44 protein-coding genes and 1 riboswitch (1 of these 45 running past the window's edge) are annotated in these 57,671 nt (G+C 69.3%); of the genes, 13 read left to right on the top strand and 31 right to left on the bottom strand.

Translation table 11 applies throughout. The annotated features are described in order from the left end of the window. On the bottom strand, window positions 1–858 hold the 5' portion of the coding sequence (locus ACFSVL_RS45695) for a hypothetical protein (protein ID WP_378314294.1). The gene continues 84 nt to the left of window position 1, outside the view; only the first 858 of its 942 coding nucleotides appear in the window; the start codon lies at window positions 856–858; the stop codon falls past the left edge of the window. 93 nt (window positions 859–951) lie between these two features. Between ACFSVL_RS45695 and ACFSVL_RS45690 the strand changes: the two genes are divergently transcribed. After that, window positions 952–2,418, top strand: coding sequence for a pentapeptide repeat-containing protein (locus ACFSVL_RS45690; protein ID WP_378314292.1), 1,467 nt, complete (start codon window positions 952–954; stop codon window positions 2,416–2,418). Window positions 2,419–2,658: 240 nt separating this feature from the next. On the opposite strand, the gene ACFSVL_RS45685 is transcribed toward ACFSVL_RS45690, so the two are convergent. From ACFSVL_RS45685 to ACFSVL_RS45655, 7 genes are all read right to left on the bottom strand, one after another. Next, window positions 2,659–3,060: a siderophore-interacting protein gene (locus ACFSVL_RS45685; protein WP_378314290.1), complete on the bottom strand. Its 402-nt coding sequence runs from the start codon at window positions 3,058–3,060 to the stop codon at window positions 2,659–2,661. Window positions 3,061–3,145: 85 nt separating this feature from the next. Next, window positions 3,146–4,657, bottom strand: a complete 1,512-nt coding sequence (locus ACFSVL_RS45680) for an iron-siderophore ABC transporter substrate-binding protein (RefSeq protein ID WP_378314288.1) — start codon at window positions 4,655–4,657, stop codon at window positions 3,146–3,148. Then, window positions 4,651–5,685 carry a FecCD family ABC transporter permease gene (locus ACFSVL_RS45675; protein WP_378314286.1) on the bottom strand — a complete coding sequence of 345 codons (1,035 nt, stop codon included), beginning with the start codon at window positions 5,683–5,685 and terminating at the stop codon, window positions 4,651–4,653. The genes ACFSVL_RS45680 and ACFSVL_RS45675 overlap by 7 nt, the downstream gene beginning before the upstream one ends. Beyond that, a complete protein-coding gene (locus ACFSVL_RS45670; RefSeq protein WP_378314284.1) occupies window positions 5,682–6,719 on the bottom strand; it encodes a FecCD family ABC transporter permease in 1,038 nt (345 codons plus the stop codon). The genes ACFSVL_RS45675 and ACFSVL_RS45670 overlap by 4 nt, the downstream gene beginning before the upstream one ends. A 366-nt stretch (window positions 6,720–7,085) precedes the next feature. Continuing rightward, on the bottom strand, window positions 7,086–8,846 hold the full coding sequence (locus ACFSVL_RS45665) for an ABC transporter ATP-binding protein (RefSeq protein WP_378314282.1): 1,761 nt from the start codon (window positions 8,844–8,846) through the stop codon (window positions 7,086–7,088). After that, entirely contained in the window at window positions 8,843–11,428 is a 2,586-nt protein-coding gene (locus ACFSVL_RS45660; RefSeq protein ID WP_378314280.1) for an ABC transporter ATP-binding protein/permease, read from the bottom strand. The genes ACFSVL_RS45665 and ACFSVL_RS45660 overlap by 4 nt, the downstream gene beginning before the upstream one ends. Continuing rightward, window positions 11,428–12,126, bottom strand: a complete 699-nt coding sequence (locus ACFSVL_RS45655; RefSeq protein WP_378314278.1) for a TetR/AcrR family transcriptional regulator — start codon at window positions 12,124–12,126, stop codon at window positions 11,428–11,430. The genes ACFSVL_RS45660 and ACFSVL_RS45655 overlap by 1 nt, the downstream gene beginning before the upstream one ends. Before the next feature lie 129 nt (window positions 12,127–12,255). On the opposite strand from ACFSVL_RS45655, the gene ACFSVL_RS45650 reads away from it, so the two are divergent. Together ACFSVL_RS45650 and ACFSVL_RS45645 are read left to right on the top strand one after the other, a co-directional pair. Beyond that, complete coding sequence (locus ACFSVL_RS45650; RefSeq protein WP_378314277.1) at window positions 12,256–13,068, top strand: class I SAM-dependent methyltransferase; 813 nt, start codon at window positions 12,256–12,258, stop codon at window positions 13,066–13,068. Window positions 13,069–13,099: 31 nt separating this feature from the next. Continuing rightward, window positions 13,100–13,864 (top strand): DUF6796 family protein, encoded by a 765-nt coding sequence (locus ACFSVL_RS45645; RefSeq protein WP_378314275.1) that lies wholly within the window; start codon window positions 13,100–13,102, stop codon window positions 13,862–13,864. Between the two features lie 91 nt (window positions 13,865–13,955). Here ACFSVL_RS45645 and ACFSVL_RS45640 read toward each other — a convergent pair whose 3' ends face one another. The 5 genes from ACFSVL_RS45640 to ACFSVL_RS45620 form a co-directional block, all read right to left on the bottom strand. Further along, a complete protein-coding gene (locus ACFSVL_RS45640) occupies window positions 13,956–16,064 on the bottom strand; it encodes an HtaA domain-containing protein (protein WP_378314274.1) in 2,109 nt (702 codons plus the stop codon). A gap of 96 nt (window positions 16,065–16,160) precedes the next feature. Continuing rightward, window positions 16,161–17,234, bottom strand: coding sequence for a hypothetical protein (locus tag ACFSVL_RS45635; RefSeq protein ID WP_378314272.1), 1,074 nt, complete (start codon window positions 17,232–17,234; stop codon window positions 16,161–16,163). 13 nt (window positions 17,235–17,247) lie between these two features. After that, window positions 17,248–18,066: a heme ABC transporter ATP-binding protein gene (locus ACFSVL_RS45630; RefSeq protein ID WP_378314270.1), complete on the bottom strand. Its 819-nt coding sequence runs from the start codon at window positions 18,064–18,066 to the stop codon at window positions 17,248–17,250. After that, on the bottom strand, window positions 18,063–19,154 hold the full coding sequence (locus ACFSVL_RS45625) for a FecCD family ABC transporter permease (RefSeq protein ID WP_378314268.1): 1,092 nt from the start codon (window positions 19,152–19,154) through the stop codon (window positions 18,063–18,065). The genes ACFSVL_RS45630 and ACFSVL_RS45625 overlap by 4 nt, the downstream gene beginning before the upstream one ends. After that, window positions 19,151–20,266, bottom strand: a complete 1,116-nt coding sequence (locus ACFSVL_RS45620; protein ID WP_378314266.1) for a heme/hemin ABC transporter substrate-binding protein — start codon at window positions 20,264–20,266, stop codon at window positions 19,151–19,153. Before ACFSVL_RS45620 ends, ACFSVL_RS45625 begins: the two co-directional genes overlap by 4 nt. Before the next feature lie 214 nt (window positions 20,267–20,480). On the opposite strand from ACFSVL_RS45620, the gene ACFSVL_RS45615 reads away from it, so the two are divergent. Next, the gene (locus ACFSVL_RS45615; protein ID WP_378314264.1) at window positions 20,481–21,044 is read left to right on the top strand and encodes a hypothetical protein; all 564 of its coding nucleotides are present in this window, start codon (window positions 20,481–20,483) and stop codon (window positions 21,042–21,044) included. Between the two features lie 158 nt (window positions 21,045–21,202). Here ACFSVL_RS45615 and ACFSVL_RS45610 read toward each other — a convergent pair whose 3' ends face one another. The 7 genes from ACFSVL_RS45610 to ACFSVL_RS45580 form a co-directional block, all read right to left on the bottom strand. Then, a complete protein-coding gene (locus tag ACFSVL_RS45610) occupies window positions 21,203–21,700 on the bottom strand; it encodes an NUDIX domain-containing protein (RefSeq protein ID WP_378314262.1) in 498 nt (165 codons plus the stop codon). Between the two features lie 87 nt (window positions 21,701–21,787). Beyond that, entirely contained in the window at window positions 21,788–22,561 is a 774-nt protein-coding gene (locus tag ACFSVL_RS45605) for an enoyl-CoA hydratase (protein ID WP_378314261.1), read from the bottom strand. Next, window positions 22,558–23,442, bottom strand: coding sequence for a 3-hydroxyisobutyrate dehydrogenase (gene mmsB / locus ACFSVL_RS45600; RefSeq protein ID WP_378314260.1), 885 nt, complete (start codon window positions 23,440–23,442; stop codon window positions 22,558–22,560). Before mmsB ends, ACFSVL_RS45605 begins: the two co-directional genes overlap by 4 nt. Further along, window positions 23,442–24,476, bottom strand: a complete 1,035-nt coding sequence (locus tag ACFSVL_RS45595; RefSeq protein ID WP_378314258.1) for an enoyl-CoA hydratase/isomerase family protein — start codon at window positions 24,474–24,476, stop codon at window positions 23,442–23,444. The genes mmsB and ACFSVL_RS45595 overlap by 1 nt, the downstream gene beginning before the upstream one ends. Then, window positions 24,473–25,612 (bottom strand): acyl-CoA dehydrogenase family protein, encoded by a 1,140-nt coding sequence (locus ACFSVL_RS45590; protein WP_378314256.1) that lies wholly within the window; start codon window positions 25,610–25,612, stop codon window positions 24,473–24,475. The genes ACFSVL_RS45595 and ACFSVL_RS45590 overlap by 4 nt, the downstream gene beginning before the upstream one ends. 8 nt (window positions 25,613–25,620) lie before the next feature. Further along, on the bottom strand, window positions 25,621–27,120 hold the full coding sequence (locus ACFSVL_RS45585; protein WP_378314254.1) for a CoA-acylating methylmalonate-semialdehyde dehydrogenase: 1,500 nt from the start codon (window positions 27,118–27,120) through the stop codon (window positions 25,621–25,623). Window positions 27,121–27,297: 177 nt separating this feature from the next. Further along, window positions 27,298–27,475, bottom strand: a riboswitch (cobalamin riboswitch). A 72-nt stretch (window positions 27,476–27,547) separates the two neighbouring features. Next, the gene (locus ACFSVL_RS45580) at window positions 27,548–28,948 is read right to left on the bottom strand and encodes a short-chain fatty acyl-CoA regulator family protein (RefSeq protein ID WP_378314252.1); all 1,401 of its coding nucleotides are present in this window, start codon (window positions 28,946–28,948) and stop codon (window positions 27,548–27,550) included. 152 nt (window positions 28,949–29,100) lie between these two features. Here ACFSVL_RS45580 and ACFSVL_RS45575 point away from each other — a divergent pair, with 152 nt between their 5' ends. The 3 genes from ACFSVL_RS45575 to ACFSVL_RS45565 are packed head-to-tail and all read left to right on the top strand — an operon-like array spanning window position 29,101 to window position 32,623. After that, window positions 29,101–30,582 (top strand): MmgE/PrpD family protein, encoded by a 1,482-nt coding sequence (locus ACFSVL_RS45575; RefSeq protein WP_378314250.1) that lies wholly within the window; start codon window positions 29,101–29,103, stop codon window positions 30,580–30,582. Beyond that, window positions 30,582–31,475, top strand: a complete 894-nt coding sequence (gene prpB, locus ACFSVL_RS45570) for a methylisocitrate lyase (RefSeq protein ID WP_378314248.1) — start codon at window positions 30,582–30,584, stop codon at window positions 31,473–31,475. Before ACFSVL_RS45575 ends, prpB begins: the two co-directional genes overlap by 1 nt. A 29-nt stretch (window positions 31,476–31,504) precedes the next feature. Continuing rightward, on the top strand, window positions 31,505–32,623 hold the full coding sequence (locus ACFSVL_RS45565; RefSeq protein ID WP_378314247.1) for a bifunctional 2-methylcitrate synthase/citrate synthase: 1,119 nt from the start codon (window positions 31,505–31,507) through the stop codon (window positions 32,621–32,623). A 26-nt stretch (window positions 32,624–32,649) separates the two neighbouring features. On the opposite strand, the gene ACFSVL_RS45560 is transcribed toward ACFSVL_RS45565, so the two are convergent. From ACFSVL_RS45560 to ACFSVL_RS45530, 7 genes are all read right to left on the bottom strand, one after another. Continuing rightward, complete coding sequence (locus ACFSVL_RS45560; protein ID WP_378314246.1) at window positions 32,650–33,447, bottom strand: ECF transporter S component; 798 nt, start codon at window positions 33,445–33,447, stop codon at window positions 32,650–32,652. Then, on the bottom strand, window positions 33,444–34,991 hold the full coding sequence (locus ACFSVL_RS45555; RefSeq protein WP_378314244.1) for an ABC transporter ATP-binding protein: 1,548 nt from the start codon (window positions 34,989–34,991) through the stop codon (window positions 33,444–33,446). The genes ACFSVL_RS45560 and ACFSVL_RS45555 overlap by 4 nt, the downstream gene beginning before the upstream one ends. Next, on the bottom strand, window positions 34,988–36,076 hold the full coding sequence (locus tag ACFSVL_RS45550) for an energy-coupling factor transporter transmembrane component T (RefSeq protein ID WP_378314242.1): 1,089 nt from the start codon (window positions 36,074–36,076) through the stop codon (window positions 34,988–34,990). The genes ACFSVL_RS45555 and ACFSVL_RS45550 overlap by 4 nt, the downstream gene beginning before the upstream one ends. Continuing rightward, window positions 36,073–36,894 carry a hypothetical protein gene (locus ACFSVL_RS45545; RefSeq protein ID WP_378314240.1) on the bottom strand — a complete coding sequence of 274 codons (822 nt, stop codon included), beginning with the start codon at window positions 36,892–36,894 and terminating at the stop codon, window positions 36,073–36,075. The genes ACFSVL_RS45550 and ACFSVL_RS45545 overlap by 4 nt, the downstream gene beginning before the upstream one ends. Beyond that, entirely contained in the window at window positions 36,891–38,336 is a 1,446-nt protein-coding gene (locus ACFSVL_RS45540) for a prenyltransferase/squalene oxidase repeat-containing protein (protein WP_378314238.1), read from the bottom strand. The genes ACFSVL_RS45545 and ACFSVL_RS45540 overlap by 4 nt, the downstream gene beginning before the upstream one ends. 17 nt (window positions 38,337–38,353) lie before the next feature. After that, entirely contained in the window at window positions 38,354–38,887 is a 534-nt protein-coding gene (locus tag ACFSVL_RS45535) for a hypothetical protein (protein WP_378314236.1), read from the bottom strand. A gap of 577 nt (window positions 38,888–39,464) precedes the next feature. Beyond that, window positions 39,465–40,160 carry a DUF2637 domain-containing protein gene (locus tag ACFSVL_RS45530; RefSeq protein WP_378314235.1) on the bottom strand — a complete coding sequence of 232 codons (696 nt, stop codon included), beginning with the start codon at window positions 40,158–40,160 and terminating at the stop codon, window positions 39,465–39,467. A 340-nt stretch (window positions 40,161–40,500) separates the two neighbouring features. Here ACFSVL_RS45530 and ACFSVL_RS45525 point away from each other — a divergent pair, with 340 nt between their 5' ends. From ACFSVL_RS45525 to ACFSVL_RS45505, 5 genes are all read left to right on the top strand, one after another. Then, window positions 40,501–40,839 carry a hypothetical protein gene (locus tag ACFSVL_RS45525; RefSeq protein WP_378314233.1) on the top strand — a complete coding sequence of 113 codons (339 nt, stop codon included), beginning with the start codon at window positions 40,501–40,503 and terminating at the stop codon, window positions 40,837–40,839. Beyond that, window positions 40,836–41,909, top strand: coding sequence for a tyrosine-type recombinase/integrase (locus ACFSVL_RS45520; RefSeq protein WP_378314231.1), 1,074 nt, complete (start codon window positions 40,836–40,838; stop codon window positions 41,907–41,909). Before ACFSVL_RS45525 ends, ACFSVL_RS45520 begins: the two co-directional genes overlap by 4 nt. A gap of 1,369 nt (window positions 41,910–43,278) precedes the next feature. Then, on the top strand, window positions 43,279–44,784 hold the full coding sequence (locus ACFSVL_RS45515) for an ATP-binding protein (RefSeq protein WP_378314230.1): 1,506 nt from the start codon (window positions 43,279–43,281) through the stop codon (window positions 44,782–44,784). After that, the gene (locus tag ACFSVL_RS45510; RefSeq protein WP_378314228.1) at window positions 44,781–45,755 is read left to right on the top strand and encodes a PD-(D/E)XK motif protein; all 975 of its coding nucleotides are present in this window, start codon (window positions 44,781–44,783) and stop codon (window positions 45,753–45,755) included. The genes ACFSVL_RS45515 and ACFSVL_RS45510 overlap by 4 nt, the downstream gene beginning before the upstream one ends. 1 nt (window position 45,756) lies before the next feature. Continuing rightward, window positions 45,757–48,660 (top strand): Z1 domain-containing protein, encoded by a 2,904-nt coding sequence (locus tag ACFSVL_RS45505; RefSeq protein ID WP_378314227.1) that lies wholly within the window; start codon window positions 45,757–45,759, stop codon window positions 48,658–48,660. Between the two features lie 394 nt (window positions 48,661–49,054). Here the strand turns inward: ACFSVL_RS45505 and ACFSVL_RS45500 are convergent, their stop codons facing one another. Together ACFSVL_RS45500 and ACFSVL_RS45495 are read right to left on the bottom strand one after the other, a co-directional pair. Then, window positions 49,055–49,222, bottom strand: coding sequence for a hypothetical protein (locus tag ACFSVL_RS45500; protein WP_378314225.1), 168 nt, complete (start codon window positions 49,220–49,222; stop codon window positions 49,055–49,057). Between the two features lie 537 nt (window positions 49,223–49,759). Next, window positions 49,760–50,623 (bottom strand): hypothetical protein, encoded by an 864-nt coding sequence (locus ACFSVL_RS45495; RefSeq protein WP_378314223.1) that lies wholly within the window; start codon window positions 50,621–50,623, stop codon window positions 49,760–49,762. A 428-nt stretch (window positions 50,624–51,051) separates the two neighbouring features. Between ACFSVL_RS45495 and ACFSVL_RS45490 the strand changes: the two genes are divergently transcribed. Beyond that, window positions 51,052–51,828 (top strand): NaeI family type II restriction endonuclease, encoded by a 777-nt coding sequence (locus tag ACFSVL_RS45490; RefSeq protein ID WP_378314221.1) that lies wholly within the window; start codon window positions 51,052–51,054, stop codon window positions 51,826–51,828. 748 nt (window positions 51,829–52,576) lie between these two features. Here ACFSVL_RS45490 and ACFSVL_RS45485 read toward each other — a convergent pair. Both ACFSVL_RS45485 and ACFSVL_RS45480 read right to left on the bottom strand, forming a co-directional pair. Next, on the bottom strand, window positions 52,577–52,963 hold the full coding sequence (locus ACFSVL_RS45485; RefSeq protein WP_378314219.1) for a hypothetical protein: 387 nt from the start codon (window positions 52,961–52,963) through the stop codon (window positions 52,577–52,579). Window positions 52,964–53,377: 414 nt separating this feature from the next. Beyond that, window positions 53,378–57,671, bottom strand: a 4,294-nt coding sequence (locus ACFSVL_RS45480; protein WP_449224411.1) for an SDR family NAD(P)-dependent oxidoreductase, incomplete at its 5' end; no start/stop codon positions are given.

The following is a 57,671-nucleotide window of genomic DNA, read 5'->3' as shown; positions in this document are numbered from 1 at the left end:
GGCGTTGTGGGGGTGGGCACCGTTGTCGACGGTGTAGGTGGTTTCGAGGACCCCGTCGACACCGGGGAATCGCCGCTGAAGGTCGAGGTCAGCCGCTACGAGGTCATCGCGGTCGGCAACGTTGACCCAGCGCCGTACGAGCGGCGGCACGACCGGCGGTTGCGGACGGACGCGTTCGTAGACGATATTGCGCAGTCCGAGCGGCGATCCGAGCGTGACCAGCAAGGGCAACGGGCGGCCGAGGCGATGCGCGGCCTCGAACGCGACGACCGACCCGAGCGAGTGCCCTATCAAGACTTTGGTGTCCGGTCCGATCAGCGCGGCGACGCGTGCCTGAACCTGGGCCCGAAGGTCGTCGTCAGTGAGATAGCGGCTGACCTGGATGATCGCGGTGCGCAGGAGCTTTCCCGCGACAGCTTCCCCCAGCGCGGCCATCGGCCGGATGCGGCTGAGCGCGTTAAGGACGGGTCGCAGTCCGGCACCCAGACCTTGCGCGTCGACGAGGTCGCCGCGCGCCGCGTCCAACGCGTGCCGCACCCGTATCCGGTCCGCGTCCCGGCTGCCGCGCTCGGCGACTTCCTCTGCCCATTCGATGGCGAGCGCCGCGGCGAGGTCGGCGACCTCCGGAGGGAGTTCGTCGTTCTCTCCTTGCCGGTCAGCGGCGAGGAAGAGGTCGCCGTAGAACGCGACCCGTGTCTCAACGCGGCCGGGCCGAACGTCGCGCCAGACAAGGTCAGCAAAGTCCGGGCGACCCGCGATGCGGATACCGCCGGACAGGTTGGGCAGGTATTCGGCCTCCAAGGTGTCCGCCGATTTCTGCTGCTGCCCGATGCCGTGCACCAGAACGATCTCGGCCACCGTCTCCCCTTCGTCGACCGATGGCACGTGAGCAACCACGCACCGTGCGCGTCAAGCTTGCCCAAGCACGGCGAGCTGAGCAAGGTAGAGATCATGCCGGGAAGACTGCTGCTGGTGATCGGCTCCAACTGGGGTGCCCGCCCCGCGTTGTCGTTCCTTCCGGACGCCGCCCGCGACCTGCATGACCAGCTGCTGCATCCGGAACCGGGCCAGTGCACTCCCGCGCCTGCAGGCTCTCTCGTGCTCGATCCGACCGCCGACGAACTGGACCAGGCGGTCAACGACGCCTTCGCCGCCGCGTCCGCGCACGAGGCGACGTTGGTGCTGGCCTTCACCGGCCACGGCGTGACCAGCGGCGGCGACTACTACCCGCTCGCCGCGGACTCGCCGGAGGAGCCGGACTCGCGCACTGCTTTTCTCCTCGGCCAGCGGATCAAGGAGCTTCTGCGCAAGCACCCGGGAGTCGACGGGCTCATCCTGCTCCTGGACACCTGCGAGTCCGGCCGCGCCGCCGAGGCGGCAGGCAGAAGCTGGATCGAGTTGCTGACCCGTGCCGAGCGGCGCTTCGAACTCCTCACCGCGACCGGGCAAGGACCGGTGGAATGGCTCTTCGCAGTTCCCCTTGCCGAACAAGCCGTCGGTCCGCAACGGCCGGACATGTCGAGCGCCGAGTGGCTGACCGCGGTCAACAACGCCCGGTCTTCGCTCCTCACCGGGCTGAACGTGGGCGCGGGCATCGCCACGGCCGGGCTGGCTTTCCTGCGCTACTCGCTCGACCGGCAAAAGCAGCGCCTGGACGAAGACAAGCACGTCGTCAGCCAGTTCGACTCCGCATGGAGCAGGCTGGGCTCGGACGACCCGGCCGTCCGCGCCAACGCCGTGCGCACGCTCGCCAGGCTGATGACCGACTTCGAGCGAGACCGCCCGAGCGTTATCCGCTCAATCTGCGATCTCCTTCGCCAACGCGCGACCGGGACCACCGAAGGCACCCGCCCCGACGCGGACATCGTCGCCGCCGTCGACGCTCTCCGCGAACGCCCGGACAACGGGCAGAAAGACCCGCTGGACCTCGCCGGCGTGAAGCTGGCCGGCGCCGACCTGACCGGCGCGAACCTCCGGGAGGCCATTTGGGACGAGGGCACAGTCTTGTGGCGTGCGAAACTAACCAGCGCGGACCTCACCGGCGCGACGCTCGCTCTCGTCGATCTGCGCGACGCAGTGCTCAACTCGGCGAAGCTGGAGAACGCCGTGCTGGACGGGGCCAAACTGCCGAACGCACGCCTCGCCGACGCGATCGCCACCGGCGCGTCCTTCGCCGGAGAAGCAGACCTGCGTGGAGCCGACCTCTCCCGAGCCGACTTCCGCAATGCCAACCTCAGCCGTGCCCGCCTGCGCGGAGCAACCCTGGACCGTACCGACCTGACCGGAGCAGACCTCACCGAAACTGATCTGACCGGGACGGACCTCAGCACCGCTCTCGGCCTCACCACCGCCGCGCTCAAGAACGCAGCGGTGGATATGTCGACCATTCTGCCGCCAGAACTGCGCGGGCGGCTCTGAACCGCGTCAAGCGCGCACTCCATCAGCCATTCTCTGCTTTTCTGCGTCGAATCCGCGCGACAACCGACTAACCCGGCCGAATGGGTGAACCCGGTCGCCCCGACCGCAGAGTCGCCGAGCAGGACAATCAGCGCCTACGCATCACAACCCGCCGCCGTTTTCGCGCACTCGTCGGCGAAAAATGGACCAGCAGGTGCATCAGATGGCAGCCGATCTTCTCCCGCGACGCACCAACGGCATTCATGCTCCTGACTGACGCCGAGTCGCAACAGCGGTTGCGGAGCCGCAGTCGTGCACAGTGATGTCCAGGTCTAGTTCTCCCGCCTCGGAGTCGTACCGGCGGACGGCGTACTCGAGCGACATCGTCAGCGGCTGAGGCCAGCGCAGCAGGTCGCTGTCGGGCACCGGCAGCCGCGGTTGCTTGCCCGCCTCCGGGAAGAGGAGCTTCACGTGCTCGTCCGGCGCGTGCGATTCGAAGCCCGCCATCCCCGGGCCGCCCAGGGTGCCGGGCAGCAGGCCGGACCCGATCGGTCCGGTGCGCAGCACCTCGGCCTCCCGGGTCCGGATCGGGCGCGGCGCGGTCCCCGAACGGACCTCGGCGATGCGCTCGCGGTGGCGGCGGCGCTGGTCGGCGCGGTTCACGCGGCCGCCTCCCCGGCGTGCGGACCGGCGGCGGAGCCGATCCGGTTCGGTGCGGCGATGCGATTCATCCGGTGCTCCCCTGGTCCTATTTCCGGCTCGCGTCGGAAAGCTTCGGGGTCAGCTGGCCCAGCGCCCATTCCAGGCTCACCGACGAAGGAAATGCGATCGCCTGGGCCAGCGCCGGCTGCAGCGGCAGATACGCTCCCCGCTTCACCGCGGACAGGTCGGTGAAGCCCGGCGTCGCCTGCGCGAGCTTCAGCGAACCCGGCGAGCCGGTGGCCAGCAGCAGGTTCGCGTCGAGCTTCGACACGTTCTCCCAGCTGACCATCGTGCGGCCGGGAATCGAGGAGTCCGGCATCGAGCGCACCGCCGGGCTCAGCGAGAGGCCGAGCTGGTCGAGGAACTGCGCCGAGACGTCCGCGGTGGAGTTCACCGCGTGCACCCCGCCCGCCTGCGGGGTGACCAGGAAGTTGTACGTCTTCCGGGACAATTCGGGGTGGGCCTTTTTCGCAGCGGCGATGTCGGCGGTCGTCTTCGCGATCTCCTGGTCCGCCTGGGCGCTCCTGCCCAGCGCCTTGGCGATGCCGCGCGTCGCCTCCTGCCAGGAATCGCTGTTGGGCGCCTTGGCGTAGGTGACGACCGGGGCGATCTGCGACAGCTGCTGGTAGCTCTCGCCGAGGTTGTAGTCCTTCGTCGCCAGGATCAGGTCCGGTTTGAGCGCCGCCACCTGGTCGATCGGGTCCCCGCTGTCGACGGAAAACAGCTTCGGGGAGTTCGCGCCGAGCAGCGGCTTCGTCCACGGTTCGATCCCGCCGTCCGCGGTGGCCACCTTCGCCATGCCGACCGGGGCGACGCCGAGCGACAGCGCGATGTCCGCCGACGTCCAGTCCATCGCCACGACCCGCTTCGGCGCGGACGGCACCTGCGCGGCGCCGAACTTGCCCGGCACCCTCACCGGGAATCCGGCCGACGCGGGCTGCGCTGTGTCCGCGGAATTGTTGGTGCACGCCGAAAGCGCCACGGTCAGCGCGCACGCCAGCGCGAACGGAATCGTCTTGTTCAGTTTTACGGTTCGCTCTTTCTCTTCGAGGCTCGTTCGTGCAGCACTACCGGGATCAGGCCGAGCAGCACGACCAGCCCCAGCAGGACCGAGGCGCGCAGCAGGATCACCGCGGTCACCACGAGCGCGCTGGCGGACGTCCACACGGCCGCGTTCACCATGCCGACCCGTCCGGCGTCCGAGGTCGCCGTGGACAGCAGCACCCCCGCTGCGCGTCCCGGCCCGGTCGAAGCCGCGGGTGTCGAGAACCCGGCGGGTCAGCCGTATCCGCAGCTCGTGCCCCGCGCCCTGGGTGGCGTGCCTGGCCAGCCTTCCGCCCAGCCGCATGGACGCGGTCAGCACGGCGAACAGCACGAGTGTCCACAGCAGACCGGACCCGCTGCCGGGCGCGATCGCGTGGTCCACGATCAGCCCGATCATCAGAGGGACGGCCGCCTCGCACCGCTGGTGCACCGCGGCCAGCATCGCTGCGGGTGCCAGCTGCCGGGCCTGGCCGCGGATCGCGCGGCGGATCAGCTCCCGAGGTTCGTTCACCACTTCCCCGTTCTCCATCGTCGGCTGAGCAGCCAGCCGAGATAGACCCCGCCGACCGCTGCGGTCGCCACGCCGGTCGGCAGCTCGGCCGGGAACGCCTGCCGCGCCAGCGCGTCGCCGGCCACCAGGATCAGCGCTCCGGTCAGCGCCGCGGTTCCGGTGCCGACGCCGGGCTCGCGGGTCAGCCTCCGGGCCAGCTGCGGAGCCGCGAGCGCGACGAACGAGATCGGCCCGGCGGTCGCGGTCGCCGCGGCCGCCAGCGCGACGCCGACCGCCAGCGCGCCCAGCCGGGCCGTCACCGGGCGGACGCCGAGCGCCGTCGCGGCATCGTCGCCCAGCTCCAGCACCGCGAGCTGGCGGCCGAACCCGGCCAGCAGCGGCAGCAGCACCGCGACCGCGGCCAGTGCCGGCCATACGTGCTCCCAGCCGCGGCCGTTGAGACTGCCGGTCAGCCAGACCTGGGCGGCCATCGCGGATTCCAGGTTCGCCCTGGTCAGCATGAAATGCGTGAGCACCTGAAGCATGGCGTTGACCGCGATGCCGACCAGCACGAGCTGGTACCCGCGCGCCTGGCGGCGCACGGTGAGGCCGTACACCACCGCGCCGGTCGCCAGCCCTCCGGCCAGCGCCCCGCCCGCGATCGCGGCCATCCCGCCGCCCAGCACAGTCAGCACGAACACCGCGCCCGCCGCCGAGCCGCTGGTGAACCCGATCAGGTCCGGACTGCCCAGCGGGTTGCGCGTCAGGTTCTGGAACGCCGCGCCGCTCGCGCCGAGGGCCACGCCGACCAGCACCGCGCACAGCAGCCGGGGCACCGCGAGCCGGTATAGCAGGAACTCGTCCGAGCGGTCGCCGTGCCCGGCCAGCGTCCGCAGCACGTCGGCCGGGCCCAGCTCCCCGGTGAGCGCGAGCGAACCGAGGGCCGCAACCGCCAGCGCGACCGCCAGCACCCCGGCCACCACGCACGCCCGCCGTCGCACCCGCACGGAAATCCGGTCCCCGCCGAGCCGCAGCGCCGCCAGCCCGGTCACGCCGCCGCCCTCTTCCGCAGCACCAGCCCGATGAACACCGGCGCGCCGAGGAACGCCACGACCAATCCGACCTGCAGTTCGCCGGGCGGCGCGACGACACGGCCGAGCACGTCCGCGGCCAGCAGCAGCACCGGGGACAGCACCGCCGAATACGGCAACAGCCACCGGTGGTCCGGGCCGACCAGCGCCCGCGCGATGCAGGGCATCGCCAGCCCGATGAAGACGAGCGGCCCGGCGGCGGCCGTCGCGGCCCCGCACAGCAGGGTGATCGCCAGCGCGCCGAGGACACGGGTGCGGCCGAGGTGCACGCCCAGCGCCCGGCCGGCGTCGTCGCCGAGGACGATCGCGTTGAGCGACCGGGCCAGCGCGAGCGCCAGCACCGCACCGGCGGCCAGGAACGGCAGCAGCCGGGCGAGCACCCCGAGATCACGGCCGGCCAACGACCCCAGCTGCCAGAACCGGTACTGGTCGAAGACCTGCGGGGACAGCAGCAGCATCGTCTGCACGAACGCCGTCAGCGCCGCCGCGACCGCGGTGCCCGCCAGCACCAGCCGCACCGGCGTCGCTCCCCCGCGCCCGCCCGAGCCGATCAGGTAGACCACCACCGAGGCGACCGCCGCGCCTGCCAGGCCGCACCACACGTACTGGCCGGGGGAACCGAGGCCGAAAAAGCCGATGCCGGCCACGATCGCCGCCGCGGCTCCGGAGTTGATCCCGAGCAGGCCCGGATCCGCCAGCGGATTGCGCGTCAGCCCCTGCATCAGGACCCCGGCCAGTCCGAGCGCCGCGCCGACGCAGACACCGAGCAGCGTGCGCGGCAGTCGCAGGCTGCGCACGACCACGTCGTCGGCACTTCCGCCGTGGTGCGCCAGCGCGTCGAATACGGTGCCGAGCCCGATCGGTTTCGCCCCCACCGCGAGGCTGAGCAAGGCCATTGCCGCCAGCGCCGCGACTCCGAGCAGCAGCCCGCCGGTCCGCAGTGCACGGCGGTGCCGCACTGTCCGCTCCATCGCTTCCGCTCGCACTGCCGTCATCGGCCAGACCATTGCAGAGGAACCGACCATAGGCAAGGCTTGCCTAACGTGATCCTGATCAGGTCGCGGCCCCGGCCGAAATCCACGGATTCGCTTGCCCAGCAGGGAAATGTCCGATAGCTCCCGAGTCGATGTCTCGCAGCCTTCGACACTCGCCGCCGAACCCCGCCGCGTCCCCACCGGCCGCGCCCGGCCCGCAACCGCTGCCCGAGGACGGCCGCACTGGCACGGCAACGCCCGTGCCAGTGCGGTCGGCCTCGTGGCCGAACAGCACGATCCCGGAGACACGAGCCGTTCGGCCGCTCCCTCGAATCCGAATGCGGATTCCGGCGGGAGCCGGGCAGCGCAGCCGGGGAGGCGGGCCGGCTAGTTCGGCGGCGAGGAAGGCGCGGCGGCGATGCGCCAGTGCGCGCGAGCGAGCTGCTGCTGCCAGAACTCCGCGAATCTTCCCTGCCTGGCCAGCAGTTCGTCGACTGTGCCGTCCTCGACGACGCGTCCGTCCTCAAGGAACACCACACGATCCGCGTACCGCATAGCCGCGACTCGGTGCGTGACAAGAACTCGCGTCCGCGGAACCGGGTCAGTGCTCAGCGCGCGGACGACCGCGGCTTCGTTCTCCGTGTCGAGCGCGCTGGTCGCTTCGTCCACCAGCAGCAGCGGTGCCGGTTTGAGCAGAGCACGGGCGATCGAGACTCGTTGCCGCTCTCCGCCGGACAGCGCGGCGCCGGCTTCGCCGACCGACGTGCGGTCGCCGTCGGGCAGACGAGCCAGCACCTCGTCCACCCGGGACAGCACGACCGCTTCGGCGATCCGGCTCTCGTCCGCGGCGGGGTCACCGGCCAGGATGTTCTCCCGCACGGTGCCCTCGAACAGATAAGGCTGCTGGAACACGAAACTGACCAGCGCGCGGCGGTCCTCGTCGGACAACGCGGCGACATCGGCGCCGTCGACCAGCACCTGTCCCTCAGCAGGCTCCCGCAACCCGGCGAGCAGCGCGAGCACGGTGCTCTTGCCCGAACCGGACGGTCCGACGATCGCGGTGGTCGTCCCTGGTTCGAGGGAGAGGTCGAAACGGTCGAGCACGGTTTCGGCGTCCGGCGAGTAGCGGAAGCTGACCGACGCCAGCCGGACCCGGGCCCCGCCGGGCGTTTCCGGTGGCTTCGGTGCCGTACCGGACCGGGCGGACGGCGCGGTGAGCACGGTCGTGATCCGGCCGAGGGCCAGCGCGGCGTTTTCCAGACCGGGAGCGAGATCGGCGAGCGCGGCGAACGGTTCCAGGTAGCGCGCGATGACGACGATGAGCGCGATCGTCTCGGGCGCGCTCAGGCCTCCGCGGACGGCGAGCAGCACGGTCACCCCGGCGAGCAGGATCAGCGCGCATTGCGTAGCCACGCTGAACAAGATCTGCCCGGGGATCTGCATGCGCAGCACCCGGAGCGTCGCGCTGTGCTGCGCGGCGAGCGCGGCGCCGGCGTGACTGCGCGCGGGCTCCGCGCGACGGGCGGCCCGCAACGCCTGCTGGGTGCGCGCGAACTCGACGATGCGCTCGGCGAAAGCGGTGTTGGCCTCCTCGGCGGCACGGTCGGCTCGGCGCGCGACGCGGCCGCTCGCCCACCAGGCCCCGAGCAGCATCGGAACGCCCGCCAGCGCGGCCGCGCCGAGCGGCCAGGCGATCGGCAGCAGAGCGAGCCCGAGCGCGATCGGCAACAAGACCGCACCGGCCAGCGGCGTCACCAGATATCCGATCAGCCCGACCAGATCCGGCCCGGTGGCGGCGATCGCCTGCCGCGCGGTCGCGGTGGTGTCCGGACCGAACCAGGACATCCGCACCCTGGCGAGATGGTCGGCGACCTGATGCTGGGCGTCGTCCAGCACGGCGAAACCGAGTTCGAAACCCAGCCGGTGGACCACCGCGTCGAGCACCCATCCGGCCGCGGTGACGGCGGTGAGGGCGGCCAGCCACGGTGCCGCGGCCGCGGGTTCGGGCCCGAACAGAGCGGCGACCAACGGGACGAGGAGCACGGAACCGGCGGCGCGCAGCAGGACTGACCCGATCGTCAGCGCGGCGTACCGGCGCAGACGGGGACGGGATCCGGCAGGGATCAGGTCCAGCAGAGTACGGATCACCGGGCTTCCTCCGTAGCCGTCGTCACCGGGGTACCGGCCGCCCGCCACAGCTGCGCGTAACGGCCTTCCGCGGCCAAAAGCTCCTCATGCGTCCCGGTCTCCGCGATCCGGCCGTCGTCGAGCACCACGATGCGGTCGGCTCCCGAGACAGTGTGCAGCCGGTGCGCGATGACCAGCACGGTCCGGCCCGCGGTGAGCCGGTCGAGTGCCTGCTGGACGAGATACTCCGACTCCGGGTCGGCGAACGCGGTCGCTTCGTCCAGCACCAGGACCGGCGGATCGGCCAGCAGCGCGCGAGCGATCGTGAGCCGCTGGCATTCGCCGCCGGACAGCTGTGCCCCGGCGCCGAGCACGGTGCGGTACCCCGCTGGCAGCCGGGTGATCCGGTCGTGGATCTGCGCGGCCCGGGCCGCCGCCTCGATCTGTTCCTCGGTCGCCTCCGGTGCCGCGAGTGCGATGTTGTCGCGGACCGACGCGTGCACGAGCTGCGTTTCCTGCAGCACGAAGCCGATCCGGCGGTACAGCTCGTCCGAGGACAGGCTTCGCAGGTCGCGGCCGTCGACCCGAATCGCGCCCGCCGTCACGTCGTGAAACCGCGCGACGAGCGCGGCAAGGGTCGACTTGCCCGAGCCGGACGGGCCGACCAGTGCGGTCACCGTGCCGGGAGCGAGGCGCAGGCACACGTCTCGCAGCACCGGAACCCCTGCGCGGTAACCGAAATCCACGTGGTCCAGCTCCACCGTGCCCGGCGCGGACCCGGCGACCGCGGGCAGATCGCGCACGTCCAGTTCCGGTTCGTCGAGCACGACCTGGATCCGGCGCGCGGCGAGCACCCCGTCTCGGATGCCGGAGAGTCCATAGCCGATGCCCAGCAGCCGCGCGCCGAACGTGGTGCCCAGCAACAGGAACGGCACGAGCGTCGCGGGCTCGGCGCCGCCCAGCACCAGCGCGGTGCCGACCGCCGCGATCAGCAGCAGGAAAGTGGCCGGCCGGGTGGCGAAGTCCAGCAGTGTCTTCTTGCCGACGAACGGGCGCTGCCAGGCACCGAGGAAGGACACGTACTCGTCCAGCCTGCGGCGGAACGCCGAGGCCGCCGCCCCGCCGAACACCCGGACCACCGGCTGGCCCTCCAGATAGCCCGCCGCTTCCCCGGCCATCCGTTCGGCCCACCGCTGGGCCTGCCCGGTCTTGCTGCCCGACTGCACCAGCATCACCGCGGTCGTCACGACGTAGACGAGGATCGGGCCGAGCAGCACCAGCGCGAGCCGCCAGTCCACCGAGAACAGGTAGCCGAGCACAGCCAGCGGCGCGACCACCGCGGCCACGGCGTCCGGGACCGCGTGCGTCACCAGCTGGTGCAGCGCTAGGGTGTCGCCCTGCACCAGTTTGCCGACCGCCCCGGAACCGCGCGCGGAGAACCAGCCCAGCGGCAGCCGCGCGAGCTTGCCGAGCAGCCGCTGCCGCAGTTCCCGCGCGAACCGGGCGTCGACCGCGTGCAGCCAGCCCATCAGCGCCGATTCCAGCAGCGCACCGACTGCCAGCAAGACGACCGCCAGTATTCCGACCGTCCACAGCCGTTCCGGCGCGGCGTGCGCGAGCACCAGCCGCGCCAGCTCCGCCAGCAGCACGAACGGCGCGAGCCGCAGCAGCGTGACCACAGCCTGCACGATCCCGGCGAAGATCAGGGTGTGGCGCAGCGGGGCGAGCAGCCGCCCGGCCGCCTGCGCTTGCCATCGCCCGCGCACCTGAGTCCGTTGTGGACTTTCCGGTTTCTGGTCCTCCCGGGAGGCTGGTTCTGCTTGCGGTGCCGCGGTTTCCGGCTGATCTCCGTCCTTTCCGGACCGGAACGTTCCCATCGCGCGGCCGTAGTACCAGTACGCCCGGCCGTGCACCTCCGCCTTCGGGAACCCGAACGCCTCCCGCAACCTCGTGCGCGCGTGCTTCAGCGTGCCCGATTCGGTGGCTAGCCAGGCATGCCAGTCCGACCAGTCGCGTGCTTCGACGGCGTGGGCGAGCGTCGTGGCGTCCCGGCGCGGGACCCAGTGCACGCGCAGCATCGGGTGCTCTCCCAGCGGGATCAGCAGGTCGTCGCCGGTGTGCTGTTCGAGGTACAGCTCGACCGGAAGATCAGCCGGGAGCACCGCGAGAATGCTGTTGACCGCGGGGATCGACGCGGCGTCGCCGAGCAGCAGGTATCCGGCGGGCCGGTCCGCGGGCACCTCGAACCGCGTCGAACCGAGCGACACCACCGGGACCGTCGTGCCCGGCCGGGCCCGGCGCGCCCACTGCGAGGCCGGTCCGGCCGGTTCGTGCAGCACCACGTCGACCGCGAAGGTCCCGGCCGCCGGATCCGCCTCGGACAGCGTGTAGGCGCGCTGGTGCTCGGCCGGTCCGCCGCCGGGGTCCGGGAACCAGAACCGCAGCCACGCGGTCGGCTCGGCGGTCACGTCCTCGAACAACGTCGGCGAGGAGAACCGGATCCGCACGAAATGCGGCGCGAGTTCCTCGGTGCCGAGCACGGTCGCCTCGTGGTCGCGCGCGCCGAACCCGCGCAGCACCGCGCCCTGGAAACCTCTGGCCATCAGTTCTCCCCGATCCCGGCCAGTTCGGCCACCATCTCCGCCACCGGACGCCCCGGCGGGCACTCCGCCACCAGACCGCGGATCGACGCGGTGAGCAGCAGCCGCACGTACTCCGGCCGCGACGGCCGGGGCAGCATCGCGTGCGCGGGACCCAGCTGGTCGTCCCGCGACAGCCGCTGCCACACCGCAGCGCGTTCCCGCTCCAGTCCGGCGCCGTCCGCGGTCTCGGCCGCGATGCTGTTTTCCTCCGAGGCCGCCATCGCGATCGTCAGCGAAGCGACCGCACTGCTGAGCACGATCGCCGCGTCCGCCGCGTAACCGCGCCGCCCCAGCGCCTCGACCTCCGCAGCGAGCAGGCGCTGCCCGCCGTCCCCTCGCGGGAACAGCACCTGCAGGTAGCCGGCGAGGCCCGGATGGTCGAGCACGAACTCGCGCAGCCGCATCGCGAACGACACCAGGTGCGCCTCCGTGCCGTGCGCCGGATCGTCGGGCAGCCGCAGCTGCGCCAGGATGTCCTCGCCGACCAGCCGCTCCAGCCCCCACCGGCCGTCGACGTGCCGGTAAAGCGCGGTCGCGGTGACCCCCAGCCGCACCGCGACCGCCTTCACGCTCAACCGGCGCATCCCGAGTTCGCGGCCCGCCGCCAGGATGTCCGGCACCGCGATCCGGGCGGGCCGTCCGCCTGCCGATGCCGCCATTCGCTCTCCTCGGACCCCGGGGTTAGTTACCCGGTAAAACTAAGGGTCGGCTAACCTTGCGTCAAGACCGTTGACGCAGCCGCGCCGCAGAAGTTAGGTTGCCCTAACTAGCGGAGCAAGGGGGCGGCAATGGGACCACCGGTGGAACTGGGCGAGGTACAGGAAACTCTCCTGATTCCGTTGTACGGACGTGCTTTGGACGCGAAAAAGCGCCATCCGGTGCTGGGCGACGCGAAGGCGGCCGAACTGGTCGAGCGCATCGACTACGACTTCGCGAAGTTCCGGGGCCCCGCGCTGTCCGGATCGGTGCTGCGGAGCGCGATCTTCGACGGCTGGGTCCGGCGGTTCCTGTCCGCGCATCCGGCCGGGACGGTCGTCGAACTGGGCACCGGCCTCAACACCCGTGCGCAGCGGCTCGGCACCGACCGGATGCACTGGTTCGATCTCGACCTGCCGGACACCGTCGCGATGCGCCGGCAGTTCTTCCCCGACTCCGACCGGGTCACGACCATTTCCGCTTCGGTGCTCGACCCGGAGTGGCTCGACCAGGTCGCCGACACAGCGGGCCCGCACTTCTTCGTGAGCGAGGCGGTGCTGCTGTACCTCGCCGAGGACCAGGTGCGCGAGGTGGTCCGCCGGCTCGCCGACCGGTTCCCCGGCAGCGGATTCGCTTTCGACACCGGCGGTCGCGCGATGCTGCGCAACCAGGACCGCAACCCCGTTTTCAAGACGCTCACCGCCCGGATGCGGTGGGAATGCGACGATCCGCGCCGGCTGGAGGAATGGGGCCTCCGGCTGGAGGAGAGCCGCACTTTCGCGACGCCGCAACCGGAACTGGCGCGCACCTGGCCCGCGCGCTACCGGTACGGCCTGCCGCTGCTCGCGCGGCTCGTGCCGCCGCTGATGAACGCCTACCGGATCAATCTCTTCACCCTGGGCTGACTTCCCGCCCCTGAACCGAAAGAAGGCCGCGATGGCATCCCTTCGTCCCCGGAAACGGGCGGCCCGGCACACCCGGCTCGTCCGCTGGGCCGGACTGTCCGGCGTCGCCGGATCCGCGCTGTACGCGCTCGGCGACGTGCTCTTGCTCGGCTCGAAAGTCGAACCCGACCGGCATCCGATCCTCGCCGAACCCGAGGTGGACACCAAGGTCGGCGCGATGCTGCCGGCCTCCACGACGCGGCTCACCGCCGGCGCGCTCAGCGGCGTGTTCGGCTCGCCGCTGTATCTCGCCGCCGCGTGGCATCTCTACCAAGGTCTCGCACCGGCCGGCCGCGCCCGCGCCTTCGCACCGGCGGCGGTGCTGGCCGCGGCCTGGACGACCCCGGCGTTCATCCACGGCACCTTCTTCCATTGGGCCGAGGCGTACAAGGCGGCCGAGGACCTGGCCCCGGTGAGCGAACCGGCCAAGCGGCGGATGCTGGACCAGGCCGCCGCGTTCGGCCGTGCCATCGGCATCGTCTACTGGCCGTTCGGAATCGCGACGGTGGCCGCGTCCGCCCTCGCCGCCGCCGCGGTGGCCACCGGCCGCACTGCCTATCCGCGCTGGTCCGCGCCGTTCGTCGCACCGGCCCTGCCGATCGCGGTCGCGAGCGCGGTCACGGGCGCGCATTTGCCGCCGGGGCGGGCGAAGCACCTGCTGCAGGGAGCCGGGATCAGCCTCGGGCACCTCGCCAGCTACGGCCTGAGCACCGTGCTGCTGTGGTCCGGAAAGCGGCTGATCGCTCCCCGCGACTAACCGCCCCCGTCCCAAGGTCCGTGAGGGCCGCCCTGAGGGAATCTGATTCCCTCAGGGTGGCCCTCACGCGCTTTCAACGCGGGGCTGGCGCTTAGGTATTCGCTTTGCGCCGGGTCTGTGCGACGAACACCAGCGCGGCACCGCCGAGCAGCAGCGACAAGCCCAGATACAGCGGCGGCCAGGCGTCCGCCCCGGTGGAAGCCAGCGCTCCTGTGTCGCTTTCAGGGCGGAATTTCAGCGGCGGCACCAGGTCCTGGCCGGAACCGCCGCCGGCGCCGCCCGTGCCGGAAGCGTCGCCGCCGAGATGGGGCGAAGCGGCGCACGAAGCCGCGATGCCGACCGCCGCCGGGTCCAGTTCGGCACCGGTCTGGTAGAACCCGGCGAACGCGTCCGAGCTGGCCAGCTTCGCGCCGATTCCGCTGACGAGCAGGGTTCCTTCCCCTGACTGGCGCTGCGCGCCCGACAGGGTCAGGTTCGCCAACGTCGTCTGCGGCAGGTCCACCGACGAGGCGGGCGCGCCGGGCTGCGCGACGAGCCGGACGTCCGCCTTGAGCACGCCGGTCTCCCCGGACACGGTGACCGCCGGGTTGGCGAGGATCATCGTGAAGAAATGCGCCGGGTAGGCGAACGTGACTTTGCCTTGGTACTGCACGGAAAAGTCGGACGGTGACGCGTAGCGGACGGTCTTCGCCGGGAACCGGTAGGCGCCGGTGGGGATTCCGTCCGGGTCCGGCACGCCGTTGGCGACAGCCCGGTCGGTGCCGGTGATCTCCGCACCGTCTCCGGTGGTGATGCTGTTGCCCTTCGCCGGGCCACCGGTCAGGCTGGTGCCGACGTATTCCCGGAAGCTCTTCTTGAAGCCCCACAGCAGATCGCCCTTGGCCGCGTTCTGCGGGGTCAACGTGCAGCCCTCGGCGGGCGGCGGCACGTTCCGCGCGGCCACCGTGATGTTCGCCGTCGCCGAGGCTTTCGACACCGATCCGGCCGCGGCGACCGAGTACTCGCCGGGAGCCAGTTCCTCGGGCACCGCCACGGCGGCGGTGAAGCCGCCGGAGGCATCCGCCTTCGCGCTGCCGGCCGGTTGCCCGCGCAGGCTGAGGGCCACGTCTTCGCCCGCGGTGAAATCAGTGCCGGTCACCTGCACGGACCCGCCCTGCACGACCGACGCCGGAGCCACCGTGATGGCCGGGGCTGCCGGACCGGCCTTTCCGGGGAAAACGATGTCGCCGTTATCCAGTTCAGCACCTGCGTTGTAGAACCCGTTGAAGGAAGCGGCTCCCGCGTCGGTGAGCGTGGCCTTGACGATTTTCGCGACCGCCGTGTCCGCGGTCTGCGCGGCGGGTCCGCTGACGTCGAGGCTCGCGACGACCGCCTTCGTCGGCGGCTGTACCTTCTCCGGTTTGTCCTGGGTGCCGTAGAACTTGTAGTTCACCGTCATGCCGAGGGTCGCCTTGCCCGATCCGGTGAAGGTGACCACCGGATCGGCGAGCCCGATGTCCCAGATGAAATGCGCTGGCATCGCGAAGTGCACCGCGCCGCGGTAACGAACCGTTCCGGTGCCCGTCGACGCGTCGTAATCGGCGCTTTCGAGCGGCCACACGTACGGCTTCGGATCGGAGAACTTGTCGCTCGGGTCGATGATCGCGCCGTCCTGCGGCGTCGTGGTCCCGGCGAAGTTCTTGAGGTAGTTGCGCCAGGAAAGCTTGAATCCCCAATAGAGACCGGGTTTTCCGTCGCCGGTGGGCGGCGGCGGGTCGACGGTGCCGCGGAACCGGATCGGCGTCGCGGTGTCGAAAGAGGTGTCGTCGCCGCGCCAAGCGAAGGTGTAGACCGAGAACGGCTCCGCAGCCGCGTCGTGTTTGCGGCCGTCGCTGCCGTCGTAGACAGCTTTCACTTTGGCTTTGTACGAAAAGGACCCGTCGTCGCCGAGCGGGACCTGGTTGCCGACGGCGCCCTTCTTGACCAGCCGGGCGAGCTGGTAACCGTTCGCCGTGCCCGGGTCCTTCAAGGTGGACAGTGCCGGGCCGATGCGCAGGCCGTAACCGTTGCCGCCGTTGCCGTCCGGGCGGAAACCGGTGCCCTTGATGGTGATTTCCGTGCTGCCGTCGGGCGCCAAATCGGTTGACGGCGTGACGGTCACCGAGGGCCCGGCGTCCGCACCGGCGATTCCGACAGTGCCGGTCGCCAGAACCAGAGCCACGCTCACGGTGAGCGTCAGGGTCCGGCGGAGCCACCGTCTCGCACCGGGTCTGTTCTTCTTCATCAACTGATTGCCTTTCCTGTGAAGAGAATGCGGTCAGCTGTTCGCGGCAGCGCGGGAGCGCGCCCGCCGCCACAGCAGAAATCCGGCCACGGCCAGCACCAGGACCGCGGCGACGGCGAACACGACGGTCGCCCAGACCGGCCAGCCGCTCGGCTCCGCCGCTGGTGCGGCGTTCTGCGCCACCGCCGCGACCGGAGGTGCGGCGACGGAAAGCTGCGCCGACACCTCGGTCGCCGAAGTCGCTCCGGTGAACGCGATCCGGTGCTCCCCCGGCGGAAGACCGTCCGGGAGCGAAGCGACATAAGCGAATACGCCGTTCGCGTCGGCTTTCGCATCCGGCAGAGAGACCGGATCGGAGTGCAGGACCACGGAGATCCGCTCATTCGGCGCGAATCCGCGGCCGGTGACCGGTACCTTGTCGCCAGCGCGGGCCTCGTGGGTCGCCGCAGTGACTGCCGGTGCGAGTTTCGCCGCGGAGGTCGACGGCGGCGGCGGTGTCGAAGAAGCAGGAGGCGGCGGCGCGGCAGTTTTCGGTGCTGCGGGTTTGCGCGCGCCGGGCACGGCGAACCTGACCGGGGTGAACGTCTCGTTCTCCGGATTGACCACGCCGTGCGCACCGACGGTGATCACCCCGCATTGCACCGTCAAACAGTCCACTGTGGTCACTTTGCCGATGCGGTCGGCGGCCGGGAACCGTGCTCCCGGCACGACCAGCTTGGCCGACCAGGTCCCGTCCGGCGCGATCGTGCCGCCGTTGGCCGCGTAGGCGGTGTCGCCGCCGGGGAAGGCCACGAACCGCTGATAGCCGTTGTTGTCCTTGGTTTCGCTGTCCTGGACGTACCGGTAGGTCGTCCCGGTGGCCCCGCCCTGGCTCGGCCGCCACCGGTCGCCGGCCACGGTGCCGAACAAGACGTAAATCCCGCCGTGGCCCTTGGGAATCGACTGGAAGCCGGTGCCGTGCAGGGTGAGCACGGTCGCGTAGTCGGGATCGGCGGCGGCGGGCGACAGCTGGACGCTCGCGCCCGCCGCCGAGGCCGGGACCGGAACCAGACCGGCCGCCGCGCCGGCGGCGAGCACGGCGACGGCCGCGCGGAGACGGATGCTCATCGGAGTTTTCCCTTCAGTCGCGTCGGGGCAGGACGATCGGTTTGCCGCTGCCGGGATGGGAGACAATCTCGACCGCGCAGCGGTACACCTCGCTCAGCAGTTCCGCCGTGCACACCTGATCAGGCGGCCCGACCGCGGCGAGCTTGCCCTCGTCGAGCACCGCGATCCGGTCGGCGAAGGCCGCCGCGAGCGTCAAGTCGTGCAGCACGAGCACCACTCCGGCGCCGCTGGCCGCTCTCGCGCCGACGAGTCGGAGCACGTCCTCCTGATGGCGCAGGTCCAGCGAAGCGGTCGGCTCGTCCAGCAGCAGCAGTTCCGTGTCCTGTGCGAGGACTCTGGCGAGCGCCACCCGGGCCTGCTCGCCGCCGGACAGCGTGGGATACCGGCGGCCGGCGAGCTCGGCCACATCGGTTTCGGCGAGCACCGCCGCGACGATCTCCTCGTCCCGGTCCTGCGACTCGGTCCCCCGCCAGGGCGCCCGGCCCATCGCGACCACTTCCCCGACGGTGAACGGGAAAGAGAGCGGATTCTGCTGCGGCAGCACGGCCCGGCGACGGGCCAGCTCGACCGTCCGCCACTGGTCCGCCGGCCGCCCGGCGACCGTCGCGGCGCCCGCGTCCGGCGAGAGATCTCCGGCCAGCACGGACAGCAGCGTGGTCTTGCCCGCGCCGTTCGGCCCGACGACCGCGAGTACTTCTCCGGCGCGCGCTTCCAGGTCCACCGCGTCGAGCAGCGCGCGCCCGCCCGCCCGGACGGTAGCCTGCCGCACCGCGGCCAGCGGTTCGACGCGCGGGCCGCGCCGGCCGAGAGGAAGGCGCACGACGGTGCTCATGCCCATCCTCCGGAGCTTTTCCTGGTGCGCAGCAGCAGAACGAAGAAGAACGGCCCGCCGACCAGCGCGGTGAGGATGCCGATCGGGAGGTCGGCGAACGGGAACAGCGTGCGGGCGAGCAGATCGGCCAGCGACAGGAGCACCGCGCCGCCGAGCGCGCTCGCGGGCAGCAGCACCCGGTGTCCCGGACCGGCGATCATCCGGATCAGGTGCGGCACGACCAGCCCCACGAACCCGATGATCCCCGAATACGACACCGCCGCGGACACCGCGACCGCGACCACCAGAACCGCGATCAGCCGCAGCGATTCGACGTTGACGCCGACGTGCCGGGCCTGCCGGTCCCCCAGCGACAACAGGTCGAGCTTGCGCGCCAGCACCAACGCGACGAGCACGCTAGCCACCGCCAGCGGCGCGACCGTGTACACGTACGGCCAGCGGCTCGACGCCATCGAACCCAGCTGCCAGAACACAATCTGCTCGCGCGCGCTCTGGTCGCCGAGGAAGACCAGGAACGCGATCGCCGCCCCAGCCACGGCGTTCACCGCCACTCCGGTCAGGATCAGCGTGACGACCTCGGTCCGGCCCTTCGACCGGGCGAGCAGGTACACGGTCAGCACCGTGGCCAGTCCGGTGGCGAAGGCGAGCGCGGGCGTGGTGAACGTGCCGAGGAAGGTCCAACCGCCCACAATGGACAGACAGGCGCCGACCGCGGCCCCGGACGACACTCCCACCACCCCGGGTTCGGCCAGCGGATTGCCGAAAACGCCCTGCATCAGCGCGCCGCACACGCCCAGCACACCGCCGACGATCAGCGACAGCACCACCCGCGGGAACCGGACCTGCCACAGCGTGCCCTCGGCGTAGCTGTCCATCCCCGCCGGAGCGGAGCCGATCCCGATCCGGTGCAGGATCGAGCCGACCACGTCCGGAACCGGGATCCCGTACTGCCCGGCCGCCGCCGAAACCAGTGCCACCGCGAGCAATCCGGCGACGAGCACGGCGAACAGCACCGTGACCCGCAGCGGACGTCTCCGGCGCCGGGGCTCCGGCAGCACCGCGACGGGTTTCTCCTGGACCGCGCTCATTTCGCCGCCTTGACCGAATCCGGCGCGTAGACCGCGCGGGCCAGCGCGTCGAGCACGGACGCGGTCAACGGGCCGAAGCTGAGGATCTGGTAGTCGCTCATGTCGACGAAGCGGCGCTTCTTCGCGGCCGGGGTCTGCGCGACGCCGGGAATCGTCAGCGCGCCGTCGACGCCGCCGACCGACTCCAGGCCCTTCGTCATCATCAGCACGACATCCGGCCGCGCCCGGCTCAGTGCCTCCGGGTTGATCGGCCGCATGCCGTCGATGCCCGCCTCGGCCGCCACGTCCACGACGCCGAGCGCGGACAGAATCGACTCGACGCCGCTGCCCTTGCCAAACATGTAGTAGACGCCCGCCTGCCCGCGGACGTAGAGGAACGCCACGCGCGGCCGCTTCGCCGGATCCGCGGGGACCAGGTGCGCGATTTCGGCTTTCTTCTGTGCGATCTGGCCGTCGATGCGGTCCGCCAGCTCTTTGCCCGCCGAGGGGACGCCCAGCGCGGCGGCGACGCTGCCGACCAGCTCGCGGGTGTTGTCCATCGAGCGTTTCGAGTCCACCACGACGACCGGCACGTGCGCGTCGCGCAGTTGCAGCACCACGTTCCACGGGCCGATCGACGTGTCGGTGAGCACCACGGTCGGTTTCAGCGCCATGATCGCTTCGCCGTTGAGCTGGTGGCCGTTCGCGGTGATCACCGGGAGCTTTTCCGAACCGGGGAAGCCGGTGGACACGTCCCGGCCGATCACCCGGTCGCCGAGCCCGAGGCCGAACACCGTCGCGGCGAGCGTTCCGGACATGTCGAACGCCAGGATCCGGCTCGCGTCGGAGACCGTCACCTTCGTTCCCTGGAAATCCGTGACTGTCACCGGAAGCGCGGGCTTCGGTTTCGGTGACACCGGCTGGATGTCCGGCTGTGCCACGACGGCGGTGGTCGGGCCGGTGTAGCCGCGGGGGTCGGCAAGCGGTTTCACCTGTGCCAACGGCGTTTGGCCCGGCACCGCCGCGGGGACTTGCGGCGGTGCCGCCCCCTGCCCGCCGCAAGCGGTCACGACGAGTGCCGCGCACACCCCCGCGGCCCATCTCCCGGACCGGACGACTCGACTCCAGCGCACCGCGCTCCTCCCCTTCGGCAAGCCGGTCGCGCGATTGAGGCGACCCTCACTTCAAGTTGTTAGGTTAGGCTTACCATATCGAGTGAGTTTTGGGTAAGCTGCCGGTGTTCCTGATTTCGGAGCGTGTTCCTCAGCGCTTCTCGTGTCCCCCGAACGGATTTCTCCCCACCCGACAGCGGTCTCGGTATTCCACGGAACTAAGGAGCACTTCCCGATGTCCCAGCACATCTCCCCGGCAGACCGCTCAGCCGCCGCCCAGACCCGCAGCAAGCGGCAGAGACGCGCCGTGCTCGGCCTGGTGCCGGCCGCGGTCGTCGGCCTGCTGCTCGGCGCCGCGGGAGCCGCGTCGGCCGCTTCCGGCACCGCGACCCACAATGGGCACACGCTCACCGCGTCCAACGCCACCGGCCTCGCCGCAGCCGGGGAAACGATCACCGTCACCGGTTCCGGCTACGACCCGGCGAAGGGCTACTACCTCGCGCTGTGCCAGGTCCCCGACGACTACAGCTACGGCCAGGTCCCGAGCCCGTGCGCCGGCGGCGACGGCCAGGGCAGCACCGGCGTCGGACCGTCCGCGTGGGTGACGAACAGCCCGGTCGGCGGCAGCGCCTCGACCCCGATCGACTCCAGCGGCGGCTTCAGCGCGCAGATCCAGGTCAAGCAGACCAGCGCCAATCTCGACTGCGCGACCGTGACGTGCGCCGTCGTCAGCCGGCGTGACCACCTCGGGTCCGCCGACCGCTCCTTCGACGTGTTCGTCCCCGTCTCGTTCAGCTGACCGGCGGCAGCGGGTGCCGTCCGGCGCACAGCCGGGCGGCGCCCGTTTTTCCTTCGGCCGCCGATGAATTCGACTGTTGTGGCATCCCGGGCAGGGAACGGCCGAAGGCCGGACCAACAGCGACGCCTACGGTGTCAAAGTCGCCCTGCCGAATGGGGTCAGCCCACCAGCGTGGTGGCAGAAGGCTTGTTAGTCATACCGGAGCCTTGCCTCTCCGCAGCCACCGTGTGCGGTCGAGTTCGTGTGACGCTTGGGCAGTGCCGTCCGCGACGGGACGTTCGCAACGGTCGTACCCAAGGCGTGCGGCAATTCGGGCGAGGCAGCGTCGTATGGATCACGTCGGCTGTCGTCCAGTTTGCGACGGCTGCGTGACCTCTGAAGCCAGGTGTCCTGTTCGTCGGCCAACGGAAGCGGCGGAGGCGGCAGACGAAGATCATGCCGATGTCGCTGCCGGTCTCCTCAACGCGGTGCATCCATTCATCGGATGTGTCGTCGGGTGCCAGGAGGTGGAAATAGGTGGTGTGGCGCGGTTGTCCGGTCTCTGGATGGGGTTGGTCTTCGGCCGTCAACGCCCCGACGACCGTGGCGCTGGTCAGCCCTGTTTCCTCCGTGAATTCTCGCAGCACCGCCGTCGGGAGGTCCTCGTTGACATTCACTCCTCCGGCTGGGATTTGTTGCCGATTTCGGGGACGTCGATGTGTTCGAAGATCAGTAGTTCGGGTCCGCGGCCCACGCGGGCAAGTTCAGGCATGGCGGAACTCCGCCGTGCGCTTCTCCACGAACGCCGCCATCCCCTCTTTCTGGTCGTGTGTCGCGAACAACGCGTGGAACACCCTGCGCTCGAACAGGACGCCTTCGGCCAGCGTGGACTCGAAGACCCGGTTCACCGCCTCCTTGGCGGTGGTCGCGGCGATGAAGGACATCGAGCCGATCTTCTCGGCGACCGCGACCGCCTCGGTGAGCAGATCGGCCGCGGGAACCACCCGGGACACGAGTCCGGCGCGTTCGGCTTCCTCGGCTTTCATGGTGCGACCCGTGAGGATCAGGTCCATTGCCTTCGCCTTGCCGATCGCGCGGGTCAGCCGCTGCGAACCGCCCATGCCGGGGATGACGCCGAGGGTGATTTCGGGCTGGCCGAAGCGCGCGGTGTCCGCGGCGAGGAGCAGGTCGCACATCATCGCGAGTTCGCAGCCGCCGCCCAGCGCGTGCCCGGCGACCGCGGCGATCAGCGGCGTGCGGACGCGGGTGAGCGCGTCCCAGCCGGCGAACCAGTCCTCGGCGTGCATTTCGCTGTACGTGCGCGGGGCCATTTCCTTGATGTCCGCGCCGGCGGCGAATGCCCGGTCCGAACCGGTGAGCACGATCGCGCCGACGTCGTCGGACCGGTCCAGGTCGGCGGCCACGGCGGTGAGTTCGCGCATGGTCTGCAGGTTCAGCGCGTTCAGCGCCTTCGGGCGGTTGAGCGTGATCCGTGCGACGCGCGGGGCCGGACGGTCGACGGTGATGGTCTCGGTCATGCGGTTCCGTTCTCCCGGAGGGTGGTGACGATGGCGGAGAAATCGCGGCCGGGGCCGTCTTCGGCGACGAACTCGGCGTAGAGGTCGGTCGCGTGTTCGCCCAGTGCGGTGCGGACGCCGGCGGTCTCGGCGGCGGCTTGGGCCAGGCGCAGGTCTTTCAGCATCAGTCCGCTGGCGAAGCCGCCTTCGTACCCGCGGTTGGCCGGGCTGGCCGGGACCGGGCCGGGCACCGGGCAGTTGGTGGTGAGCGCCCAGCATTGTCCGGACGCGGTCGAGGCGACGTCGAACAGCGCCTGGTCGGTGAGCCCCAATGCCTGGCCGAGCGCGAACGCCTCGCTCACCGCGATCATCGACACGCCGAGGATCATGTTGTTGCAGATCTTCGCCGCCTGCCCGGCCCCGGAGCCTCCGCAGTGGACGAACTTCGCGCCCATCCGGTGCAGGTACGGTTCCGCGGCGATGAAGGCCTCGGACCGGCCGCCGACCATGAACGTCAGCGTGCCCGCCGTCGCACCGACCACCCCGCCCGACACGGGAGCGTCAACGGCCTGGTGCCCCGCGGCGACAGCCAGTTCGGCGGCGGCCCGCGCGTCGGCGACCTCGATGGTCGAACAGTCGAGGAACAACATGTCCGGCCGCGCCAGCGGGACGATCTCGCGGTACAGGTCGAGGACGTGCTTTCCGCTGGGCAGCATGGTGATCACCACCTGTGCCTCGGCGACCGCGGCCGCAGGCGAGTCCACAACGGACACTCCGGCTTTCGCCGCCATGCCCGCCGCTTCCGGGGCCGGGTCGTAGCCGAGCACCGCCTCCCCCGCATTGACGAGGTTGGCCGCCATCGGCCCGCCCATGTTGCCCAGGCCCAGAAATGCCACGGCCATCAGTTCCGCACCCCCGTCAGCTCGGCGTCGCCGAGATCGGCGAAGTAGGAATCGACCAGCTCGTCGGGCACTTCGGCCACTGTGGACGGTGACCAGCGCGGCATCCGGTCCTTGTCGATGATCTGCGCTCGCACGCCCTCGACCAGTTCCGCCGACGCGAGCGCGCGGTGCGAGATCCGGTATTCCTGCCGCAGCGCGCTTTCCAGATCCGGCAGCGCAGCGGCCGTGCGCAGTGCCCGGAGGGCGACCTTGAGCGCCGTCGGCGACTTGCCTTCGATCTCCTCGGCGGCCGCGACCGCCGCGTCTCCCCCCTCGCGAAGCCGGATGAGGATCTCTTCGACGGTGTCCGGCGCGTAGCAGTGGTCGATCCACTCCTGTGCGGCGGCCAGCGGGCTCGGCGGCGGGGTTTCCGCGACCAGGTCCAGCGCGGCGTCCGGGGTGCGGGTGGCCAAGGCGTCGTAGAGGTCCGGGAGACGGTCGGCCGGGACGTACCGGTCGGCGAGCCCGCAGTGGATCGCGTCGGCGCCGGGCAGGTGCGCGGCGGTGAGCGCGGCGTGCGTGCCGAGCTGCCCCGGGGCTCGCGACAGCAGCCAGGTGCCGCCGACATCGGGCACGAACCCGATCCCGGTCTCGGGCATGGCGACGCGGGATCGGTCTGTGACGACGCGGTGGCTGCCGTGCGTGGAGATCCCGACGCCGCCGCCCATGACGAGGCCGTCCATGATCGCGACGTAGGGCTTGGGGTATCGGCCGATCATCGCGTTCAGCCGGTATTCGTCGGCCCAGAACTCCAGCGAGGCGGTGCCGCCGGAGCGGGCGTCCTCGTAGATGGACCGGATGTCGCCGCCCGCGCACAGGCCCCGTTCGCCCGCGCCGTCGACCACGACCGCCCGCACACCCGGATCGTCGCGCCACTTCTCCAGGTGCTGGGAAATCGCGCGGACCATGCCGTGGTTCAAGGCGTTCAGGGCGCGCGGCCGGTTCAGGGTGATCCGGCCGAGCCCGCTGTGGACGATGAACTCGACGTCGCTCATGCCGCCTCCTGCAACATCCGGCGGGAGATGATGACCCGCATGATTTCGTTGGTCCCTTCGAGGATCTGGTGCACGCGCAAGTCGCGGACGATCTTCTCCACGCCGTATTCGGCGAGGTAGCCGTATCCTCCGTGCAGTTGCAGCGCTTCGTTGGCGATCTCGAACCCGGTGTCGGTGCAGAACCGTTTCGCCATCGCCGACAACGCCGTCGCGTCCTGATCTCCGCGGTCGTAAGCGTCCGCCGCACGCCACAGCAAAGTGCGCCCGGCCTCCAAGCCAGTACGCATGTCGGCGAGCCGGAACTGCAACGCCTGCGCGTCCGACAGCGGCCTGCCGAACGCGGTCCGCTCGGTCAGATGGCGCACCGTTTTGGTCAACGCGGCGTCCGCGCCGCCGAGCGAGCAGGCGGCGATGTTGAGCCGTCCACCGTCCAAAGCGGACATCGCCACCCGGAATCCGCCGCCTTCCTCGCCGAGCAGCGCCGTGACCGGCACCCGGACGCCGTCGAAGACGACCTGCCGGGTCGGCTGCGCGTTCCAGCCCATCTTGGCTTCGTTGGCGCCGAAGGAAAGCCCCGGCGTCTCCCGCTCCACGACGAACGCCGAGATCCCGCCCGCGCCGGGGCCGCCGGTGCGGGCCAGCGCTACGTACACCTCGGAAGCGCCCGCGCCGGAGATGAACTGTTTCACGCCGTCCAGCACGTACTCGTCGCCGTCGCGGCGCGCGCGGGTGGCCAGCGCCGCCGCGTCCGAACCGGCACCCGGTTCGGTCAGGCAGTAGCTGCCCAGAGATTCCATAGTGGACATCCGCGGCAGGTAACGGCCACGCTGCCGGTCGTCGCCGAAGCGGTCGATCATCGCGGCGACCATGTTGTGGATGGACACATAGCCCGCGATCGACGGGCATCCGGTGGCCAGCGCCTCGAACACCAGCACTCCGTCGAGTCGGCCCAGCGCGGAGCCGCCGACATCCTCGGGCAAGTACAGCCCGCCGAGGCCGAGTTCGGCCGCTTTCCGCAGCACGTCGACCGGAAAATGCTTGTCCCGGTCCCATTCCAGCGCGTGCGGCGCAAGGTGCTCGGCGGCGAATTCCGCCGCCGTGTCGCGCAGCGCGCGCTGCTCGTCGGTGAGATGCACGGCGCGCCTCAGTCCATCGTCGGGATGACGAAGCTCGCGTTTTCCTTGGCCCCGGAGGGCCAGCGCGAGGTGACGGTCTTGGTCTTGGTGTAGAACCGCACCGAATCCGGGCCGTGCTGGTTCAGGTCGCCGAAGCCGGACCGCTTCCAGCCGCCGAAGGTGTGGTAGGCGATCGGCACCGGGATCGGCACGTTCACGCCGACCATGCCGGTGTCCACGCGCGCGGTGAAGTCGCGGGCGGTGTCGCCGTCGCGGGTGAAGATCGCGACGCCGTTGCCGTATTCGTGCTCGCTCGGCAACCGCAATGCCTCCTCGTAGTCGGCCGCGCGCACCACCGCGAGCACCGGGCCGAAGATCTCCTCGCGGTAAATCCGCATCTCCGGCGTCACCTTGTCGAACAGGCAGCCGCCGAGGAAGAACCCGTTCTCGTGCCCTTCGACCACGACATCCCGGCCGTCCACCACCAGCTCCGCGCCCTCGGCGACGCCGACGTCCACGTAGTCCCGCACCCGCTGCACCGCGGCCGCGCTGACCAGCGGCCCGAAGTCGGCGGTCTCATCCAGCCCGGCCCCGACTTTGAGCGTCCTCACCCTCGCGGCCAGCCGCTCCACCAGCGCGTCCGCTGTCGCTTCGCCGACCGGCACCGCGACCGAGATCGCCATGCAGCGCTCCCCCGCCGAGCCATAGCCCGCGCCGACGAGCGCTTCCACGACCTGGTCGAGGTCGGCGTCCGGCATCACGATCATGTGGTTCTTCGCGCCGCCGAAGCACTGCGCCCGCTTGCCGTGGTCCGCGGCCCGCGAATACACGTACTGCGCAATGTCCGACGAGCCCACGAAGCCGACCGCCTCGACCCGCGGATCGGTGAGCAGCGCGTCAACCGCTTCCTTGTCGCCGTTCACCACCGAGAACACGCCCGGCGGCAGACCCGCTTCCAGAAACAGTTCCGCGAGCCGCAACGGCACCGACGGGTCGCGCTCGGACGGTTTGAGCACGAACGCGTTGCCGCACGCCAGCGCTGGCCCGGCCTTCCACAGCGGGATCATCGCCGGGAAGTTGAACGGCGTGATCCCGGCGACGACACCGAGCGGCTGGCGCATCGAGTACACGTCGATCCCGGTCCCGGCGCTGTCGCTGAACTCGCCCTTGAGCAGGTGCGGGATGCCGATCGCGAACTCCACGACCTCCAGCCCGCGCTGGATGTCGCCGCGCGCGTCGGCGACGGTTTTGCCGTGCTCGGACGACAGCAGCCGCGCCAGGCTGTCCTCCTCCGCGCGAACCAGGTCGACGAACCGCATCAGCACGCGCGCACGGCGCTGCGGATTCCATCGCGCCCACTCGCGCTGCGCCTCGGCGGCAACGCCGACCGCGGCGGCGACCTCTGCCGCTGAGGCCAGCGGGACCCGCGCCTGCACGGCACCGGAGCTGGGGTCGTAGACCTCGGCGAACCGTCCGGACGTGCCAGGAACCGGTTTGCCGCCGACGAAATGCGTGAGTTCACCAGTCACAACGAAGCCTTTCGGAAAGAGCGCAGGAGAGAGCTGCCGCACGGAAACCACGCGGCGCGACAAGCACCGGATCCCGCCGCGGCGGGACGACGGCGCGGACCTACCGCAGCGGCGGCGGGTCGGCGTCTTTCACGCAGGCAGGGGTCAGCCACATGCGTTCTGCTCCATCCTCGTGGACGAACACGGACGTCCACGGCCGGTATCCTGGCTCCCGGATCTGCCCCGTCCCGGCCTTCCCGGCTCTCGCCAGTGGCCTTGTCCCGCGTGGGACGGCACTCCCCGGTCACAGTGGCGGGACCGCGCCGGATTCGCACCGGCTTCCCTGCACCGTGGACCTGTGGACACCATAAAGTAGGAAGTCCGACTATGTCGAGAGTGGCGCACCCCTCATCCGGGCGACGGCCGAAGCACTACGCTGCCCGCGCTCTCACTCCAGCGGCGGGTACGGCAGCAGACTGCTCTCGTGGTCGGCCACCCGCATCCGGCGGCCGATCGCCGGGAACGCGCGCTGCGGGCACGCCGGGCGCTCGCACACCTTGCAGCCCATGCCGATCGGGGTCACCGCCGCGTCCTTGCCGAGCGCCAACCCATCGGAGTACACGAGGCGGCTCGCGTGCCGCAGCTCGCAGCCCAGGCCGATCGCGAACGTCTTGCCCGGCTCGCCGTGCCCGCCCGCCTCCCGGGTGACCGTGCGGGCCAGCCAGAAGTACTTCTTGCCGTCCGGCAGTTCGGCGATCTGCGTGACGATCCGGCCCGGCGAGGCGAACGCCTCGTAGACGATCCACAACGGACACGAGCCGCCGGCGCGGGAGAAGTGAAATCCGGTGGCCGACTGGCGTTTCGACACGTTGCCCGCGCGATCGACCCGGACGAACGAGAACGGCACCCCGCGCGCGCCGCGCCGCTGCAAGGTGGACAGCCGGTGGCATACGGTCTCGAAGCCGACGCCGAACTCGCCGGACAGGAGCGTCACGTCGTAGCGAAGTCGTTCTGCCGCACCGAGAAACGCCCGGTAGGGCAACACCAGCGCGCCCGCGTAGTAGTTGGCGAGGCCGATCCGCAGCAGCCGCCGCGCGGTCTCGTCGGCGAAGCCGCTGCCGTGCGCGAGCCGGTCGATCGCGCCGCCCGCTTCGAGCATCGCCAGCTCGGACCCCAGCCGGAACGCGGCCTGTCCCGGCCGCAGCATCGGCGACAGCCGCAGCACCTTCCGCCAGCGGTCGAAGAAGTGTTGCCCGGCACCGAGGTTTTCGGCGACCACTCGGACCCCATGCCGGTCCTTCAGCGCGGCGACCAGTCCCGCGCGCACTTCCCCGGGATGCAGCCGCAGCTCCGCCGCGAGGCCTTCCGCGGCCTGGTCGAGCGCGGCGACGTGGTTGTTGCGGGCGTAGAACCAGTCGCGCACCTGCTCGTGCGGCTGCTGCACCGAGGCGCGGTCCATCCCTTGCTCCGCGGTGAGCGCGGCGATGTTCTCGACGGCTTCGCGGTAGCGCCGGTGCAACGCGACCATCGTGCGGGCGACGCCGGGCAATTGCGTGGTCAGTTCGTCCACTTCGGCCGGCGAGATCGCACCGTCGACCGTGTCGTCGGCGAACACCTCGCGCACGTCCGCGACCAGACGGGCGGTGTCCTGCGGCGCGAAGAACTCGGCGTCGACGCCGAAGTGCTCGGTGAGCTTCAGCAGCACCGGCAGGGTCAGCGGACGGCCGTTGTGTTCCAGCTGGTTCACGTAGCTCGGCGAGATCTCCAGCAGCCTCGCCAGGTCCGACTGGGACAGCGACCGGTCCTCGCGCAGCTGCCGCAGCCTCGCCCCGGCGTACATCTTCTCCACAAACGGACTTTAACAACTGTTACAAGAATCGGGCCAGCCTTCACAACACTTCACCGGCCGCAGGACTGGCCGGGCGCACCCGCGAGTGCCACGCTGACGGTCAAGCATCACAACGTTCACAGCAGCGGGTTCACCAGTCACGAAGGAAAGCGATGATCGACCACACCGTCCGCACCTACCGTTCCGCCGAGCCGCTGCCCAGGGAGGAACAGCTCGCCTGGAAACTCGCCGCGGTCGCCACCGACCCGGTGCCGGTGCTGCCCGAGGTCGCCGAGATGGTGGTCAACCGGGTGCTCGACAACGCCGCGGTCGCCGCCGCCTCGTTGTCCCGGCGGCCGGTGTCCGCCGCGCGCGACCAGGCGCTCGCCCATCCGGCCAGTCCCGGCGCGACCGTGTTCGGCGTCGCCGGTCGCTACTCCCCGGAATGGGCCGCGTGGGCCAACGGCGTCGCCGTGCGGGAACTGGACTACCACGACACCTTCCTCGCCGCCGACTACTCGCATCCGGGCGACAACATCCCGCCGATCCTCGCCGTCGCACAGCACGCCAGGCGCTCCGGGGCCGATGTGGTCCGCGGGATCGCCGCCGGGTACGAGCTGCAGGTCGACCTCGTCCGCGGGATCTGCCTGCACGAGCACAAGATCGACCACATCGCGCACCTCGGCCCGTCGGTCGCGGGCGGAGTCGGCGCGCTGCTGCGGCTGGACACCGAAACCGTGTACCAGGCGATCGGCCAGGCGCTGCACACCACGACGACCACCCGCCAGTCCCGCAAGGGCGAGATCTCGTCCTGGAAGGCGTACGCCCCCGCGTTCGCCGGGAAGACCGCGATCGAGGCGGTCGACCGGGCACTGCGCGGCGAGGGCGCGCCGAGCCCGATCTACGAGGGCGAGGACGGTTTCCTCGCGTGGCTGCTCGGCGGCCCGGAAGCCCGGTACACGGTGCCTCTGCCCGCCCCGGGCGAGGCCAAGCGGTCCATTTTGGACACCTACACGAAGGAACATTCAGCGGAGTACCAAAGCCAGGCGCTGATCGACCTCGCCCGCAGGCTCGGCCCGCGGATCGGCGAGCTGGGCAAGATGGAGCGAATCGTGATCCGCACGAGCCACCACACCCATTACGTGATCGGCTCCGGCGCGAACGACCCGCAGAAGTACGATCCGAACGCGAGTCGCGAAACGCTCGACCATTCCATTCCGTACATCTTCGCGGTCGCCTTGCAGGACGGCGGCTGGCACCACGAGAGGTCTTACGACCGGGAACGCGCGACCCGCCCGGACACCGTGGAGCTGTGGCACAAAGTGTCCACTGTGGAGGATCCGGAGTGGACCCGGCGCTACCACGCGCCGGAACCGGCGTTCGGCGGACGCGTCGAGGTCACCCTCGCCGACGGGACCACGATCGCCGACGAGATCGCCGTCGCCGACGCCCATCCGGCGGGCGCTCATCCGTTCACCCGCGAGCAGTACGTGGCGAAGTTCCGCACTCTCGCCGACGGCGTGATCGCACCGGCCGACCAGGACCGGTTCCTCGACACCGTCAGCCGACTGCCCGAACTGGACACCGCCGAAGTCCGCGAACTCACGCTGCCCGCATCGATCGACGCGACCCCGAAGACGAAGGGGATTTTCTGATGCTCCACGCCACGCCCTCCGCCGCGGAGAAACGCGCCGGTTTCCGCGAGGCCCTCGGCTCGGGGCGGCTGCTGCGCCTCCCCGGCGCTTTCAACCCGCTCAGCGCGAAGCTGATCGAACGGCGCGGCTTCGACGGCGTCTACATCTCCGGCGCGGTGCTGTCGGCCGACCTCGGCCTGCCCGACATCGGCCTCACCACGAGCACCGAGGTGGCCGGGCGCGCGCAGCAGATCTCGCGGGTCACCGCGCTGCCGACGCTGGTCGACGCGGACACCGGGTTCGGCGAGCCGATGAACGCCGCGCGCACCGTCCAGCTGCTGGAGGACGCCGGGGTCGCCGGGATGCATCTGGAGGACCAGGTCAACCCGAAGCGGTGCGGCCACCTCGACGGCAAGGACGTGGTCGACCGCCACACCGCGGTGAAGCGGATCAAAGCCGCCGTCGACGCGCGCCGCGACCCGAACTTCGTCATCGCCGCCCGCACTGACGCGAAAGCCGTGCACGGCATGGACGAGGCGATCGTCCGCGCCAAGGAATTCGCCGACGCGGGCGCGGACCTGCTGTTCCCGGAGGCGATGGCCGACGCCGCCGATTTCGAACGGCTCCGCCAGGCCGTCGACATCCCGATCCTCGCGAACATGACCGAATTCGGGAAAAGCGAACTGCTCGACGCGAAGACCCTCGCATCGGCGGGCGTCAACGTCGTCATCTACCCGGTCACCTTGCTGCGGCTGGCCATGCACGCCGCGGACACCGGCCTGCGCACCATCGCCGAACAAGGCAGCCAGGCGTCGCTGCTCGGTTCGATGCAGCACCGCCGCGACCTGTACGAACTTCTCGACTATTCCGAATACAACGCATTCGACGAAAGCGTTTTCGACTTCCGCGTCTGACCGGCGCGCATTCCGTCAAGGGGACACCTATGCCTGCACCCGCTATCCACAAAGGACTCGCCGGCGTCGTCGTCGACACCACCGCGGTCTCGATGGTCAACCCGGACACCAACTCGCTCACCTACCGCGGCTACCCGGTCCAGGACCTCGCCGCACAGTGCAGCTTCGAGGAAGTCGCGTACCTCCTCTGGCATGGCGAACTCCCGACGGCGGACCAGCTGGCCGAGCAGAACGCGATCGAGCGCGCGCATCGCATCCTTCCGCACGATCTCGTCCTCACCCTGCTCGCCCTGCCCGAGTCCGCGCACCCGATGGACACGCTGCGCACCGCGGTGAGCATCCTCGGCGCGAACGACCCGGACGAGGACGACAACAGTCCGGCCGCCAACCAGGCCAAGGCGCTCCGGCTGTTCGCCGCGCTGCCGTCGGTCGTCGCGCTCACCCAGCGCCGCCGTCGAGGACTTCTTCCGCTCAAGCCGCGTGACGACCTGGGTTACGCCGAGAACTTCCTCTACCTGGCACTGGGTTCGGTGCCGGAACCGGCGATCGTGCGCGCGTTCGAGGCCTCGTTGGTGCTTTACGCCGAACACAGTTTCAACGCCTCCACCTTCACCTCGCGCGTGGTCACCTCGACTCTGTCCGATTTGTACAGTGCGGTGACCGCCGCGATCGGCGCGCTGAAAGGACCGCTGCACGGCGGCGCCAACGAAGCCGTGATGGAGACCTTCGAGCAAATCGGGTCCGCGGACAACGCCGCGAACTGGCTCGAGGCGGCGCTCGCGGAGAAACGCAAGATCATGGGTTTCGGCCACCGCGTGTACAAGAAGGGCGACTCGCGCGTCCCGACCATGCGCCAGGCGCTGCAGGTCGTCGCGGAACTCCGCGACGGGCACCGGCTGCTGGACCTCTACGAGGCTCTCGCGCGGGCGATGCACGCGAAGAAGGGGCTGCACCCGAACCTCGACTACCCGGCCGGACCGGCGTATCACCTCATGGGTTTCGACACCCCGGTGTTCACGCCGATCTTCGTGGCCGCCCGCATCACCGGCTGGACGGCGCACATCACCGAGCAGCTCGCGGCGAACAGCCTCATCCGGCCGTCCAGCACGTACAGCGGCCCAGCCCAGCGCGCCGTCGCCCGCGCCTGACCAGGGTCGCTGGTGCTGGTCGCTCGTCACACCGGTTTGTCGTGGAACTCGACCGGCGCGTCGAAGGCGGCGCGGCGCGAAGCACGGCGCAGCGTCGCCAGCACCAGCGGGCCGAACACCACGATCGCGACGACGTTGGTCACCGCGCGGCCGGTGTCCCAGCTCAGCGAGGTGGCGACGTCGAAGAGGAGGTAGCGGCCGAGGTTGGCGAGAGTGGACCCGTTGGGGTCGAAGGACAGGGCGGTGTGCGCACCCAGCGCGAACGGCCAGAACGACAGGTTCAGCGCGAGCCCGTAGGCGAACGCGGACACCGCCCCGTACGTCGCCAGCAGACCGATTTCAAGGCGGCCGCTGGCTCGGGGAAGCAGCCCGGCGCCCAGCCCGACCCAGGCGCAGCCGAACATCTGGAACGGCAGCCACGGCCCGACTCCGCCGGTCAGCAGCGCCGAGGCGAACAGCGACACCGCGCCGAGGGTGAAGCCGAATCCGGGGCCGAAGACCCGCCCGGCGAGCACCAGCAGGAAAAACACGGTCTCGATGCCGCCGGCACCGGCCCCGAGCGGGCGCAGCGCCGCGTTCACCGCAGCGAGCACCCCCAGCAACGCCAATGCTTTCGCGTCGATCCCGCCGTCCGCCAGTTGCGCCAGCAACACCCCGAGCACGAGCACCAGCAGCAGGCCGAAGATCAGCGGCGCCTCGGTGGCCGCGTCGGCCAGCACCGTGCCCGGGGCGACGAAGAACGGCCAGCAGAACGCGGCGACACCCAGCACGGACGACACCGCCAGCGAGACCGCGGACCAGCGGCCGATGCGCACCGGGCTCACCGCAGCGCCCCCGCGACCTGGTCGACGGTCAACCAGCCGCCGCCGAGGATCTTCGCCACCTGCGGGGCGAACAGCGGCGAGGACACCACGACGTCCGCAGTGGGCCCGTCGGCGACCACTTCGCCCTCGGCGAGCACCACTGCCCGATCGCACGTCTCGGCCACGAATTCCACGTCGTGCGTGGCGATCAGGACCGCGCCGGGATAGGCCCGAACCAGCGCGGTGAGCCGCTGTTTGCCGGGATAGTCCAGGCCGCGGGTCGGCTCGTCGAGCAGGAGCACCGCAGGGTCGGCGGCCAGTTGCACGGCGAGCGCGAGGGCGAGGCGCTGGCCTTCGGAGAGGTCGCGCGGATGTGCCTTCGGGTCGATGCCGGGGGCGAGTGCGTCCAGGATCGTCTGCGCTGCGGGGGAAGCGAGTTCCTCGCCGACGGTGTGCAGGTACAGCAGATCCGCCGGGGACTGCGGGACCAGAGCCGCGAGTTCCCGCCGCGGCAGCGGTTTCAGGCCCCTGGGATCCTTTCCCCGGATCGTGACGACGCCGCGTTGCCGGGCGCCGCTGCCTTGCAACGCCCACAGCAGCGACGACTTGCCGGAGCCGTTGCGGCCCATCAGCGCCACCGTTTCCCCGGCGGACACGGTGAGGGACACTTCGCGCACCGCGATCGTGTCTCCGTAGCGGACCACGACATCCCGGGCAGTCAGCGTCTCGGTGCCGGAATCAGGCGGTGCGGGCACCAGTGCGGCGGGAAGTCGGGTGCGCAGCGATGGAGCCCGGCGGCGAGCGTCGCGGACCGACAGCGGCAGCGGATCCCACCCGGCAAGCCGCCCCAGCGCGACCACCGGCGGCGCGATCGGCGCGGACAGCATCGCGTGCGCGGGCTCGGCGACGGTCACCCTGCCGTCCTCCACAGTGAGCACTCGGTCGGCGTACTGCAGCACCCGCTCCAGCCGGTGTTCGGCGATCAGCACGGTGACCCCGAGGTCGTGGACCAGCCGGGTCACCGCGGCCAGGACCTCTTCCGCCGCGCCGGGATCTAGCGCGGAGGTCGGTTCGTCGAGGACCAGCACCCGCGGGCCCGCGGCCAGCACCGCGCCGATCGCCACCCGCTGCTGCTGCCCGCCGGACAGCGCGCGCAGCGGACGGTCCCGCAGCTCCGCGATGCCGAGCAGATCCATCGTCTCCTCCACCCGCTTGCGCATCACGCCGGCGGGCACGCCCAGCTGTTCCATGCCATAGGCCAGTTCCTCCTCCACCGAGTCGGTCACGAACCCGGCGACCGGGTCCTGGCCCACCACGCCGACCACCGCGGCGAGTTCGCGCGGCCGGTGGGTGCGGGTGTCCCGCCCGGCCACGGTGACCCGCCCGGCCAGCCGTCCGCCGGTGAAGTGCGGCACCAATCCGTTCACCGCGCCCAGCAGTGTCGATTTCCCGGAACCGGTGCGACCCACCACGAGCGCCAGCTCGCCTTCGTCGATGTGCAGGGATACCTCGCGCAGCACGGGCGTGTCCTGGTAGGCGATGGTCACCTCGGAGAAGTCGATCACCGCAGTTCTCCCGGCCGGTAACGGGCGGTCAGCTCGGGCGGGGGCGGCGCCGCGATCGCGGGCAGCGCTCCGAGGAGGATTCCGGCCAGGACGGCCACATTCATCCCCGGGGCCAGCAGCGGCGGATTCAGCACGACCGGATCGGCCGTCGCGACCAAGACCGCCACCGCGACACCGGACGCGCCGACCGTCCATTCCGGCGCCGACCAGAGATCCGGCCGGTAGTTAGTCCGCCGGGTCCGCCTGCCGCCGAGATAAAGCCCCAAGCAGCACACTGCGGCACCTGCGGCCAGCAGCACCGGCCCGTAGCTGTGCTGTTCGGCGGCTAGCAACCCGTAGCTGCCCACGCACAACCCGAGCAGACCGGCCAGCATCAGCGCCGCAGCGGTGCGGCGAGCCGCCGCGGACCGCTCCCAGCGCTGCCCGTAGCCGCGCGAATCCATCGCCGCGGCCAGCGCGATCGCCCGGTCCAGCGCGTCGGCCAGCACCGGCAACGCCACCGTCCGGAAGAGTTTCCCGGTTACTCCGCGCAATGCGCGCGCACGCCTGATCCGCTGACCGCTCTCGATCAGCTGCGGCGCCACCGTCAGCGCGATCACCACCGTGGTGCCGATCTCGTACAGCGCGCCCGGCAGCATCCGCAGCACCCGCTTGGGATTGGCCAGAGTGTTCGCCGCGCCGACGCACACCAGCAGCGTGGCCAGCCGCAACCCGTCGCAGGCGGCGCTGAGAACGCCCTCCAGCTCCACCGGCCCGCCGAGGCGCACCCCGGACATCCAGTGCGGCAACGGAATCCGCGGCAGCGTGAACAGCAGGTGCCCGCCGCCGGTGAAGGCGGAACCGAGCAGGATCCGGAACAGCACCCGGAACCCGATCACCACCAGCGCCAGGATCAGGTACGCGCGAAACCCCCGAGCCCACGGGGCCTCCCCGCGCCGCGCGGCCACCACGACCCCGGCCACCGCGAGAATCAACCCGAGCAGCAACGGATTCGTGGTCCTGGTGGCCGCCGTCGCCATGCCGAGCGCCCAGACCCACCACGCCGCGGGATGCAACGTCCGCGGCAGCGAGGCGGCGCCGATCACTCCGCCGCCCGCTTGCGACGACGCCGAACCACGATCGCGGCAAGGATTCCCAGCAGCCAGATCGCCCCGAACGCCACCACCGGCAGCGTCGGGAACCCGCTCGCGCCAGCGGTATCGGCCGCGGCCGATACCGGTTCCGACGCCCGGCCCGTCGGCCGAGCAGACCCCGGTGGGGCAGGTGCGTTCGCCGGTGCCGAGGGTTGCGGCTCGCCCGGCGCGGCGGCACCGGAACTCCGCGGCGGCTGCGCTCCGGGCGGAGCCTGCTGCGACGGTGCGCTGTCCCCTGCCACCGGGCCGTTGTCCGGCGCACCCGGAGCCACGACACCGCCTTGCGGCCGAGCAGGTCCCGGCGACGCGATCAGCGCGGCCACCGCAGGACGCGGGGGCTTCCCGTCCCCGAACGACCATCCCTCGACCTGACCGGCGCGCGGAGTGGCGCTCATCGCGCCCTCGTTGCTGTACTCCCACCGGTTCGTGCCGACATTGCCCTCCCAGTACGACCAGTACGCCGTGACAGGCGGTGTGTCCGTGCACGGCTCCGCCGACGGAGAGGGCCGATCGTCGATGCGGCACACGAACGCCGGACCGTCATGCACGGTCCCGGCAGTACGGAACCCTGCCGTGCGCAACGCGTCATAACCGGATTCAGGCGGCGAGCCCAGGCAGCGCTGCACCACCCCGCCGCCGAGAGACCCGAAGTCCACCACCACCAGTACGCCGGACGTCGCCGTGCACGCTGGCGCCGCCACCGCAGCGGGCGCCGCGACGACGCCCATCGCCAGGAACCCCGCCGCCAGCAACAAGAGCAGCCGCCTCACGACCGGGATCCCTTGCGCCGCACCAGCAACCAGAACGTGCCCCCGGCGAACAGCAAACCGCCCAGCACCGCCGCCGCGATTCCCTTCGGCCCGGCCCAGAACGACACCGGACGCGGTTCCAGCGCCCGTGCCTGCCCGACCCGATCCGGCGACGAGGCGAGGCCCGCCACCGGCTGCCCGCCCGGTGCCCGGACAGACGGACCATTCGCCGGAACCTCCGCGGGTGCCGGCGACTCGCCGACGGGAGCCTGGCCGACCGGTTCGGTCCGCGCCACGCCGCCGTGCCTTCCGCCGGGCGAACCCGGCCCCGTCGTGCCGCGCCCGGGGTGGCTCGGCGGCACGGTGCCGGGCGGAGGACTGCCGGGCGGAGGATCGCCGGAAGGGCGAGGCGGGACCGGATCGGGCACCGCGGCGGCCAGCCCCAGCACCGCTTGTGCGGTGGCCCGCCGCAGGCCGTCCTGCTTGCCCAGGTTGTCGGCACCGCTGGGCTTGAGCCAGAAGGCCTTCGCGTCACGCTCGATCGCGTCCAGGTCTGCCTGCCCCCGCGTGATCGCGCCGGCCATCGCCGGGACCGGCACGCTTTCCGGCACCTGCACGGCAGCCAGCCACCCGGTCGCCCGGGACGCCGCCGCACCGTCGCCGCCGAGCGCCAGCGCCATCGCGGCCAGCCCGGAAGAGTTGGTGTTCACCTGTCCCGGGCTCTTCGGATCCGCGCTGAACGCCCCCGTCACGGGATCCTGATGAGCGCGCAGCCAGCCCAGCGCCCGCGAGACCTGCTGCCGATGGCCGCCGGTCTCGACGAGCGCCCACACGCCCATCGCCGTGGTGTCCGCGCTGACCTCGGCATCCGACGCGCACTGCGCCGTCTCGCCGCCGACAGGCACATTCAACCGGAATCCGCCGCCAGGGCACTGCTGGCGCAGCAGCTCAGCCGTCCCCGCGGGGTCGCCGATCCCGGCCTTGTGCAAGCCGATCAGCGCCAGCGCCTGGCCGAACACGTTGGCCGGGGTCCGTGCTCCACTGGCCGCAGTGTCCTCGAACGCACCCGAGGATCCCTGCGCCGCGCCAAGCCGCGCAACAAGGTCGATCTCCTTGCCCGCGCTGTCCTTCCCCCACTGGCGCGGATCCACTCCTTGCTCGGCAGCCACGATCAGGTCCTTGCCCAAGACACCCGCGGACACGATCGTGGCGCTGAAGTAGTTCGCCCGCAGTTTCGCGGTCGCCCTCGCCTGGACAGCCGGCTCGACCCCCGCCCGGTGCATGGCCAGCAGCGCGTCGGCCATCAACCCCGCGTCGGTGTTGCCGGGCGAGGTCGGGCTCGGATAGACGTCGCCAAGCCTGCTGAACTCGCGCGCCAGGAACGCCGCGGCGGCCGAGGCAGGCCCGGCCGCCTCCGGCGCGGGTGCCGGAAACGCCGCGGCCAGCACCACCGCGCTGGCCACAGCACCGGCACCCCAGCTCACGAACCGGTCCAGTTCGGGTCCTTGGCCTGCGCCAGGGTCAAGCTCATCTGGTTCGGGTCCGTCGCCGTGCCCGCGCCGAAGGAGAACCCGAGCACGGTGCCCGGCGCGGGATCCGAGGTGTCCACGCCCTCCTCGGCATAGGTCCAGCTGGCGTTCTGCGCGTCCGGCACCCAATACGCCCAGTACGGCGCGTTCGCCACGAACCCGGTGCACGGATCGGCAGAGGTGGACGGACGAGCGTCGATCCGGCACAAGTACTGGTACGGGCCCTGCTGGCCCTGACCGGTCCCGTGCACAGGAGAGAAACCGGCCTCGCTCAGCGCCTCGAACGCGGTCTCCGGATCGCCGGCGACGCAACGTCTGGTCACCTTCGCCCCGGCGAAATGCGTGGCGTCCACCACGACCGTCACCCCGGAACTGCCTTGACACGGGCCGTCGGTGTACGACGCCGGCGCGGCAACAGCGGGAGAGGAAACGAAGAAGGGAACCGCGAGCACACTGATCGCGGCCGTCTTGGCCAGAGAGAACATAGTCATGTCCTTTGCGGTGAGTGGTCTGAACGCGACCCGTCACCGCGACACCCCAGTCAAGCGCACGCGCGGCCGGGCCCCGTTCCGTAGTCTTCGACGGTGGGAGCCACTCGTGATCGCCAGGCATTCCGACTTGCCCGCCACGCGGCGAGCCTACGGTTGCGAGTCAGCGCCGGCTCTTGCCCGGCTTCCCCTGACGATCACGTTATTCGGTTGTACAGCGACCAAACGCTAGCACCAGAGCCGCCGGTCCCACACCACTTACCAGCACATCACTGAAAGCAAGCGAATGATTACAGTTGGAGAGGTGCCGCTGAGGCAATGCGCATCAGGCTCCAGCCGCGCCAGCGCCAGCGACTAAACCTCCGACGGTAGGCATACGACGCGTGCCGGCTGTCCGCAGACCGCACCGGTCGACAACTGCCGCAAACCGAATCGGCGCTGAATCAGATATTCAGGATGGAATGCGGCGCAATGCTCGTCGCTTCTCTTCCGTGACTACACGATGAACAGCGAGCAAAGGGCAGCCGATCCGACCGCCCGGATCGTGGCGTGTGCCGCAGTCCGGACACGAAGCTCAGGAAATGCCGGTCACGGCTCGCCTCTCCCCACCCGCACCTGTCAGCGTTTCGGCGACCGCGTCGAGACGACCCGTGGCTCTCCACTGACGGAGGACTCGCCGCCCGTAGTTGTGTGTCCCAGCCACCCGATCCAACTCCGCACCCGACGGCCGCCGACCCGATGCCATCTCCTGCTCATAGTGCAGCCACATCCGCTGCTCAGCAGTCAACTCGCCGTCCTCCGAGCCTGCGTCTGGCCCCAGCCCTGCCACCGCCCTGGTCTCAGCCTCTGGTGTGCCCGACCCGACGCGTTCCACGACGCTGGCCAGCACCGGTCGGTCCCTCCGCAATGCCCGGTTGAGCAACTCCACGGCAAGCAACAGAGCAAGCGGAGGGCAAGCCGCGACCGTCACCCCAAAGACGCTCAACGACGGAGCAGCACCGATATTCGCGCAGAGGGACAATGAGATCCCGAACAAGAACGCCGCCCACGCCAGCCAACCACCGCTCCCCCGCTGACCACGCCACAACTCCACCGTCGCCAACGTCAACAACCCATCCACAATCAACGGCCAAATCGCCGCCGTCGTCCTATCAGCGCCAAAGCGAAGCGCGAACACCCGACCATGCTGATACGACGCATACGCCGCGCCCAACGCCACCAAACCCGTCGCACCACACTGCACCCGCAACGACCACGATCGACTCGTCATCGCGCGCCACCACCCCGACGACGCTCCATCCCGAACGCCACCACACCACAAATCCGCAGCTCAGAAGCCTCACAGACCCGTGGGGTTTTCAGGAGCGCCTCCCCGGGGATTCGAACTCTCACAGCGGGAATCAGCCCAGCGCCGATGACCGCCGCATGAGTTCCCCGGTCAGATTGCGTGCCTTGGCACACCCCTGATTGCGGCTGCGGAGGACCTGGTGACCGGTCGAGAACTGACGGCAGAACAGATCGTCAGAGCGCTTGCCCTGCCAAGTGCCAGAACGTTGGTCCAGCAAGAACCGTTGCCCCTGGCAATCATCCGGTCGGAGCCCGATACATCCATGGCATACGCGCTGGGCCACATCGACCGGTCCGGCCGGATCTCCGCCCGCACGCTGCTTACCAACCTCGGCTGGTCCGTCGGCGACCACCTGGACATCACCGCGCTCCCCGACACCCTCGTCCTCACCCGGACACCGCACGGAACCCATCCCGTGCGCAGCAACCAATTCGTCCTGCTACCGCACTCAGCAAGACAAGCGATCGGCATACGGCCCGGCGACACCGTGCTCCTCGCCGCAGCACCCGCATACGACCTCCTGCTCGCGCACGCCCAAAGTGCCCTTGCCGTCATGGTCAGCACCCACCTCTGCTCAGGCTTGGACTCGAGCCCGCGATGACTGCCGACGCAGCCCTCGCCGCCGCACACCTCGTCATGGACAAACTCGGTGTCTCAGCGGAACAACTCCTCAGCAGTACAACGACGTCGCCTTGTCCAGGCCCGACCTTCGCGGACTACATTCCGCGTGTCGCGCGCGCCGTCACGCCAGGAGCCCGCCGCACGTACCAGCCCTACTGGAACATCCTGCTCGACGTATGGCCCGACCGGCCGATCGCCGAGCCGACCCCGACCGAATTCCTGCACCTGGCCGGCCACGTCAAAGCCGAAGCACAGGTCCGCCGCAACTCCCGCGGCGGAACCAGTGCCGCCGAACACTTCATCGCCGCGGCACGATGCCTCTACCGCCACGCCGAACTCGACCGCCTCATCACCCACCCCGACAACCCAGCCGCCCACATCGCCAAACCACGACGTCACCCCTCGCCCCGCCGCGCACTCACCAACACCGAACTCCACGCCATCAACAGTGCGGCCGCAACCGGCGGCACCGACCCCCACCTCGACAGCCTCCTTCTCCGACTCCACACGGAAACCGCCTGCCGCCGCGGAGGCGCACTCGCCCTCACCGAACCCTGCCTCGACCCCCACCAATACCTCGTCCTGCTTAAGGAAAAAGGCGAGACAACCCGCTGGCAGCCCGTCTCCCCCACCCTCATGCACGCCCTGCTCGACCACGCCAGTCACCGGCCCGCCGAAACCCCCGACACACCGTTGCTGCGCTACCGCAACGGAAAACCGATCACCCGACGCCGCTACGACAGCCTCTGGAACCGCATCGGCCGTGTGGAGCCTTGGATCGCCCGCCACGGAATCACCACTCACTGGCTCCGCCACACCACCCTCACCTGGGTCGAACGCAACTTCGGCTACGCCACCGCCCAGGCCTACGCCGGACACTCCACCCAGACCAGCCCCGCTCACGCCACCAGCACCGCCACCTACGTCAAAGCCACGATTCACGACGTCGCCACGGCCCTCGCCGCACTGACCGGCGAACCCCATCCACTCGCCCGCGACAGCGACGCATTCCCATTAGGCACGCACGAATCTGATAGGCTCGCAGCATGACGAATTCCCTTTCGCAGGGAATTCTCGCCAGCAACCGTGATCGAGTCCCCCCTCGGACACACGCATTAACCCTACGGGGTGGGCGGATGGTCACAGCGACCATCCGCTCTTTTGCGTTATAGACCAGTTCCAGGCCGATCTCCTCGTATAGCTCTTGCAGCCGGGCCGGGGTCGCGCTGATCACCTGCCGTCCGGCATCCGCTAGCGAGTCGACCAGCGCTTCGACGTCCGCTCTCCCCAGCTCTGAACCTGCCGGAGTCCTCGCCAGCTCCTCTGCTGCCGCGTCGCGCTCCTCCCGTGCGCGGTTCAACGGTTCGATCAGGGCGTCCAGGTCCGCACCGGCCTCGATGGCCTGAGTAAGCCTCGCCAATCGGGTCTTCGCTTGGGTCAGCCGCCGCTGAGCATCCGCGGTGCGCTGCAGATTGACGTTCACGTCGCCAGCGACGCCGAGCATCGCCTCCACAGTTGCGTCACGCTGGTCTTCCGAGAACGCGTGATGGATGTAGCCGTTCAGCGGCTCCATCAACGCCGCTTCGGGCAGATAGATGTTCTTCGGGTGATCAGCCAAAGCCGGTGATCCGGGAACTAGTGTCCGGGCGGCGCACCGGTAGTAGATCCGCGTGTCCCGCGGAGTTCCCTCCATCTTGCGCTTGCAGTGATCGCACCGGACTCGCCCTCGAAACGCGTACGTCCACTTCGTGGCCTTCGGTCCTCGCTCCAGCTTCCGCCGAGCTTCGAGACCGCCCGCCGCGCGAGACCGACGAGAGAGCTGTACCGCAGTGAAGTCGTCCACCGAGATGATCTCCGGATGCGCTGGCTTGCGTGACCGGACAACCCGGTCAGCCGAGGCGCGCCGGAACCGAGTCACATGCCCAGCCGCGACGTCGTCCGGATCGAGCAGCATCTCCTGCCGCGCCCATCGACCGAAGAACGCGACTGGCTGACGACTCTGAGTACCCACGCTGATGTAACAGGTGGCGGCAGCTATTCCGCATTGTGCCGCAGAAGCAGCGTTCGGTGGGTTGCGGCTACTGCTGGAGTACCGGCTCGAGGGAGCGGCGCAGGCCCTGTCAGCCGGAGGCATGAAGTCGTGGTGAACTTGCCAGCCGCTGCGAACGCAGTCTCGCATCAGTCGGGCGACCACGTACCGTGACCGAATCGTGCTCACTGCCGGACTCGCGTACCCGACGTACCGTTTTTCCTGGTCAGAGGTGATTGTCAACGTCCGGCGCGGTGGACGCGAAGGCCGCTGCTCACGAGTTGTCGCTCGCCGCGCGTAATGGTTTCTTACTGATCGGCGATACCTGCCTTGGCTAGTGAGCGTCGCCGTCGGAGCGAGCAACCGGCCTGCAACTGACGGGGAGCACGGATGAGCACGTGGCACGAGCAGGTGGCGATCAGCGGTTCGGTGGCATTGCCGCCCGACCCGCGCGCGATGGAAGGGCTCGGCAGGAACCATTCGCTCGAGACGGCTCTGGCCGACCTGATCGACAACTCGATCGATGCGCAGGCGTCCGAGGTCCTCATCAGATTCGTCCGTCGTGCAGGGCGTCTGAGAGCTCTTTACGTGGTCGATAACGGCCATGGGATGGGACGCAACGAGATCGACATGGCGATGACGGTCGGCAGCCGACGAGTGTACGGACACGCCGATTTGGGCAGGTTCGGCCTCGGCCTCAAAGCGGCCTCATTCAGCCAAGCCCGCGCCGTCACGGTTATATCGAAAACCGCCGGAACACCGCCAGTGGGACGGCGCTGGGTCCTTGACGACACGCGTGAGAATTTCTTGTGCGACATCGTGTCCGAGGAGTTTTGTTTCGACGAGTTCGACCGTGAGTGGGGAATCGCCGACGGCAACAGTGGGACGGTGGTTCGCTGGGATGCCGTGAATGGTTTCCCGACCACCGACGATGCCCTCCGCGTCGAGAAGTTCCTGACTCAGACCGTCGCTGCCATCCGCCGCCACCTCGGCCTGGTCCTACACCGCGTACTGGAGGACGGCCGCGTCGCGATCATGATCGACGTCGAAGACGTCGGTAGCGCCTACCCCGGGCCACGAGTCCCAGTCTCGGCCGTCAACCCGTTCGGCTACCTCAAGTCTGGTCGGCCTGGCTACCCGAAAGACCTGGTCACGACCTCCGGCGACCACAAGATCGAGTTTCGTTGCCATATCTGGCCGGGCCGTTCCCGGACGGAGGAGTTCCGAGTCCGGGACGCGCCCGTCAACCACCAGGGCATTTACTTCTATCGCAACGATCGCCTCCTACAGGCAGGCGGTGAATGGGCAGGCCTGCACACGATCGATCCAGCCCTGCAGCTGGCCAGAATCGCCGTCGACATCGACGACGACATCCTTGGTCTGTTCCGGATGAACCCCGAGAAGTCGAGGGTCCTCATCGGACCCGACTTCACCGCACTCGCCGAGAACGCCCGCGCTGAGGACGGCTCGGACATCGCCACCTATCTGGCCGACGCGGAGGAGACTTACCGTCGATCACGTAAGCGGAACCGCACGCGTAAGGCGATGATCCCGCCTGGCAAGGGCTTCGCGCCGCAGTTGCGCAGTGTTATCGAGGATGAGATACCCGCCCTCCCGCGGCTCGAGGGGATCAGCATCAAATGGCGGCGTTTCGACAACGACCTCTTCTTCGATGTTGACCGCACCAACTCGACTCTCTGGCTCAACCAGGCATATCGCCCAGGGCCCGCCGGACAGCGCCACACCGTCAACGACGTCCCTCTGCTCAAGGCGTTGCTCTACCTCCTAGTCGAGGACGTCTTCGAAGGTGACTACCTGGGGGCCAAAGACAAGGACAACATCGATCTCTGGCAGGAGATCCTGACGGCGGCGGCCAAGAGCGAGGGAGCGGCGTGAAGACCACCGTCGACCGGCACCTCGACGTCGCCGGATTCGAACGTTGCCTTGCCGCCGGCGTTCCCGTCGAGTTCCCGGTCGAAGGCAGACCGCGGGCTGCGGTGTTCATCGATCCGGCGACACCCGCGATCGGCATACGGGTGCCCGACGATGGCAGTCGACCCGCCGCCGGGCTCGAACATCTCCTCGTCCGCACCATCCACCGGGACGACGCCCGGTGGACCGAGGTGCTGATCACCCGTGCCGAACTTTTCCTCGACGGATACCCCCTGCTCTGCTCGATCCTTGACCGGATACAACTTCAACGGCTGAGTACGGCCGTTGCCGTCACCGATACCTTGCGCATCCTGGGAAGTCTGCTGAGGCGCGTTGACAGCTTGTCCCTCGAAACGGAGCTCGGACTGATTGGCGAACTCGTCGTCCTGCGAAGCCTGAATAGTTCTGTCGGGGTGGGCGATGCGGTCGAGGCTTGGTGCGGTCCTGCGGCCGAAGAACACGACTTCGCCCTGCCCGGCCTCGACCTGGAGGTGAAGACCACTCAGGGAGAACGTCGCGCACATTGGATTTCCTCCCTGCACCAGCTCGACACGAGTCCTGGCAGACCCTTGTGGATGCTCTCGGTGCAAGTCACCCGGACCGGGCCCGGTGCCGGGACGACCCTGGTTGATCGCATCGATGCAGTCCGCGCTGAGATCGGGGAGGGGACGCTGCGCGAGACCTTCAATGCCAAACTCCGGCAGGTCGGCTGGCACGACGCACTGGCCCCGACCATGCGGACACGCTGGCGTCTACGGTCGGTGCCCGGCGCCTATCTCGTCGACGACGCCTTTCCGCGTCTCACACCATCCACTCTGACCGGCATCGACATGGCGCGCGTACCCGACGTCCGATACCGCATCGACCTCTCCGGCCTCGAATCGGCAACAAGTATCCCAGACATCCTCCATCCTGCCGTGAACCCGGAGTTGTGACATGACCGATTCACCCTATGTGGATGCGTACCTCGGCGCGCTTGCAGCCATGACACGCCTGGGTAAACCACGCGATCTGAACGCTCTCGCGGCTGCCCAGGCCGAGTTGCTCGACGCAGACATCGCGATCGAAGACGAACTCCTGCGGCGACACCTCGAGACCGCTGGCCTCAACGACTCCTTGCGGTCCGAACTGCTCACCACCACGGCGAAATGGGACAATGCCCCGGAACCCGACTGGGCCGAGGGCACCACGCCCAATACACCGGCGCGACGCGAAGTGATCACACGACTGCTGAAGTTCGGCGACGAAACAGCCGCACTGTTCAACGAAAAATGCAGCATCGCCGGCGTCCCGAAACCCACAGTGATCGCGCAAGAATGGGCTCCGTGGTACACGGATGATATCCGCAAACGCCGAACCTACTACTGGCGGAACTACGAAGAATACCTCGCAACCAGAAAAGGTTGGAGCCCCGAAGCGCGTGCGTCGTTGGACATTGCAACCGACCGCGTCGTCGAGCGGCTCGCCGATCCGACCCAGCCCGAGTCGTATAAGGCCAAGGGCCTCGTCGCCGGGTACGTCCAGAGCGGGAAAACGGCAAACTTCACCGGTGTCGTCGCCAAGGCCATCGACGTCGGCTATCGGTTGGTCATCGTACTGACTGGCACTACGGACATCCTGCGCGCACAGACTCAACGCCGTCTGGACATGGAACTCGTCGGGCGCGAGAACATTCTGGGCGGAGCCGACGAGGATGACCCAGTAGCCACGCACGGGCTCGACTACCAGGACGACCGCGACTGGATCGAGCGTCGCTTTCTGGAACACGGCATCTCCCCACGTCTTGCCGGCCGTCCGAACATCCACCGCCTCACCACCCAGCGCGGCGACTACAAAAGCTTGAGCCAAGGCATCATCGCATTGGATTTCCCTCGACGCGACGAGGGAAAACCGATCTACGATCCCGACAACCTGTTCACCACCGACGCCCGGCTCGCTGTCGTGAAGAAGAACAGCCGCGTTCTCGACAAGCTGGTCGTCGACCTGAAGCGCAGCGCCGCGCGCATGGAGGATCTGCCGGTCCTCCTTGTCGACGACGAATCGGATCAGGCCTCGGTCAACACCAGCAACCCCAAGAAGTGGAAGGAAGATCGGAAGGAGCGGACGGCGATCAACCGCCTGATCGCCCAGTTGTTGTCCATGCTGCCCCGTGCGCAGTACGTGGGCTACACGGCCACTCCGTTCGCGAATGTGTTCGTCGATCCCAGCGATGCCGAGGACATCTTCCCCAACGACTTCCTCATCTCGCTTCCCAGAACACCCGGCTATATGGGGCCCGAGGACTTCCACGACCTCGATTCGACCATCCCGGACGACGCCCTCGACTACGCCAACTCGAACCGCAAGGCCCATGTCCGTTTCCTGCCGGACGAGATGCCCGCCGATCACAGTGACCTGCGAGCGGCGATGGACACGTTCGTCCTCGCCGGAGCGATCAAGCTGTACCGAGAGGCGACAGGCGACGAGACCTTCCGCCACCACACCATGCTCGTCCATGAGCACGCGCACACGATCGTCCATCGTGAACAAGCCGACCGGATAAGGAAGGTCTGGGAGGAGTCCGGGTACTACACGTCGACCGCACACGAACGTCTCCGTACGCTGTTCGAGGACGACGTGCTGCCCGTCATGCACGCCAGGTCGGACGGCCGCCCCGTCCCATCCGACTACGCAAGGCTCGCGCCGCACATCGGTGAGGTCCTCGCCCGCGTCGGAAGCTCCGGCAATCCTGTTCTTGTGGTCAACTCCGACAAGATCGAAGGCGAAAACCTCGACTTCGACCGCCAGGCCGTATGGCGGATCCTCGTCGGCGGCAACAAGCTTGCCCGCGGGTTCACCGTCGAAGGCCTGACTGTCTCCTATTACCGTCGGCAGACGAAACAAGGCGCGACGCTGATGCAAATGGGTCGCTGGTTCGGATACAGGAAAGGCTATCGGGACCTTGTGCGGCTCTACATCACCGATGACATGTACGAGGCATTCGAGGCCGTCTGTCTTGACGAGAAGTACTTCCGCGACCAGCTCGATCGCTACGCCGAGCTCGTTGACGGCAAACCGCAGATCACTCCGGCCCAGGTGCCTCCGCTCGTCGCGCAGCATCTACCCGGGCTGAGGCCCGACGCCCCCAACAAGATGTACAACGCAAAACTGACCGAACGACGTTCGCCAGGGTTCGGAGTGGAACCCACCGCCTATCCGGTCAAGGGCGAACTGCTCGCCGCGAACGTCGAGACGTTCGCTCCGCTGTTCGCAGCCGCAAACGGCGACATCCACACCTTCAAGACACCGGCGAACCGGGACTTCCAAGCGCGTGTCGGCATCGTCTCCCACGGAGTCATGCTGCGGACTCTCGAAGACCTCATCTGGGGAGACGGCGACAACTTCGCTCCAGATCTTGCATGGCTCCGCCGGTTAAACAGCGGCGACATACACGACTGGGCGGTTATCTTTCCACAGTTGGGCATTCGCAATCCCAGCCGTCTCCTGATTGGGTCAGGACCCTTCAGTCTGCACCACCGGGACCGTCGCAGGCCTCCCTACTTTGGTGCCCTCAGCGATCCGAAGCATCGTGCCGCGGCCGACTGCATCGCTGGCGTGCCGCAGGTGGTCGACGATGAGCAGGCTCGCACTCTGCTTCGTCCCCGCCGCGGAGCACTCCTTGTCTATCCTGTAATCGAGCGTGACCCTTCGGGACACCAGGATGGCGAAGCGGATATACGCCAGGTGGTCATGACCTTCCGCGTGACGGCACCGACGACTGCGGACCGATTGAACCGCCCCTTCGTCACTTTCGTCACCAAGAACAGCCTCCGCGCAACGGATGCGATTGTGGACAAATAGCCCGGAGCTACACCGGGCAACCCGATGTCGGCTGGCGATGCGACCGGTCGAGTGGACCGTAAGCTTGAAGTTCGCTGGTCAAACTCTCGACATCCCTTTTCGTGGTCGAATCGCAGGTCGAGAGCAAGGTCACGGTAGAGCTGGGCCAGCTTTCCCAGCTCCGTGTCGGTGAGCGCGACTCCGGTTTCCCTGGGCGAGTCGATCATAGCCCAGACCTCGGCCTCGCTCAGTCCGACAGGCTCGCCGGTGTTCGCCAGTTCGGCCTGCGCCACCGCTCTATCCGTCTGCGCCTGGTCGACGCTCTCCACAACCGCTGCCGGGTCGATCCGGCAGCGATGGCATCCTGGAACCTCCGAATCTTGGCCTCGACCTCTCCACCCACCGCCGAGCCGGACTATCGCCTGCTGACGTGGCAGTAGGCGGACTGGGCCTCCACCAGCCGCTTGACGGTCAGATCGACGTTCCTCGAGTCGAACAGGTCCCCGATCCAGCCGTTCGCCGCATCCTCCAGCGGCTTCTCCCGCAGGTAGATTGTCGGCGAGTGGCTGGCTAGGGCTGGCAAGCCCGGAGCGAACGTCCGCCTTCCGTTCGCACGCCACACAGCGAAACAAGCCCCGGAAGGAGTACGGGTGCTCGACCGCGCGAGAGCAGACCGCTCATTTTCCACACAGTCCGCAGGCAGCCAGCGGCTGTGGAACGGCGCAACAGCTGAGCTCGCGTGAAGTCGTCCACCGAAATGATTTTCGGGTAAGCAGACCTGCGCGAGCGGACAACGGGTTCCCGCCCTGCCTGACGGAACCTCGCAACGTTCCCGGCCGCAAACGCCCTCCGGGGTCCAGTTGCATGCCCTATCGCCTCCAGCCGCCCGAAGAACCCGTAATCGATGCACTGCGGGTTCTCGATAATCGACCGCACCGTGCTGCCCTGCCAACCGTCCGCGGACCGGTACCGATTCTGCGCAGGATTGTGCTCGGACGAACGTAATATCCCGAGCCGGTTCGACGCATTGGCTACAGCACGGTCACCCTAGCCGTCCAGGTCTCCAGGTGTAGCGGAGTCCCTGGAAGCGCCACTCGGGAAGACAGTGTGCGTTGTGCAGTCAGCCTCCGCAACGCAAGAGCTGCTCGACATCGTCGATCGCCGACTTGCTCGGGAAGTGGAACTTGCCGTGCTCGTGAGCACCTTCCATGGTGAGGGCTACGAAACTGAACTCGCTCCCGGGAAACAGTTCTTCAACGTGCCGCTTCCGCCCCTTGTGGTGGCGGTCGGCCCGGCGTTGGTCCGTGACCTTGTACTTCGGGTTGACGACGAAAACGCTAAGGATCTTGTTGCCGAACCATCCGTCGATCCGGAAGTTGGCGTCAGCGATCGGGTGCACGCGGACGTCGAGCCCTCGCTCCCGCAGTGCGACAGCGGTGTACATATCGCGCATGAAACCGTAGTAGGCGTTGCCGATGCGCCAGTCCAGGGAGCCGTCTGCCAGGAATTTCGCCCTATGTTCAGGGTTCTTCGCGGCAGGGTGCTTCGCCTTGATGCGGGCCAGCTCCTGGTCGAAGATCTTGTTCTCCCGATCCGCTCTCTCGGCACCGAACATCTTCATGCCGTCGGCGGTGCGGTAGGCGAACTCGTCGAACTCGCTCCACAAGGGCGGTCGGCCGATCTCCTCCATCAAAAGATGAAACAGGTGAACGAAGGCGAAATCCGGTTCCCAGTTGCTCGCCAGGTCGATGTGCTCTATGTCCTCCTTCTTGAGCTCCTTGAGGGGATGCTCGTGATTGTCCTTGATCCACTCGAAGGTCTCCAGTCCGCAGTTGTACATCGCCTTGGTCACGTGGTCGCGCATGGTCGAAACGACACCATGCCCGATCCGCTTCGGGTTGTTCTCCCACTTGTAGAAGTACTGGTGCTCTGCCTGCGGAGTGACCAGGAACGTGCTGCGCACTTCATCCGCAGTGGTCTCCATCTTCGCTGCCCCCTCACCGTGCAACCGGTCCAGGCACCGTAGCGCGTCTCATCGCGAAAGACTCTCAGATTAGTTCGACGCGACGGACTTCAGTCACGGGGTCGCCGCAGCCCATAGGCCAAATGGCGCATATCAAGCTGCGTCCACGCAACTTTATGCAGTCACGACCGAACCGGGAGACAGCATTAGGGAGACTTCCGATGGACCTCGTGCATGCTGAAACCACTTGACGCTCTGTCTGACGTCCGGACCGTACCTGCTAGAACAACGGGGTGACGAAGCGTGCTCCTCTGCCGAGCCCCGGAGACCTGTGCAAGCCCGACCCTCGCAATGCCGGACCACGGCCCGCACACGTCATCGTCGACTCCTCACATGACACTGATCTCCAAGCGGTGAGAACATGGCTTCAGACGCGCCCGATAGATGACTTGCTGCGTAGCGCTGTCGACGACGCCGTCCGCTACGTGCTCGACGGGGCACGCACGTTCCGGTTCGACCTCACAAGCAGCGAGGTCGATTCCGACGAACGCTCCTCGGTCGGAACGAAGCTGCAGTACCACGTCATCGAACAGCTCAAACTCCGCAAAGAACCGCCTCTGGACACGAAGATCCTGCATATCCCGGTGGAGATCAAAGGCACCGTCGGAAAGACGTGGATGATCCCTCAGGAAGGCCAGTGCGAGATCACACTGATGATCCAGATCGACACGATGCGGCACCGCTTCCGCGGGCTCCTCATGCGCACCCACCGTGCATGGCTCAACGGCAAGACAGGCAACCGGGACCGGAAACGATCCCCCCGCGCCGACGCGGTTCGCCAGTACGCCGATGAGATAGTGGCGTGGACGGACCTTCCGCCTGAGCCGCTGCGCCAGCTGACACTTGATCAACTCCGAGTGGTGTTCGGCCCTGGCGGTATTACCAAACGCGTCACCGCATTGTTCGGCTACCTGCCCGAAGTAGTCATCCCGCGCTCCAGCATTGTCACGGTCGGTGCCCGCCGTGACGACCCCCTGAGGCGAGCACGCGAAGCCAAATCACACGTCCTGAAAGCGCACAACCTCGTTGTCCTCGTCGGAAAATGGGAGAAGGACATCGCTGCGGCCCGCGAGCTCGGCTACGACCTCAGCGGCGCTGCGTGGGTCGCGGTTCCGCCTCAGAAGCTCGCGCAGCACGGGTACGCGCCGGCCGACTTCGGACGCTAGACATCCCCAGTCGCCGCAACGCCGCGTGTCCTCGTGCGTCAGTTGAAGCCCTGCTGATCGCAGTGGCTCAACCAATCGCAGGGCACGTTTCTCGATCTAGCCGAACCTGGCCGTATGCGTCGCAGCAGGTCATTTCGCAGCTTCGGTCTGCACGACTACATCGACGCTCCCACGATGACACCCGCCCTCCAGCCAGGATCGGCGAGCGGTGACGCCGCGCACCCGACGAAGACCTGGCAGCAGTCACGGCACGATGGCTCGAAGCTGGGCATCCTGGTGACGGGCCCTTTCGACGGGCAATGAGGTACGTAACCACCAGAGCAGAATCGCGCTCCCGCAGACCCTCTCGGGACGGGACTCGGCCGTTGAGGCTGGGTCGCCAGGTGCTTCGCTACTCATCGTATGGTGTTCGTCGCGCTCGGAACCGCATCCCTGCCTTGGCGGCGACAGACGTGACGGAGGTCGTGGGATTGCACATTCGCACGCTCCCCGTGCGAGAGTCGCTGCAGTACAAGATCAGCCTCGGCGAGCGGATCCTCCTATGTCAACGTACGTCGGTCGAGGATGACGGAGCCGAGATGTTCGTGCGCCTGAATGGCGGCCGGTCCGCTGCCGTGCACTTCCGCGGAAGCAAATGTACACAGACTCTTAGAGGTTGATGCGTGTGAATAGCGAGCAACTCGCCCCTCGGACACACACGTTAGACACACGGGGAGAGGCGGTCACTACGACCGCCTCTTTTTCATTGTCATAGCGGAGTTGCACGCCGAGATCCTGGTAGACCCGCGTGATCCGCTCCGGCGTCCCGCGAGTTCAGCGCCCGGGCCACATCGCCCACCAAATCAAGCCGCGCGCACACCTCCGCCGCCTCGGTCACGGTCGCCTTGGGCAAGTGCCGCAACTCGGCGTGCGCCGCCTCCCGCTCCGCCTGCGCCGTGTTGATCGCCTCGACCACAGCAGCCGGATCCACAGCAGCCGGGTCCACGCCCGCCTCGATCGCCGCCTGATGGCGGCGCAACCGCGACTCCGCATCAGCCAGCCGCTTCTCCGCTGACTCCCTGCCGGTCGAGTGCGCCCCGCGCTGCGAAGCCACCAGTGCGGCGACCGTACCGTCCCGGTTCGCCGGGTCGAACATTTCACCTGTTACTGGCACGAGCCGGCAACATGGATCCCGGATCTGATCGAGGCCGACACCGAGGTCCTGGCCTATTCTCCCGGCAGCCCGGAACCCAGTACCCCGGCGTTCTACTCGCCTGACTGCGCCCCGGCCGGCTGCCGCCGAACGCGCTGATCATCGACGAGCAGATGGGGATGGTGGAGGCCTTCACCAGCGACGATCCTCGCGGACGACGCGCTATCGACCTCCTTCGACCGTTGCAAGAGCGCTGTGGCGTCTCGACGGAGTAGGCCGCGGCCGGGGTGAGGCTCGGCGGATCTCGCCGAAAGGACACCGCTGCGGGCTGGGGCTCTAGGCTGACTCCGTGGACATCGAGTGGGCAACGGCGCGCCTGCGGGAGCACCGGCGCGGAGTCGCCTGGAGCCAGTCCGTTCACGAGAGCCCGAGTTCGTCGTCGAGAAGGCGGAAGACGTCGTCGTCGCTGGCCGATTCGAAGTCGAATGCGGCGTCGTCCGCGGCCGGTTTCGACGTTCGGCGGGCGGACCATTTCGCGCGGAGCACCTCCAGCCGTCCTTCGATCTGCTTGAACAGCTGTTCGTCCACGGTCGCCGAGGCGAAGGCGGTTTCCAGTTTGGCCAGCTCTCCCAGCAGGGAGGCGGGGCCGGGCGCCGCGGCGCCGAGTTCGCCGCGGAGGTGTGCGACCAGTTCGGCCGGGGTCGGGTAGTCGAACAGCAGGGTGGCCGGCAGGCGCAGGCCGGTCGCGGTGTTCATCCGGTTTCGGAACTCGACCGCGGTCAGGGAGTCGAAACCCAGGTCCTGGAACTCGCGGTCCGGTTCGATCGCGGTGCCGTCGGCGTGGCCGAGCACCAGTGCGGCTTGGCCGTGGACCAGGTCGAGGAGCACCTCGTCGCGGGTTTCGTCGGCCAGGCCGGTCAGCCGGGTCACGAGGGTGCCGGCGGTGATCTGGCCGGCCGCGGAACGGCGGGCCGGAGTGCGGATCAGCCCGCGCAGCAGGGGCGGGATCTCGCCGTGTGCCCCCAGTGCGGCCAGGTCCAGGCGGACCGGAACCACAGTCGCGGCGTCGGTGTTCAATGCGGCGTCGAAGAGAGCGAGGCCGTCGTCGGGAGACAAGGCGGGCATGCCTGCGCGCCGAAAACGTTCGAGGTCGGGGGCGGCCAAGGAACCGGTCATGCCGGCGTCGTTCGCCCACGGTCCCCAGGCCAGCGACACGCCGGGCAGCCCGTCGGCGCGGCGGTGGGCTGCCAGAGCGTCCAGGAAGGCGTTTCCCGCGGCGTAATTGGCCTGACCGGCACCGCCGAAGGTCCCGGCGATCGAGGAGTAACCGATGAACGCCGCCAGCGGCAGTTCGCGCGTCAGCTCGTGCAGATGCCAAGCTGCGTCGACCTTCGGCCGCAGCACGGCCGACATCCGCTCGGGCGTCAGCGATGCGATCACGCCGTCGTCGAGGACGCCGGCGGTGTGCACGACCGCGGTCAGCGGGTGTTCGGCGGGCACGGCGGACAGCAGTGCCGCCAGCGAAGCGCGATCGGCCGCGTCGCAGGCCGCCGCGGTCACTTCGGCGCCCTGTTCTGCCAGCTCCTTGACCAGCGCTTCGGCGTTGTCGGCGGAGAGGCCGCGGCGGCTGGCCAGCAGCAGCCGACGGACGCCTCGCTCGGCCACCAGGTGCTTGGCCAGCAACGCGCCGAGCCCCCCGGTGCCGCCGGTGATCAGCACGGTGCCTTCCGGATCCCAGCCGGGGGTTTCCGCCGGGGCGACCCGGACCAGCCGTCCGGCGTGGACGGTGTTGTCCCGCACCAGGATCTGCGGTTCGCCACTGCCCAGCGCGGCCAGCAGCACCGGCCCGGAGACGGGTGCCGAGCCGAAGTCGAGCAGGCCGAACCGGTCCGGATTCTCCGCCTGGGCCGAACGGACCAAGCCCCATCCGGCCGCGGCGGCGACGTCGCCTCCGTCGACCGCGCCGCGGGTGGCGAAGACCAGCCGGGAGGCGGAGAACTTGTCGTCGGCGAGCCACTGCTGCGCCAAGCCCAGTACTCGCGACGACATCTCGTGCGCCGAACCGGGGACGTCGGCCGGGTCGCCGTGGATCGGGACCAGGACGATCTCCGGGACCTCGGCCAGCGCCGTCAGGTCCGCGACGGCACGCGCGTCGTGGTCGCGCAGCGCGTCGAGGTAGTCGGAATCGTCCGAAGCGAGCACGGCGATCGCGCCGGGAACCGCTGGCTCCGCGGTCACGGCGACCCAGTCGAGGGCGAACAGGGCGTCGTCCTCGACGCTGCGCAGCTGCTCGGCGGTGACGGCGCGGACCCGCAGCGAGTCCACCGAGACGACGGGCGTCCCGGAAGTGTCGGCCGCCTCGATGGCCATCGATTCGCCCGAGGTGCGGGTGAGCCGTACTCGCAGCGCGGACGCACCGGAAGCGTGCAGGGAAATACCTTCCCAGGAGAACGGGAGTCCCCCGTTTTCGCCTGCGATGAGCATCGACGCGTGCAGGGCGGCGTCGAGCAGTGCCGGGTGGATGCCGAACGCGGCGGCGGAATCCGCGTCCGGCAGTACGACCTCGGCGAAGATCTCGTCGCCGCGTTGCCAGGCCGCGCGCAGGCCCTGGAACGCCGGCCCGTAACCGAAACCGGCCTCCGCGAACGTCTCGTAGCAGCCGGTCAGCGACAACGTCTCGGCGTCCGGGGGCGGCCACTCCCCCGCGGCGAAGCCGGCCGGGCCGGCCTCCTCGGCGAGCGCCCCGCTCGCGTGCTGGGTCCACGGCCGTGCGCCGTCGCCGTCGAGTCGCGAGTGGACGGTCAGCGGGCGGCGGCCGGATTCGTCGGCCTCGCCGACCCACAGCTGGATCTGCACCGCCCCCGAATCCGGCAACACCAGCGGCGCGGCGAGCGTCAGTTCGTCCACGCGGGCGCAGCCGACCTCGTCGGCCGCCCTGAGCGCGAGTTCGACGAACGCGGTGCCGGGCACCAGAGCGGCGCCCAGCACCACGTGATCGGCGAACCACGGCTGCGTGCGCGGCGAGAGCCTGCCGGTGAACACCATCCCGGCCGTCCCGGCGAGTTCGACCGCCGCGCCGAGCAACGGGTGGCCGGCCGCACCGAGCCCGGCGGCGGTGACGTCTCCGCGGGAGAAGCCGGGCGCGGGCCAGAAGCGTTCGTGCTGGAATGGGTAGGTCGGCAGGTCGACGTGCCGTGCCCCGGGGAAGAATGCGGAGAAGTCCGCTTCGGTGCCGCGGACCTGCAATCCGGCCAGCGCGGCGGTGAAGGACCGCACCTCGGACCATGCCTTGCGCAACACCGGCAGGGCGATCTCGCCTCCGGACAAGGTTTCCCCGGCCAGCGCGGTGAGCACCGCGCCCGGCCCGAGTTCGAGGAATACCGTGGTCCCGTTACCGGCCAACGCTTCGACGCCATCGGCGAAGCGCACGGCCTCGCGCACATGCCGGACCCAGTACTCCGGCGTGCACAGCTCCCCCGGCTCCGCGAGGCGGCCGGTCAGGTTCGAGACGACCGGGACCGCGGGTTCGGCGAAAGACACCCCTTCGAGAACCTCGCGGAAGTTCTCCAGCATCGGCTCCATCAGCGGCGAATGGAACGCGTGGCTCACCGGGAGGCGTTTGGTCCGCCGGCCGCCGCGCGCGAAGTGCCGCGCGATCTCCTCGACCGCATCGGTCCCGCCGGACACCACGACCGATCGCGGCCCGTTCACCGCCGCGATCCCGGCGTCCTTGCCGCGCCCCGCCAGTGCCGCGACGACCTCGGCCTCGGAAGCCTGTACCGAAACCATCGCGCCGGTCGCCGGCAGTTCCCGCATCAGCCGGGCCCTCGCGGCGACCACCGCGCAGGCGTCTTCGAGGGTGAACACGCCCGCGGCGTAGGCGGCGGTCAGCTCGCCGATCGAATGGCCGCCGAGCTGGTCGGCAGTGACGCCGAAGGACTGCACCAGCCGCAGCAGCGCGACCTCCACGGCGAAGAGCGCCGGCTGCGTCCAGCCGGTGTCGTCGAGCGCTTCGGCGTCCTCGCCCCAGATCACCTCGCGGATCGTCCGGTCCAGGTGCCGGTCGAGTTCGCCGGCGACCGCGTCGAACGCCGCCGCGAACTCGGGGAACCGGCCGTGCAGCTCCCGGCCCATGCCGAGCCGCTGCGAGCCCTGGCCCGAGAAGAGGAATGCGGTCTTTCCGCCGACGACCGTTCCTTCGATCAGGCAGGCGTTCGGCTCACCCGCTGCCAGCGCGGTCAGGCCGCGCACCGCCTCGTCGTGGTCACCGGCCAGCACCACCGCGCGGCGGGCGAAGCGGGACCGCTCCCCGGCGAGCGAGAACCCGATGTCGGCCGGGCGCAGCCCCTCGATCCGGGACAGCAGGCGTCCGGCTTGCGCCCGCAGCGCCTCCGGGGTCTTGGCGGAGAGCAGCAATGGCACAACCCCGGCCGGGCTGTCCTCGTCGGCGGCGTCGGCGGTCGCGGGGAGTGCGGCCGGCTGCTCGATGATCGTGTGCACGTTCGTCCCGCTGATGCCGAACGACGAGATGCCCGCGCGACGCGGCCGGTCGGCCTGCGGCCAGCCGACCGGTTCGGCGACGAGTTCGAGGGCGCCGCCCGTCCAATCGACCTCGCGTGAGGGCACGTCCGCGTACAGAGTGCGGGGCACCACCCCGTGCCGCATCGCCAGCACCATCTTGATCACCCCGGCCACCCCCGCAGCCGCCTGC

Source organism: Amycolatopsis silviterrae (assembly GCF_042684085.1).
GTDB classification, from domain to species: domain Bacteria; phylum Actinomycetota; class Actinomycetes; order Mycobacteriales; family Pseudonocardiaceae; genus Amycolatopsis; species Amycolatopsis silviterrae.
The sequence above is the reverse complement of the archived record's forward strand: the minus strand, read 5'-3'. Positions and strand labels throughout refer to the sequence as shown.

Coding starts and splice junctions, on each gene's coding strand:
- ACFSVL_RS45535 (WP_378314236.1), bottom strand. CDS start 38,887: ATGTTCTCTCTGGCCAAGACGGCCGCGATCAGTGTGCTCGCGGTTCCC.
- ACFSVL_RS45660 (WP_378314280.1), bottom strand. CDS start 11,428: ATGGCCAGAGGTTTCCAGGGCGCGGTGCTGCGCGGGTTCGGCGCGCGC.
- ACFSVL_RS45520 (WP_378314231.1), top strand. CDS start 40,836: ATGACTGCCGACGCAGCCCTCGCCGCCGCACACCTCGTCATGGACAAA.
- ACFSVL_RS45495 (WP_378314223.1), bottom strand. CDS start 50,623: ATGGAGACCACTGCGGATGAAGTGCGCAGCACGTTCCTGGTCACTCCG.
- ACFSVL_RS45625 (WP_378314268.1), bottom strand. CDS start 19,154: ATGAGCGCGGTCCAGGAGAAACCCGTCGCGGTGCTGCCGGAGCCCCGG.
- ACFSVL_RS45575 (WP_378314250.1), top strand. CDS start 29,101: ATGATCGACCACACCGTCCGCACCTACCGTTCCGCCGAGCCGCTGCCC.
- ACFSVL_RS45595 (WP_378314258.1), bottom strand. CDS start 24,476: ATGAGCGACGTCGAGTTCATCGTCCACAGCGGGCTCGGCCGGATCACC.
- ACFSVL_RS45690 (WP_378314292.1), top strand. CDS start 952: ATGCCGGGAAGACTGCTGCTGGTGATCGGCTCCAACTGGGGTGCCCGC.
- ACFSVL_RS45635 (WP_378314272.1), bottom strand. CDS start 17,234: ATGAGCATCCGTCTCCGCGCGGCCGTCGCCGTGCTCGCCGCCGGCGCG.
- ACFSVL_RS45530 (WP_378314235.1), bottom strand. CDS start 40,160: ATGACGAGTCGATCGTGGTCGTTGCGGGTGCAGTGTGGTGCGACGGGT.
- ACFSVL_RS45615 (WP_378314264.1), top strand. CDS start 20,481: ATGTCCCAGCACATCTCCCCGGCAGACCGCTCAGCCGCCGCCCAGACC.
- ACFSVL_RS45485 (WP_378314219.1), bottom strand. CDS start 52,963: ATGTTCGACCCGGCGAACCGGGACGGTACGGTCGCCGCACTGGTGGCT.
- ACFSVL_RS45645 (WP_378314275.1), top strand. CDS start 13,100: ATGGCATCCCTTCGTCCCCGGAAACGGGCGGCCCGGCACACCCGGCTC.
- ACFSVL_RS45505 (WP_378314227.1), top strand. CDS start 45,757: ATGACCGATTCACCCTATGTGGATGCGTACCTCGGCGCGCTTGCAGCC.
- ACFSVL_RS45655 (WP_378314278.1), bottom strand. CDS start 12,126: ATGGCGGCATCGGCAGGCGGACGGCCCGCCCGGATCGCGGTGCCGGAC.
- ACFSVL_RS45515 (WP_378314230.1), top strand. CDS start 43,279: ATGAGCACGTGGCACGAGCAGGTGGCGATCAGCGGTTCGGTGGCATTG.
- ACFSVL_RS45650 (WP_378314277.1), top strand. CDS start 12,256: ATGGGACCACCGGTGGAACTGGGCGAGGTACAGGAAACTCTCCTGATT.
- prpB (WP_378314248.1), top strand. CDS start 30,582: ATGCTCCACGCCACGCCCTCCGCCGCGGAGAAACGCGCCGGTTTCCGC.
- ACFSVL_RS45670 (WP_378314284.1), bottom strand. CDS start 6,719: ATGACGGCAGTGCGAGCGGAAGCGATGGAGCGGACAGTGCGGCACCGC.
- ACFSVL_RS45630 (WP_378314270.1), bottom strand. CDS start 18,066: ATGAGCACCGTCGTGCGCCTTCCTCTCGGCCGGCGCGGCCCGCGCGTC.
- ACFSVL_RS45565 (WP_378314247.1), top strand. CDS start 31,505: ATGCCTGCACCCGCTATCCACAAAGGACTCGCCGGCGTCGTCGTCGAC.
- mmsB (WP_378314260.1), bottom strand. CDS start 23,442: ATGGCCGTGGCATTTCTGGGCCTGGGCAACATGGGCGGGCCGATGGCG.
- ACFSVL_RS45605 (WP_378314261.1), bottom strand. CDS start 22,561: ATGACCGAGACCATCACCGTCGACCGTCCGGCCCCGCGCGTCGCACGG.
- ACFSVL_RS45525 (WP_378314233.1), top strand. CDS start 40,501: ATGGCATACGCGCTGGGCCACATCGACCGGTCCGGCCGGATCTCCGCC.